Here is a 44,566-nt window from a genome sequence, read left to right on the forward strand (position 1 = left end):
TAACTTTATTGGGTCAGATCACCATTTTAATGATGTAGCTGCTTTTATTTATCTTGTTTAGAGAGTGTAATTACCAATTATTATTTATTATCGATAAAAGTTTAAGGCAAAATCGTAATCGCATCCGCAATTGGGCGTTCGCCGGCTGCATCGGAAGGAGTGGATATCAACTGTCCATGAATAGCCATTGTTGTTGAGCCGCCGCCATCTAGATTGATCGCATCCTTAGCCCCTAAAGCTTTCATCAGTTTTGCACTTTCTTCAAAATTGATTCCAATACTTTTTTCAGGACTTCTTCCATCCACCGTAACAAATAATAAATTTCCATTTGGTTTTATTCCCACTAGTGTTCGAGGGTGTCTGTAGATGCCAAAGCGATAGAAAAATTCTTCATCATAGAAAAATCCATCCTTTTCTGCTGTTACGGTAATCTGATGATTTTCTACTAAGCGCGGCCCGCCATTGAAAATCGTTGTACGTTCATTCAGTGATACTTTGCCTTCTTCACTTAATAGTTCGGTTTTAACGGTTAATGTCATTCCTTGTTTAGCATGTTCCTTTAACCATTCGGCAGCTTCCCCTGTTCCAGCGATAACCGCTCCGTCCTCTGGGATCTTTCCGCCGCGCTGCTTTCGGACTGCTGTCACTTTACCCGTATCATCCAGCATGACTTCAAGTCCGTTTCCCTTTGGTGTTTCCGATCCATATATCGATTGAAACTGGATTAATTCACTGGAGTCTGAACAGGTTACATCATGCATAGGCAGTTCAGAAACAACATCGCCGCCGACCCCGCCGCAGTTCCGGATGAGACCGTTTGTCCGGTTTAATCCATCTAATTCACGGGTTGCACCATCAGATGAATGGACACTTAAATATGTAGATAATGCTTGGATTTGAGCCTTTTCTTTGGAACCCGATAGAATAAGGCTTGAACGGTTGTTGATGGCCTCGCTTATGAGCTGTCCATTTAGTACAGAAATACCAGCAAGATCCCCGGGAGTTCCATCTTTTTCTCCCACTACAAAATATCCTCCGTTGATAGCAGCTAAGGCATTAGTCCGCTTGGCTATACTTGATACAGTCTCTTTTCCGCTAATTTTATCCATGGCCAGGGTGGTTGAAATGGTCCCCTTAAACTGATTTCGGTCTATCTCCAGTACTTGAATAGACCAGGGGCCGGTAGTGCTGGGATCATCATAGCCTGAATAGGTTGTTCTCAATCCGGAAAAGCTGGCAGCCCCTAATTGTTTTCTTAGAGTGTCAGCTTCTGATTGTGTCTGAAAGCTGCCTACACGGACCAAGTAACCGAGTACGTCTTTTACAATATCATTATGAGGACTATTCTTAATGGTGAGGATCTTTGGTTCGAAGCCTTTTGATGCAAGCTTGTCAGCTATCGTTTGAGCTTCGGAGCGTTGAGATAGAAAAGCTACATCCACGGTAAAGTAGCTTTTCGAGCTTTTTTCTCCTCTTGTGATAGAGGTATGAGTCACACCTTGAGCTATTTCCTGTGTGCTCCGCTGTTCCGTTAGACCAAGGTCTCCAAGCGGGAGTTCCCTCGTCTTATTAATTTCTTGAGTCTTAGCATAAGTAGTAGGTTCTTTTGATTGCAGTGAGGTTGACATAGGTGAAAAAACAGCAGCTACCGTAAGAGGAACAAGCAATATTTTTTTTACTAAATTTGTTTTCATTTGATTCTCCTTTCCGTTTTTTTTATTCTATCAAGGGAATATTTAGTTTAAATGGTTGTTTGGTAAAGAAAATGTAAATTAATGGAGGTGGCCAATCGAAGTTGAAATTTGGAATATTATTGTTTGAAAGGTCATGTAATTATATGATTTGCAATCGACAATTTTTTATTGGGAAAATTGAAAAAATGTTTTCATGACAACATTAGAAATGAATTCAAACAAACGTTTAATGGATGGTAGAAAAGAAGGAAAAAAGGAGAATTCAATCTTTTTGCTCGAATTGCATCATTTCTTGGGGAATAATGCGCAATTATTCGTAACAGCTTTAACAATTACGACAAAATATTTATTGATAAGCTTGAAATAAAGCTGTTTAGGCAGTATTCAATTTAATGTTTGTTTGGGTGAGGAAACTGAGTTTTTTGCCGAAAGGATTCTAAAAAGGTCACCTTCCATCCTCAAAAGTATAGGGACGGTTCTCTTATCCTGCATGCAGCAGAAGAACCGTCCTCGTGTTTCCTCATTATTGTGGGTCTGGACCCAAGGTTTTTCTGCGGTATTCCCGCGGCGGCATGCCATATCGTCTTCGAAATTGGTTTGCGAAGTGGTTATAATTCTGGAAGCCCACATCAATTGCCACCTCTGTTGCGGTTCGGTCTGTATGCTCTAATAGCAGGATGGCTTGATTTAATCGCATTTGATTTAATGTTTCCAGTATTGATTGCCCCATGTTTTCTTTAAATAAATGAGACAGTCTGGATGAAGATAGGCCCACTGATTTTGCTACATCATCAATTCGAATAGAGTCCTTCATATTTTTTGAAAGTAAATGCAGCACTTCCTCCATCCGCGGATCAAGTGACTGATGTTGTCTTTGAGCGTAAAGAAGGAGAATTTCGCTCAAGGAGTTTTGACATAATTCATTCCAATAGCGATTTTTTTCCCGGTAATCCTGTATAAGTTTTTCAAAGGCTTGCTGGGTTCGCTTACGGACAAAATCGTTCTCCACCGTATGTGTAAGAAGCGCTCCATCTGGAAGATAATTGATTTCAAAAAGATCCTGTGTAAAATGGGCCCATAAAAAATTCCATTCTTTTCCTTGGCATGTCCCATATTGATGAGGCGTTCCCGCTCTTAACAACACGATATCACCTGCACTGCACCTTTTCTCCTCCTTATTAATGAGAAAATATCCTTCCCCTCCGAGTGTAAAGGTAATCAGCCAATCGCTCATTCCTTGCGGGCGCTTCGTAACATACGAGTCATTCATATGGAAGTGTCCAGCAACACTGACCCCGAGCCTTGGGTATGGTGAATGCGTATCTTTCATCATGTTTCCTCCCTTATGAAGCAATTATGGACATTTTAGCATAGCTTCTTTGTCAGATAGCAGAATTGTATGAGTTTTTAGCTGAAATGTTACTTCAATGCGATATTGCCTCTGGATACAATGATAACTAGAAAGTATTATACCTTTTACAAGGTGGAAATGGGGGAGTTACAGTGGAATTTGGACTTAAAGCACTCACTGCAGAACAGAAGGCGCAATTTGAAAAGGAAGGGTATTTTATTGCGAAAGGGTTATTTTCTGAGAAAGAGATAACAGAATTGTGTCATACGTTTATGGAAATGAGCGAAGGACCGATTCCCGGTTGTTTTGAACCAGAAATGGATCCAGAGTCTGAGCATACCGACCCTCTGAAACGATATCCTAGAATGATGCATCCGCACCGGATCAATGAGATTGCGCGGAAATACATGCTTGATCCGAAGGTGATGGATGTGCTTCATGATTTGTTAGAAGAACATGCGCTGGCTGCACAAAGTATGTTTTACTTTAAACCGCCTGGAGCACGCGGGCAGGCATTGCATCAAGATAATTTCTATTTACAGGTAGAGCCGGGAAACTGCATTGCAGCATGGACTGCGGTAGACCCAGCTGATGAAGAAAACGGTGGAATGCTGGTTGTTCCAAAGACTCACATGGATGAACTTTATTGTCCCGAATTAGCAGATGCAAAAGAATCGTTTACTCGACATTTTGTGAAAGTGCCAAAAGGTATGAAGGCCGTTCCAGCCATCCTGGATAAAGGTGATGTTCTCTTCTTTAATGGGAACTTAATTCATGGCTCCTACCGAAATAAATCAAAAGACCGGTTCCGAAGAGCTTTTATTTGCCATTATGCAGGAGAATCGACTACTAAGATTGGTCAATTTTACAACCCGTTGTACCACGCTGACGGCAGCAAAATCTTCATTGAAGGAAGTAAGGATTCAGGACCGTGCGGTGTGGAATTTGATGAGCTATATCCACATTAATCGTGCGTTTGTTTGAGGGGCACATATTGAAAAAAATACCCGATTTGCGGCTTAGGCAAATCGGGCATCTTCCTTTTTTATTCATCCGCTGCAGGGGATAATTGTAAAGTAATCTCAAACAGCAAGCTGATTATTAAGCGCTCTTCGATATCGGGGTTTATTTTCAATTCCCGCTTTAAACTGTCTACGGTTTCTTGCAACGATTGCCCCTTCGTTAAGTGATTCCTTAAATCCTGAAGGATAGAGGAAAAAAAGAGCTGTGCTTCTTTACTCACTCCATACTTTTCAATCCAGCAATAGAGTTCATAGATGGCAGAGGGGGCTAGATAGATGTTGTCGTCTTCCTTCTCAGAAACCTGCTTATTTAACTTCATTCTGTTTTCAATCATGGTTGTAATGATCAACAAATTTTTGATTTCATGACCGCCATCTGTGCCATGTAGTTTCTGATGCACCGCCTGCAGCATTTCTCTAATCGTATCTCGATTCATGTCCTCTAAGTCCCGAATTGAATCCTCCATTTTATACGGGAAGATCCATTTATTGATAATCAAGGCGAGAACAACCCCGCTGATAACCATGATAATGCGGTTTATGGTTAAGATCTCTGTAGCGTCGGTAATAAGCGCGGCTGCCCCAATCGCGGAAAACGTAACAAGAATCGTACTGTAACGATACTCTTTTATATAACTCATCAAGTAACCAGCGATTAAAATTAGGATTGACCGGGCTGTGTGGCCTTGGAAGATGGTGAACAAAATGGTGACGATGATGGCGCCCATCAAAGTAGCGAAGATCCGATCACGCATTTTTCTATTCGACAATTCATATACTGGCTGAATGACAGAAAGAATCGTAAACAGCATCCAACGGCCATCCTGTAAGTGGAAGTAATCAACGAGAAAGCTCCCAATGGTAATTCCTAGAGCCATACGGACGGCATAAGATACCTTAATGGATCTCGTATGGCGGGGTAGTTGAAATAATGATAGGTTTTGAAATTTCGTTGGGATTTGCTCCATTTTTTTGGCGATGTTAACATGCTCTTTTTCAAGAGATTTTAAAGAAACTAACGAATCCCGTAGAAAGTCCATGTTATTTAACATACGTAATACAATCAAAGAATGGGAGTCATCCTGTTTATACTTACGAAAAATACGTCCAAAAGAATCATTAATCTCCGTTAGTGCTACATCCTTTTTGTTATCCAGGCTGTCCGCTGCTGCCTGTAAGAAATCAATTGTGTCATTAAGCAGTTCATGCTCTGTTTCATCTTTCGTTACTTTATTCAATAATTGATTGATTCTTTCAAGGGAAGCAGAAAGATTTAAATTGTTTTGTCCTTCTTCCGTTAAATAGAAATCTTCTTCCCGTTTATCATAAATCATGCTTCTGATAGTACTAATATCGGCGGCAATTTGTTTGTCCAGATCCTCATGGCCTTCGCCGTTTTTAATCTTTTCTATCTTTGCCACGAGGGAAGTACAGATTGCACGGATTTTCGAATGGCTGTTTTTGGCCATTTTGTTTTTGTTAACAACCATTTGTAAAGCCATGATGCCGACTGCTCCAGCGATCAGTGAGAGCAGCCTGAGCGGCATGTCCGATAGTCCCACAGGGCTGGCTAATAAAAATAAATATTGCAGTGAAAACGGTAAGTACAGCGGGTTTCTTAAATTGAAGATAAGAGAATAGCTAATCACGATCATCATCGTAAAATTGACCGGAATAGCCAGCCACATATTCATATCCGCAAGAAACGCAGCGATTCCAATCGCAAGATTTAACAGGATCAGCTTCATCGTATTGCTAATGGGATTATTCGTCAGGTCTCGTTCTAATAACATAAGCATGGCTGTTATAGTGGTTACCCCAATCAGGGTATTTTCTTTTCCGAAAACAGTGCTAAATAGCATAACAAACGCAACAATTACTACAAATAATATTGTATTTGAAATAATGGTTTTTTTATTCACCAGGTACATTCACTCCTATATGTGTGTGAAAAGTATTTTAACATTAAAATATTTAATAGTAAAATAATAAAAATGGAAATAATACCGTATTTCCCCTGTATTTCCTATCCTCACTTATTATATGTTTGGGGTCAGCTCCTCACTCGTTTCCATATATCTACAGAAAAATTGTTTGACAAGAATTACCTAAAGGGTTTAAAATCATAATTACTTTAACCGTTAAACTATTTTATGATTAAAGTATTTTTGGAGGGAGTGACATCAGTGTCATCAACTAATCAAGAGGTTTTTCGGCAATTCGTCAAGCTTTATTGGAATTTATCAAGAGATATGAATTATATCTGGAAGGACATTTTTAATCGTCAGTTTCCCGGTTCGCAATCCCATATCTTATTTTTGCTCGAACGAAATGGTCCGAAGAGAATGTCTGAGGCAGCCGAGTTGCTTCACTTAACTCCAGGAGCTGTGACAACAGCATCTGATAAACTAATTGAAAATGGATATATAGCACGTATCCGTGACGAGCAAGATCGGCGTGTTGTGTATTTAGAAATGACCAACAAAGGCAGGGAGGCCATAACCGAACTGCAAGAAGAAGGCCGAATGGCCATGAAAAAGGTATTTAGTCATTTATCCGACAGGGATTTGGAGTTTTTCATGGAAACTTTTGAGCAGGCCATTCAAAATATTAACGATTTGCGAAAGGAGTACGATACATGATTCATTTGACAGAGAAGAAAAAAATCACGATTATGATCGCGATAATGGTCGCTATGTTCTTCTCAGCGATCAACCAAACGATTATAGGGGTGGCGATGCCGCGGATCATTGCAAAGCTCGGCGGTATGGATTATTACACTTGGGCCATCACGATTTATTTGCTGACGACAACTGTTGCTACCATTTTAGTTGGAAAACTTTCTGATATATACGGGAGAAAGCCGTTCATTTTAGCAGGTATCGGTTTATTCACGATTGGTGCATTCTTGTCGGGATTGTCCACCGATATTTTTCAATTAATTGCTTACCGCAGTATTACTGGATTCGGTGCGGGTGTTATTATGTCAACAGCCTTTACCGCTATTGGTGATTTGTATCTGCCAAGGGAACGGGCACGCTGGACAGGATTGATGAGCGGCATCTTCGGCATTTCAAGTGTGCTTGGACCTTTAGTAGGTGGGTATGTGGTGGATCATCTTGACTGGCATTGGGTATTCTGGATCTTCCTTCCCCTCGGAATTATCGCCTTCATTATGATTGCAGTGTTATTTCCGAAGGTTCCACGCAGAGAGGGAGAAACGATTGATTATCTTGGTTCCTTCTTCCTGACCGTTACCATTGTTGCTTTGCTGCTTGCTTTTAGCTTAGCAGGTGAGGGGCCTGGCAAATATGCTTGGACTTCATGGGAAATCCTTGGCTTATTTGGTTTAACCATTATTGGACTTGCCGCCTTCATTGTAACGGAATCAAAAGTGAAATCCCCAGTGCTTCCGCTGTCTTTATTTAAAAATGATATCGTGACGATGTCGAATATGGCAGGGTTTTTACTTGGTGCAGGAATGATGGGTGTGATGATCTATGCTCCATTTTTTATTCAAGGGGTAAAAGGTATTTCACCAAGTGGTTCAGGGTATATTATGATGCCTATGTCCATTGTGATGGTGTTAGCTACTGCTTTCGCCGGGCAATTGATGACAAAGACCGGGAAATATAAAGGGCTGGCCATTGCTGGGTTACTTACCACAGCCATTGGCATATACTTGTTGCATTTCATTACCATTGATACACCTATTTATCTATTGATTATGTACTTATGTATTGTTGGAATAGGACTTGGAGCGAGTATGCCTGTTTTTTCATTAACGGTGCAAAATGCTGTCCCATTAAAACAATTAGGTGTTGCCTCGGCCTCTTCGCAATTGTTTCGTTCCTTAGGAAGTACGATTGGCATTGGAATTCTTGGCACCATCATGAGCTCGCGAATGACATCCAGGCTGACAGAAATGTATGCTGGTCAATCGGCCGGGCAATCACAGCTTCCCCCTGAACAAGCAAAACAATTCGGAGAGCTGATGAATCCACAAGTATTATTGGATCAGCCGAAATTGGAGCAAATTCAAAAGCAGCTGCCGGCAGAGTTGCTGCCATATGCCGAAAAGATGATTGCTAGTGTGAGGGAAGTTTTCAGTGATGCACTCACCTCGACATTTTTTGCCAGTGCCATCATTATGCTGGCTGCAGTGGTCATTGCTTTATTCTTAAGAGCCGTTCCATTAGTTTCGGAAAAGGATCACCATCATCAGCTTCAGAAATCAGAAAAGCCTTCAGGTGCCTGACACCGAGCGGCTCAAAGAGAAGTGGTTAACAGCACTTCTCTTTTTTATATAGTTATGCCTGTTCGCCTAGTTAGAAAATCGCGTCTTAAAGAATTTTAGCCAATGAGGACAAAATCCATCTAAGAAATGATGAAACTGGTCTTCATAAGACCAATGAAGACCAAAATCAACTAAGAAATTATGAAACTGTCCTTCATAAGGGCAATGAAGGCCAAAATCCAACTAAGAAATTATGAAACTGTCCTTCATAAAGCCAATGAAGACCAAAAACCAACTAAGAAATTATGAAACTGGTCTTCATAAGGGCAATGAAGGCCAAAATCCATCTAAGAAATCTTCAAACTGTCTTTCATAAACATGAAGTTATTAAAAGGCTTATGTATCAAGAAAACTAACTTCTGAAAAATATATTTCGTTAGGGGGCACTCGTTTTGAACTTATAAATCTTTTAACTTATGTATAAGGTATATACAAGTTTCCTTCCAGGAATGCTCAATTCCCTTTTCGTCGATAAAGGTACCACCAATCTGGTATTCCCCAATGCCAGAGTCTTGAAATCCAAGTCTTTGGTAAAGCCTTTTAGCTGATTCATTTTCTATTCCCACTCCGAGGCCGATCCTTTCAAAGCCTCTTTGTTTGGTCAATTTTGCACAGTAGTATAATAATTGCTGGCCGATCCCCTTATTTCTGTATTCGTCGGTTACAAGTAAGTCTTCTATGTCAGGACAATGATTGATATGCGCCGTTACCGCTTCATCTTTCGTTCCATTCCATTTTAGTAATACATGACCAACAGGTTTTTCATTCCAATAGGCAGCAATATAGGTAACGTCTCCTTGCAATTGCTTTTTGTAACGATCTCTATGCTTGTCTAACGGCCCGTTGGTCATATGTTTTTCTAGTTCGGGTATATCACTGTCCACGACAATTCTAATCAGAACTTGATTTTCCACTTAACCTATCTCCTATTCTGTAAGATATCATTATTGTATCATCTTGAAGCCTGTTACCATTTGGTTTTTCAAAAGAATGATATAATTCTGGCCTTCACTTGAATATCACCCTAGTAAATAAAAATACCCGATATGCGATGTTTGGCAAATCGGGTATTGTTGATTTATTTATTCACTCCACAATCCGGCAGTTTCCAGCTTCTTTTTCCCTTTGAAGGCTAGAATGACAAGCACGATATTGATGATGAGCATGATGATAATGGTGTATAAAACAAGTGTGTAGCTTCCTGTTAAGTCATATACAAATCCGTATCCAGGCAGGGCTACAATTCCTGCTAATGCTAGGCCGATGGCAACCGTGGCAAAAATTTGGCTATATTCCTTCGTTCCAAACACAGCCGAAGTCAGCAAAGGTCCTAATGTTCCAATCGAAGAGGTGACAAACCCGAAAATACCAATAGCCAAACTGAAGACGACGGGATTTCCTGGGGAAGTGATTAATAGGAGCACCGAAACTAAACCGCTGACCATGGAAAAAATAGCGGTATTTTTCGCCCCGATTTTATCGGTTAATGCGCCGAATGCCAATGCACCAACAAGCATTCCAATCATAAACGCGCCCATTACTTTGCCGGCAAATTGAATATCATACCCGATTCCCATTGCATATGGAGCGATATGCTGTGCAAAGCTTCCGATTGCTGTCATAAAGAAAAAGAATAATAGTAAAGAATAAAATGCCAAAGATTTTTTTGCAGCAGCGAAGGTCACGCCTTTATTGGCAGCAGCAGTTTGGGCTTCTGCGTTTTGTCCCTGCTCCATACCATATGGAAGTAAGCCCTTATGCTCAGGCTTCAATCGAATGGTTAATAATACAATCGGAATAACAATTACAATCACGGCAACCCCTAAGATAATATAGGTATTTCTCCAGCCCTGCGTCGGGATTAAATCTCCAACAATCGGCTGAATGACGGCTCCAAATGCTCCTACTGCCGCCATCATAATCCCTAAAGCTAAACCATTGTGCTTTTTAAACCAGCGGTTAATAATAACCGGGCCAGCCATCTGCGCAACAAAGATAGAACCAATGGCCATCGGGATTGAAAAAATATACCAGCCCCAGACGGAATTCATCAATCCGAACATAGCGAACGAACCAGCTTGTAAAATAATCGCGCCAATTAAAAGCGCCCTAATATCATATTTGGCCATCATTTTTCCCGCTATAGGCAAAAAGATCATGGTTGCAATGGATGAGATACTAAAATACAGTGTTAAGCTTCCCATGCCAATTCCAAGATCCTTTGAAACAGGTGTTAAAAACATACCTCCAGCGTTATTAATTCCGCCTCTGGCAAGACCAATCATGATGGATAAGCCTAGTAATACCCACCAAGCAAAATGTATTTTCCCCTTTTTTCCTTGCTTCATAAAAAAATTCCCCTTTGTTCTTTCTTGATTTAGTCATAAAAAGGGGAAAGGCACGGCCGCAAAAGTCGTGTTTTCCCCAGTCAGCCGGACATTAACGTAATTTAACGGAACCGCCATCTACCATGATTGTTTGTCCTGTTATATAAGAAGCATCTTCGCTCGCTAAGAATACAGCAGTTCGGCCGATATCACTTTCAATTTCGCCAAGTCTACGTAACGGAATTTTAGCCAGCATTGCTTGGTAATATTCCGGATTTGCCTCTGCCCACTCCAGCATGCCAGGTGATTTAGCAATTGGCGCAATAATGTTTACGTTGATTCCAAAAGGACCAAATTCATTGGCTGCAACACGAGTAATTCCGCGGATCGCTTCTTTTGCTGCTACATAAGAAACTTGATTCACGTCACCATTAATGCCGGCACCTGATGCGAAGTTAATGATGGTTCCTTGTGTTTCTTTTAAGAATGGCAGTGCAGCTTGCATAAAGTAGAACGTCGGATAGAATCCGGTGTTAAACGATAAATCGAATTCTTTTTGAGTGGTTTCTGCAATAGAGCTCATTCTGGATGCGTGGGCATTATTGACCAAGATGTCCAATTTTCCAAATCGGTCTACCACTTGTTTGACAAGATCAGCTAGTTTGTCATGCTCAGCTAGATTCGCTTGAATAAAGATAGATTCTGGCTGATAGGCTTGCAGCTCCTGAATCGTTTGTTTTCCGGCCTCTTCATTTAAATCAATAATCGCAACGGTTGCTCCTTCTTTTACGAAAGCGGTTGCAATACCCTTTCCAATACCGCCTGCTCCGCCCGTAATAATCGCGGTCTTCCCTTGTAGTCTACTCATCTACAACATCCCCTTTGTAACATTGTTATAGTGTTATTCATAATAGCATTCCCATAATATACAACGTTGACTGATAAGTCAATCAAAAACATAGCAGATGAGATACCCAATATAATCCAGTATTCTTTTCAAGTTTTTCCTATAAGGAGGGAATTCCAACGGCTCATAAAGCTAGATAAAAAATGCTATAATAGAGGCTATGATTTTAATAAGCACCAACTCCTTAGTGCGGTGCGGTTCAATGTACTTAGGATAGATAAGTGAGGAATGAAAAAATGGCGAAAAGTGAAGAACAATTTAAAATGATACGAGATCAACGTTATGAGGAGATAAGCAACGCTGCCTTGAAGGTTTTTGCCAGGAAAGGATATGCAGCCACTAAAATTAATGAAATTACCTCAACAGCCAATATAAGTCATGGACTATTTTATCATTACTTTGAATCGAAGAAGCATATGTATGTTTCTCTCATTCTCAATATCCTTAATTTATTTATTGAAACTGTAAAGGAAGCGGAAAATCGAAAGGGCACACCCAGGGACCAGCTGGAATGGCTTACAGATATTACTTTTTCAGGATCATTAGAGCAAGCCATCGATCGACATCTGCTTGTGATTGAAGCACTTAAATCCGAATTCTTATCAGAGGAAGAGAAGCAAGAGTTCATTCAGAAGTATAAGACATCCATGGAGGGAATCGCTAGAATTTTTGAAAAGGGGCAGAAGGAGGGACTTTTTATCAAAGGGGATCCGATGGAACTGGCGATTTATTACCTATCCTACTCTCAAGGGCTAACACTGTGGAATGCAAGAGGAATCCATCCGATTAAGGTTTCAACTGAAACAGTCATGCGTCAGTTTTGTAATGATTAGGGAGTGTTAGACAAATGCTTTTCCAGTTGTACCCTTAACGCTTGTTGAGATAGAGGAGGCAAAGAAGCCTCCTCATGTTTTTACTTTTCAGGCTCTGTCCGATAAATTTTTACAATATTTACGACCAGCACTTTTCCAATCGCATACGCTGGAATGACGAAGATGATGCCGATAATCCCCGTTAGATTTCCTGCTGTTAAAATCAACACAATAATCGTTAATGGATGAATATTTAACGATTTCCCCATAATGTTTGGCGAGATAATATTTCCTTCAATTTGCTGTGCAACCAGCATGATGATGGCTACATAAAGCGCCATGATTGGTTCTTGAAATAAGGCAACAAGGAACGCTGGGACAACGGCAATATACGGCCCTAAAAATGGAATCACGTTTGTAAACATGCCAAACATGGCTAAAACAAGCGAATAATTTAGACCTATTAATAAGTAGCCGATATACAAGAGAACTCCGACAATCACACTAACAAGCATTTGCCCTTGAATATAAGTAGAAATCGTTTTGTCCATTTCTTTTAAGATGTTGAGAACATGTTCTTTTTTAGACCGTGGGAAAAACATAGCCACACTCGGGGCAAACCGATGACTGTCCTTTAACATGTAAAATAAAATAAAAGGGACAAGCACAAGATAGAAGATCGTATTAATAAAGCCTCCGATAAACCCGAACACCCCGAGAATCCCGCTGGCAATTTTTCCTCCGCTTGATTCCAATCTAGATTGTAATTCTTGACTGGCTGTTACCAAACCTTCCTTAACAAAGTTCGGAAGCATATTCTGATTTTCTTTCATATAGGTAAGGAAATCGTGCACGGCAGAAAACATCGCGGGCAAATTTTCCATAAATCGCTCTAGTTGATCAGTTATGACCGGACCTGCTAATCTGATTACTCCAAAGAAAAACAAACAGATGGCAGCATAGGCGGACAAAATGGCGGCCCATTTAGGTACTTTCTTTTTTATTAGCCATTCAACCAGCGGCCGGCAAAGATAAAACAAAATCCCCGCTACAACGAAAGGCAAAAAGATGGTTTTAAGCAAAACTACAATTGGAGTTAGGATATATTGATTTTTATTTAACAAAAGGATAATTAGTAATAGTAACAGGATCGCAATCATCCATTTAAACCATCTTTTTTCTATAAACGACACTTTATCAACCTGCTTTCTATGTATCATATTTTAAATAATATTACCATTTACGAGCGGCTGGTGCTATGTATAGAGTACCAGAAACAAATCTACCAAAGAAAAAAGTGTAAGTAAATCTTTTGAAAAAATGGAAAAAAACAAATAACATAAATAAAGTAGTTCGAATAACCAAACACCACAGGAGGTCAATATGACTGAAAAAGGTTTTCCTCTCACAACGAAAGTGGGAATCGTTACAGGAAGTGATACCGATGCATACGCGATTAAAGAGGTAGTAGGTGCCTTGGAAACAGCTGGAGTAAAGGAAATTATCCGCTATACGGACAGTAAAGAGGTCACTGCACCTGTTACGATTTGGATCGGCGGCCCTGCTGAAAATCAAGCTTCCGTAGAAGTGTTGCGGCAAATGGGTATTGAAGGGCCGGAAGCATTGAAGGATGAAGGCTATGTCCTGGCATCAAGCAGCAAAGGAAAAAATCAAATTATCCTGGCTGGTAAGGATCAGACAGGAACCTATTATGCAGCAAAAACGTTTAAACAATTGATCCAACAACAAAAAGGCAGGGATTGGTTTCCGCAGGTGGAAATACGTGACTGCCCGGAAATGTCCATCCGCGGTTCAATCGAAGGATTTTATGGCCCGCCATGGACACATCAAGACAGGCTCCGTCAGTTAGAATTTTACGGTGAAAATAAATTGAATACATATATTTACGCACCGAAGGACGATCCTTATCACCGTGAAAAATGGCGTGAGCCGTACCCTGAGGAAGAATTAGCGAGAATAAAGGAGCTCATCGATAAGGCAAATGAGAATCATGTGAAATTCACGTTCTCTCTGTCTCCAGGCCAATCTATTTGCTACTCAGGAGATAAAGACTTTTCTTTACTAATGGAAAAAATGGAAAAGGTGTGGGACTTGGGTGTTCGCTCTTATGCTATTTTTCTAGACGATATTGATAAAAGCTTATACTGCCAACGGGATCAAGACAAATTTGGTAACGATCCGAATCCGGTTGCTGCCTTATTTATTGAATCGTTATACGAAGGAATTTATTCAAACGCATAAAGGCGCTGAGCGGTTAATTACCGTTCCAACGGATTATACCGGAAATGGCCCAAGCCCCTATCGTGACCGGTTTGCAGCATTGCTCGACAAGGATACGGTTGTCATGTGGACGGGTGAGAAGGTGGTGTCGGAACAGATAACGTCTGAAGAGGCAGAAGAGGTTCTGGGAGTATTTAAACATGATATGTTATTATGGGACAATTTTCCGGTTAACGACTTTGATCGGAACAGCCTGTTTTTAGGCCCAATCGTCGGACGCGATGCGGATTTACCTAAGCATGGAGTAGTGGGAATAACGGCTAACCCGATGAATGAAGCAGAGGCTTCAAAAATACCTCTTTATACCATTGCGGATTATACATGGAACCCAGCTGCTTATAATCCAGAAGAATCATGGGAACGCAGTATCCAATCCTTTGGCGGAGAAGCGGCAGAAACGTTAAAAACCGTAGCTGAAAATATGTATTCTTCACCGATTAACACTACAGAGTCACTTACCTTAACGCCATTGATCGATGAGTTCTGGAAAGCCTATGTATCTGGTAATGCCGATCAAGCAGCTGAAAAGTTAATCGCGGAATTTAAAAAACTTCAGCATGCACCAGCTAAACTGCAGCAGCAGTTGGACAATGAAAAGTTTCTTCAGGAAATCGAGCCTTATATGAAAAAACTAACATTATATGGTGAAGCCGGGGAAGCAGCTGTTCAATACCTTATGGCACAGAAACAAGGCCAAGCGGATAAAGCCAATGAGTATAAAGAAAAACTGTTTCTATTGTTCAATCAGTCGGAGCAGCTTACGCAAAAAATTGGTCAAGGTGTAATCAAGCCATTTTTAGTCAAAAGTGCATTAGTCGTGCCGCCATTACAATTGACGCTGCAGCCAAAGATTGATAGCTTCTGGGAAGCCTATAAAGGAAAGGGTGCAAACCAAGCGGCAGAACCGTTAGTTGCTGAATTTGCAAAACTGCAGCAGATTCCAGAGGATCTTCGTCAAGACATTGATAATGAGGAGTTTTTAACTGCCATTGAACCTTACCTGCAGAATCTAAGCGTCTATGGTGAGGCCGGAAAGGCTGCTGTCCACTATTTAATGGCTGAGAAAGCTGGCCAGTCTGATGCAGATTCCTATAGAGATAGATTAAAAGACTTAATGATGCAGGCATATCAGCTGCCGCAGGAAATTGGCAAAGAGGTTATTAAGCCGTTTTTAATTGAGAGCATGTGGAGGGACCGCAACGTTGTCGAGTATCAAAAGGTAGATAGTGTGAATAAAGGTCGCGGTGATGGTGAATTAATTCAATACACCCCGGAATATGGCGCAACCACCAGAACCAACCCTTGGGGCTATGAAATAACAGTAGTAGAGGGCAGGGTTGTCAAAAGAGGGGGGAATAATTCCTCCATTCCTGAGAACGGATATGTCTTAAGCATTCATGCAACTGACTGGCTGCGAGACAACACTACCATCGGAACAACCATTCAAATCGAAGATGGTATCGTTTTAGTTATATCACCACAATAGGGAAGGGGAATCAGGGTCAATCCCCCGCGGCGTTAAAGCAGCGGGGTGCTGACCCCTTTTTATTAAATCATCTGAACAAATCGCTTTGTGATTTCCATTGGTCGTGTGATGGCACCGCCGACCACGGCAGCATAGGCACCTAGCTGCATGCAGGTTTGGTACATTTCCGGTGTGATGACATTGCCTTCCGCGATCACCGGTATGCTGACGGTTTGCAGCACAGTCTTGAGAAATTCAAAATCGTTAGTATATAATTTCTTCCCATTTGTTTCCTCTGTATAGCCGTGCAAGGTAGTGGAGATGCAGTCAAAACCAAGCTTTTCCGCTTGAACGGCATCTTCAAGTGTGGCGATGTCAGCCATTAGCTCTACCGATGGACTCTTTTCTCTCACATATTCCACTAATTCCTTTAATGAAATATTTTTCGGTCTCTTTCTTGTCGTGGCATCCATCGCAATCATTTCGCAGCCAGCTTCGATTAATTCATCTATTTCTTTAAAGGTTGCAGTAATGAAGACGGAGCTGTCATCGTAGTCACGTTTAACAATGCCGACCACAGGCAGGTCCACTTCTTTTTGAATTGCGATAATATCTTCTTTAGAGTTGGCGCGGATTCCTTTTGCCCCGCCTTCTTTTGCGGCAAGGGCCATTTTTGACATAATAAACGAGCTATGTAACGGTTCATTTGGTAATGCTTGACAGGAAACGATTAATCCGCCTTTTACTTGACTTAACATGATGATTTTTCCTCCTTAAAAAATGGATAAACAGCACCAAACAATGCTGCATCATTGTATAACTCTGCAATTTTAATGTTGGTTTTTAAAAAATGGTCTGGCAGGAAAGCGGGAAGCTGCTTTTGAATATGGTCAAGCAAGTAGCTGCCCTGACGGGAAATACCTCCGCCAATTAAGATACATTTCGGGTCTATTAATAGAATGATTTGGGCTAGACCTTTTGCGACCTCTTGACTCCACGCCTCAATAAGGGAAAGGCAAGTATCGTCCCCTTGTTTGGCCCGGTCAAAAACATCTGCTGTTGATACCTCAGCCCCGAGCTCTTGGTGAATTCGCTGATTGAGGGCAGAGGTTGACGCCCGCATTTCATAATTAGTTTTTGTTTCCGGGTCATACAGTAAATAGCCGACAGAATGTGCTTGATGATAATATCCGTCGATAATTTGTTGATGATAATAAGCACCGCCAATTCCAGTTCCGAGAGTAATGCAAAAAACCTGATCCTCATCCTTTGCAGCACCCTGCCAAACTTCTCCGATGAGCGCGGCATTCACGTCATTTTCAACGTGAACAGGCAGTCCGAATTTACGAGAAAGATAGGATTTAAATTGAGTTCCGATATAATTCTTTATCGTCGGCCCGGCATAAATAATTTCACCTTTTTCTCGATCGACAATCCCGGCCGTACTAATGCCGATGCCGCTGATCACGGTATGCTCCATGACCCCGGCAATAATGGTTTCGACCTGCTTCAAGATGGCATCATCTATGTTTCCTTTTGTCTCCACCTTGTGATGTCCATATAATTGTTTGCGGTCATCGATCAAAGCATATTTTATATAGGTTCCGCCGATATCAATTGATAAATATTCAGCCATCCTAATCCTCCTAGATTTTCGTCTTTTTCAAATGCTTTGTCAGCTGTAATTTGGCTTTTTCTGCATCGCCCGCTAGTAAGGTGTCAACGATTTCTTTGTGCTCGTTTATGAGAATGTGATAATCATCCTTTGTCACTTGAATGTGCTGCACTTGGAAAAAATAACTCGTAATCATATTGGATAATTGAACGAATAAATCATTATTGGTAGCCTTGAGCAGCTGCTTATGAAAATCACTATCTGCTTTTCGAAATTCCTCTTGGGTTGCGGCCGCTTTGCTTTCTTCGACCATCTGCTGCAAAGCATTCAATTCCTGTTGATTATTGTGTTTGACGATTTCTTCAATCGCACTGCATTCAAACAGGATGCGGAGTCCTAGAATTTCCTGAAGCCGGCCACCATTGATCCGCCATAGAAAGAAAAAGTTATCGAGTAAATTTTCAATATTGGATTCTTTTAAAAACGCTCCTTGGCCTTGGCGGATCCGTATGACATCAGTATTTTCCAAAAAGCTTAAGGCTTCGCGAATGACCGATCTGCTGACCCCGAACAACTCCGTAAATTTCCGTTCTGTCGGCAGCTGGTCCCCGGCCTTTAATCCATGGTCCATAATATATTGTTTGATTTCCTGGATGACCGTTTTCTTCAGTGATGTTCTCTCTATGGCATTAATTGGTTCCACTATTTGTTATCCTCCATTTGGTGAATCAAATAAAAAATTGGTTCAAAATGTTTTTTCATCACCTGTTGTGCCCGTTGTAAGCTGCGCTCTCTAATAGCCTCGATCATTTCATCATGCTGTTTATATGCAAGGAGCAGTCCGTCCTCTTTTTCATTAATTTTGACAAGGGAGAAATACTCATTGACCATTTCGGCAAAAGTACAATAGGTTGTATTTTGGGTTGCTTTTATTAGTGATTCATGAAAAAGCCGGTCATATTTTTTTGTGTCCTCATTTTTCATAATCGTTTCATAGTAGCTATCATTGAGCGCTTTCAAATGATCAATATCGACATCGATTTGATTTTCAATGATTAACCTTAAGGCACCCAGCTCAATAATTTCACGAGTTTGCATTAACTCCTTAATTTTCACCCCATAGGTACTGTAGCGATGTTTTAGAATCGTGTGAATAGGGTCGAGCTTTGGCTCTGCAACATAAACGCCGCCGCCTGATTTCACCTGTAAAATGCCTACTGCCTGCAAGGAAATTAGGGCCTCCCGAATCACCGTTCGGCTCACCTGGAGCTTGTTGATGAGCTCTTTTTCGGAAAAAAACTTATCATTCGGTTTCAAATTATGTTCATAGATATAGCTTTTTATACGATCAATGGCAATGTCAACTAATGATGTTTTTTGAATAGCCATTTTATCACCTCTTATTCTCTATCTATTATAATTTAAAATCACCGAATGGAAACCCTTACGAAAGTGGTTGACTTTTTTAAGTAAGACTTTTATCATGAAGAAGTAAATAAAATTGGTCTGACAATATTATACCTTTGTTAACTGGTTTTATCAAATCATTGTAGGAGGCACATTATGAAAGGCTTATTTTCAGCATTACTCGTACCATTTAATGAGAATGGAGAATTGATAGAACAAGGCTTGCGTGAAATTGTTAGACAAAATATTGAAGTGCAAAAAGTAGACGGATTGTATGTAAACGGGAGTTCCGGTGAAAACTTTATGCTCTCCACGGAGCAAAAGAAACAAATCTTCCGTATTGTCAGTGAAGAAAATAATGGGGCTGTTAAATTGATTGCACAGGTTGGATCTGTGAATTTAAACGAAGCGGTCGAGCTCGGCCAATATGCAACAGAGCTTGGCTATGACAGCTTATCAGCGGTAACGCCTTTTTACTATAAATTTACATTTGAGGAAATTAAGAGTTACTATGAAACTATTATTGAGGCAACAGGCAATAATATGATCATTTATGCTATTCCATTTTTAACAGGAGTATCCATGTCTATGGCTCAATTTGATGAACTTTTCCAAAATGAAAAGGTGATCGGGGTCAAATACACGGATGGAAACTTCTATTTGCTAGAGCGCTTAAGAAAAAGATATCCTGATAAGCTAATCTATTCCGGATTTGATGAGATGCTCATTTATGGCGCTATTTCTGGAGTGGATGGTGCAATTGGAAGCACCTATAACATTAACGGCCAGCGTGCACGCCAAATTTGGGATTTATGCCAAGAAGGAAAAATTACAGAGGCTTACGAAGTCCAGCATGTGACAAATGACCTGATTGAGAAAGTGTTAGACCTAGGACTCTATCAGACATTAAAAGAAGTATTAAATGTGAAAGGCTATCAGGCTGGTACGGTGAAAAAACCAATGGCTTCGATGGACGAAAGTAAGAAAGCGGCAGTAGCGCAGCTTGTGAAGGATTTTAATTTATAATAAATGAAATTTTTGCGATAGTTAGTTGAAGAAGGATTGCCAGAAAGTTGTTTAAGGCTTTTTGGCGGCCTCAATTAACTTAATTTTCCGAGTAAAGTAAGCGTTTTTTAGTCTTTAAAAGCCGAACACCATTTTTTTACAGGAAGGGAAGCTGTGAATGGAAAAAATTAATTTTGGTACAGCGAACTGGGTTGTACTGGTTCTTTATCTCCTAGCAATGTTAGCCGTCGGGGTGTATTTCACCAAAAAATCTAGTAAAAATACTGATGCTTTCTTTAAAGCAAGCGGGAAAATTCCGGCTTGGGCAGCGGGCTTTAGTATTTATGCGACAACGCTTAGTGCCATTACGTACATGTCTACACCTGAGCAGGCCTTTTTAGCCGATTGGTCTTATGCCGCAGGGAACCTTACGATTTTTGCGATTATCCCGGTATTGATTTACTTCTATGTACCGTTTTTTAGAAAGCTGAATGCCACAACAGCGTATGAATATTTGGAGGAACGCTTCGGGGTTTCGCTTCGTTTTGTCGGCAGTTTGCTTTTCACTTTATTCCATATTGGCCGTGTCGCTATTGTCATCTACCTGCCAACACTTGCGATTACACTTGTGTCGGATATTAATCCGATCATCATTGCAAGCGCTGTAGGGGGCCTATGTATTATCTATACCTTCTTAGGCGGAATGGAAGGGGTTATTTGGAGCGATGTAATTCAAGGGATTATTCTTTTAGGCGGTGCTGTGCTTCTTGTAATCCTTGGAATTAATGCCATTGATGGCGGGTTTGCAACCGTTATCCAAGATGCCGCAGCCCATGACAAAATTATTAGTGCGAAAAACTTCGAGTTTGGCGGAGCCGCTGCTGCAATTCCGATTATTTTCTTAGGCTCCATCTTTAATAATTTGCATCAATATACTGCAAGTCAGGATGTTGTTCAGCGTTATCAGACGACGGAAACCATTAAAGAAACGAATAAATCATTATGGACAAATGGTATTCTAGCACTTGTTACGATTCCTATATTCTTCGGAATGGGCACAGTTCTTTTTAGTTACTATAACCATGTTACTGCACTTCCAGAAGGATTTAATACATCGGCACTTGTACCATATTTCATTGTTTCCAGTTTACCTGCCGGAGTGGCTGGGTTAATCATTGCAGCCATTTTTGCGGCATGTCAATCGACAATTTCATCCAGCTTAAATAGTATTTCTGCTTGTGTCACCGTTGATTTTAAGCAGCGCTTTTTCGGCAAGGATGATAAAAAGGATGTTTGGTTTGCTAGATGGACGGTTATTATTGCTGGAATCCTTGGGATGATGGCGGCACTTTATCTGATTTCCACAAACCGTGCGGAAACATGGAACTTGTTCCTCGCGATTACAGGGTTATTCGGTGTTCCGATTGCTGGTATTTTCGCACTTGGAATTTTCACCAAACGTGCGAACACACCAGGAGTATTTATTGGTCTATTCTTAAGTGCGATTACTTCATACTTTGTGAAACAAACCGACCTAACTCCATTTGCGGTTAGTACGGTATCATTCTTTTCATCCTTTATCTTTGGATACCTGGTCAGTCTATTATTTACAAAATATAATAAGGACACGACAGGACTTACCATCTTTACACGCCATGACCAGTATGTAAAGCAGAAAGCTGATACTAATCATACTAGAGCAGTTTAACAAATAAAAAAACTTCTAAAGCAGAAGCGGAAAACTTCCTTAACGTAATAAAGCCCCTGCCGTTTTGAAAATAAAATGGCGGGGGCTTCTTTAATTGCTTAAACACTTACTCTGTTGTTCAAATTCTCATGCAGGAGCCTTTTTTAATTCAGATTGTTCTCCTTTGGGTTTTCGTATTTCGGCGGCAATACTACATCGCCCTCAAGACCCAATACTGCAAATTCATAGATCCGCGCAGCCGGATCGTCACCTTGGGTTGGTTTGTCAACCATAAGGCGGACATAACGTCCTTTTGTAGCTGGCACTGGATCTTTGGTAATACCTTTTTTATTGCCCGTTACCTTGACTAACTCTTTAAAATTCACATTATCATCACTAATCAGAACGCGGTAAGCGGATGTATTACTGCCTGATGGCTCGCCGCCTTCTTCTGCATGCTTCATCACAATCTCACTAACTAAATTTATTCCCCCTAAATCAACCGTTAAATGGTGTGGCTCAGCACCATTCCCACACCATTTTGTATTCAATTTCCCATCAACGGCATATTGAGGCCCTTCCGATGGAGCGGCAGAACTAGAAGCAGCCGCTTCCTTACCAAGGGCAAGATTGGTGGTCTCTTGTTTCGCGAGCTTGGAAACGGTAATTACATTTTCTTTTATCACTTCATTTTGACCAAGACGGTTTTTTCCAAGAAGTTTAACAGTATATAGTCTTTCTTTTTCATAAACTACAGTCGGGTTTTGTTCTGTGCTTTTCTCGACCTTCGCTCCTTCAAATATCCATTCTATTTCTTCGGTAGTCATTGAACTAGTATTTTGACATTTTATTTCTTCTCCTGGAGCAACGAAGGTCTTAGAGATTTTAAAAGAAGCAACGGGTAATGGATCATATTCAAGGGCTTCCTTGATAAATGCGAGGGCCGTTTCTTCAGAGACTCTATTGCCGCTAGTAAGGACAGGTAAGCTGGCTTCAATCTTACTCTTTAATTCATTATATTTATCAGTCTCTTTGTCTCTTTTAGCTAAAACCATCTCTAAAGCCAATTGGTCGTTTTCTCCCAATAGTTTTAGTTTGTTTAAACTTGCTGATGCTTCGCTTAGGATTTCTTGCGGTAATTCTTCCTTCAATGTATCCGCTGCCTGGACCATATCCGCAAATTCTTTTGATAAGAGATTGATTGCTTGTGTTGTATCTTGTCTTTTGGATAGCTTAAACCAAAATTGATCTATCGTCTCTCGAACATTTTCAGCATCGCCGCGTCCGATACTCCAAGAACCGGTCATCCGTGATGAGTGATTAGCAAAAGTTTTCATCTCAGGGGCAAGATCATGAAAGAGATATTCGATGGAACGATTCCATGACCGGTCCGCGTCATAGTTTGATGGATTCCAAGAATAATCGGCTCCTGTTGCCAAGCTGATCTTCGAAAGATTGGCATGTTCCATCGGGTTCATGATAAAGAAATCCATTTTTCCTTCAAGGCTGGTATCGATATCTACGATAGGACCAAGGGCAAGCTTTGATCTCAAATAATCGGAAACCGGATAATTCCACCAAACGCCAATCCGATCCCCATATACTTCGCGCATAAATTCAACATTCTCTAACGGCAGTGATTCCGAGACAACAGCCTGACCCGTCCACATAACCTTAATATCTTTATGTAGTGTCTCAGAGAACGCCTTCGTATAACTGCTTAAATCACCAATGGGGCCCATTGCATGGGTATCATACTCTGTTGGAACGGTGATTAGAGGCTTGACATCTTTCTTTGTTTTCATAAACTCTTCAATAAAGCGGTTTAATAGGTTTGCTTGTTTATCCCCTTGTTTGTTGTCTATATCATCATACAGAATCGCAAAGCTCCGCACCCCCATGTCATAGAGCGATTCGCTTTTCGTCAATAGTGCTTTAAAATCCTCTTCACCGCTTGGACCATCAAATTGAATATCGATCCCTGGAGAAAGGGCAAATACAAAATCAACCTTATTTCTCTTTGCTGTCGTAATTAATTCTTCCATACGCTGCATCTCATTTTCCGGGTAGGACACTCGCCATTTTTCACGATGATAGGGATCGTCTTTTGGGGCATAGATGTAAGTATTCAGTTTATAATCTCCATAGAACTCTAGTTGATCCAGGCGGTCGTGATGGCTCCATGGTTTCCCATAAAAACCCTCCACGCTTCCCCTGACACTCATTAAGGGTTCATCTGTAATGACTACATTTTTTACTTCAAAAGTGTCATTTTCTTTTTCAATTAGCTGCAAGAGGGTTTTTACACCGTAAAAAGTACCGTCCCCATCCTTTCCTTTGACAAAGATGGTACCGCCTTTACACATTTCATTTTCTTCAGAGTTAACCGCTAATATGTAACCTTCAGCCTTTAAATCTGTACATTTCGGCAGCCCCAGCTGATTTTCTAAATTCTGTAGCTCTGGGCCGAGCTTTCCTTCTTCCCCTAAAGCGATCGTCGTGGATGTGCTATCAAATTCCTCATTGATTCCTATATTATTTGCTTTGAAAAATTTCGTTAAAATAGTGAAAGCCTCTTGATCGGCCGCTTTTTCCCCTAGAATATTTACAGTGCTGCTTAATCGCAGGAACCCGCTTTTAATATCGACATTCTGAGGCATTGGAACCAGCTTATTGCCTATATTATTTGCGGGTGAATCAGATGCATAAACCTCGGATTGACTGCCAATGGTTAAGCTTGAGGTCAATTCAGAGGACAAAAATGAGCTGTTTTGTTTTTTCCACATAGGTAAAAACTCCTTTTCTTTTTTTAAATCAATGTGGTACTTAAAACCACACTGATAGGGATATCGACGATTGGGGCAAACGGTCATGCTTGGTCACATACCTTATGCGCGAAATTCTAAGCTGATAAGTAAAAAAGGCATGGAGTGACGAAAGGACTCGAATCCTTTTAATCTACCACCACGCCTTATCGAATTTGTAAATGTGACACATATCAAATTATGTAAAAGATACCATAGGGACTGTAAATGGTCAATTAATTTTGAAAATTAGGGCTATCCTATGATTCTCTCTTTGTCGGGGAAATACAATCGAAATTTGTTTCACGAACCTATCTCCCTTTATTCCATATTGAATTTTTATGAATTATTTTAAGAAATGATGGAAAAACTTTATTACATTTTTATAGTTTATTGACGAAGATATGGTTCACAAATATGGTAGAAGAAAAGATTGGCAAAAGGTCGCACATAGTTATCGTTATTTTTGACAGCGCTTTCCCTGTTTGTTTTGGAAGGCTGCGGGCAAACGGAAGCCAGCTTTATAAGCTTCAATATAAAAAAGTAGAAATGGAGAGGTGGAAAAATGATTTCATTGAAAAAAAGCCATGTGTTTATGGCGGCTTTTTTCGGCTTGTGTTTTATTCTGTTATTGCCAAATACAAGCTCTGCGAAACAGCCAGAATCATCTTATTGGTATCCCGACCAGCTATTAAACTGGAGTCCGGAAAAGGATCCGAACGCTGAGTTTAACCGGAGCCAAATTCCATTAGCCAAACGGGAAGTATTATACAAAGTTAATGAAAATGCGCAATCGGACGCAAAGCTAGTGGCTTTATCCGCGCTTAATTCAAATACAAGCGGCGTTCCGTCGCAAGGCGGAAAGGACTTCATGGCTAACACCTTTAGTTACTGGCAGTATGTCGATCTCATGGTGTATTGGGCAGGTTCTGCCGGTGAAGGGATTATTGTACCGCCAAGTGCAGATGTGATTGACGCTGCTCATAAAAATGGTGTTCCAATTTTAGGGAACGTTTTCTTTCCTCCGACTGTGTATGGCGGAAAGACTGAATGGGTGAACCAAATGCTGACCCAGCGCGAGGATGGTTCCTTTCCAGCAGCGGACAAGCTGTTAGAAGCGGCAGATTACTATGGGTTTGACGGCTGGTTCATTAACCAAGAAACGGAAGGCGGAGACGCCAAGACTGCACAAAAAATGCAGCAATTCCTAGTGTATCTTCAAAACCATAAACAAAAAGATATGCATATCATGTGGTACGATTCGATGACAAACGATGGACGAATCAATTGGCAGAATGCATTGACGGATAAAAACAGCAGCTTTTTACAGGACGGCAAGACACGTGTTTCTGACAGCATGTTTTTAAATTTCTGGTGGCGCGACCAGCAGTCCTCCTCCAACAAAGCACAGGAACTCGGCAGAAGTCCTTATGATTTGTTTACCGGCATTGATGTGGAGGCAAATGGAACAGGCACAAAGGTTCCTTGGCAGGGAATCTTCCCAGAGGGTAAAGCACCTTTAACCTCTTTAGGAGTTTATCGTCCAGACTGGGCCTTTAAAACGGCCGAAACAATGGAACAGTTTTACCAAAAGGAAAATGAATTTTGGGTAGGTAAGTCCGGAAATCCAGCATTAACAAACGAGAACGGCACATGGAAAGGGCTGGCCCATTATTTCACAGCTAAAACAGCAATTGAGGAACTGCCTTTTGTCACTCATTTTAATACAGGAAGCGGTAAGTTCTTTGCAGTAGATGGGCAGAAGGTAAGCGACCAGTCTTGGAATAACCGCAGCCTTCAAGATATCCTGCCGACTTGGCGCTGGCTGAAAGAGGGCGGACAGGCCGTGAACGTTGATTTCGATTGGAATACAGCCTATTACGGCGGCAGCTCATTGAAGCTTTCCGGCACAATTGATGCGAACAATCCGACCCATCTTAAACTTTATAAAACCAACCTGCATATTCAAAAAGACACTGAAATCGCTCTGACTTACAAAACAGATATGAAAAAGCCAAACATGAAGCTTGGAATCAGCTTCACCAACAATCCCGACCAATTTGTCTTTTTTGATGTGAAAAAACAAAGCCATCAACAATGGATGACGGATTCATTTAAATTGAAAAAATACAGCGGTAAAACAATCGCGGCCATTTCGCTTTTCGTTGAAAGTGACAATGAAGTAAAGGATTTTACGACAAATATTGGAGAAATCAAGGTTTATAACAAACAAGAGAAACACACTGCCATCGATTCTCCAAAGCAGGGAAAGGTCAGTAAGATTGAGTTTTCCAAAGGAATTTATGCTGATGCTGCACTTGCATGGAATCCTGCTGCTTCCGATGTGAGTCATTATGAAATTTACCGGAAGCTGCCAAACAACGAAAAAGAGTTTGTTGGAGCAACACCTAACCATGTTTATTATATTTCCAATCTAAAACGAAACGGGAAGGAAGGCAGCACCAATTTAGAAATTGTGGCCGTGAACAAAGAATTCAAACGAAGCGAGCCAGAAGCTGTATCATTCGAATGGCCGCCATATCCAAAGCCTGAGGCGGATTTCCGTGCGGATAAAACAGTAGCGGCACCAGGGGAGAAGATTCAATTTTTCAATGCCTCTTCAGAAGTAACAGAAGAAGTGGAATGGCATTTTGAAGGCGGTACACCATCTGTCAGCCAAGAGAATAATCCGGTTGTCAGCTATGATAAAGAAGGAGTCTACCCTGTTACCTTAATCGCGAAAAACAGCGAGGGTGAAAGTGTTCTGACAAAAGAAGCGATGATTACGATTTCCGAAGCTGCTAAGGATATTAAAAATGTAGCATTGAACAAGAGTGCTGTCGCCAGCGGGCAGTGCGCCCCGGCAGAAGCGGCAAAATATGCTTTTGATGGAGCCGTTAACAGCAAATGGTGCGCATTAGGAGATGCCCCGCATTGGTTAAAGGTTGATTTAGGCGGTTCATACGAGATTTCTAAATTCGTTATACATCACGCTCAAGCAGGCGGAGAGCCGCAGGCCTTTAATACCCAGGGATTCAGAATTGAAGTGAGCACAGACGGAGAAAACTGGACAGAAGCTGTAAAGGTAACAGACAATACTGAAGCAGTTTCAGAACACAGCATTACGTTAACATCCGCACGCTATGTACGATTATGGGTTGATAAGCCTACACAAGGCGGTGACCAGGCCGCAAGAATCTATGAATTTGAGGTTCATGGATTTCCAAGTCCATAGGTCCTAGAACACGTACTCTCTTAAAATTGGATTTAAAGGTCGGTCCTTTTTAGGGGCCGGCCTTAGAATTTTTTTAAAACTTAATTGTTAGCGAAATAGATTAAAAGTGTTATTATATGGATATCCATGTTAGTCCAAATGCCTTCCCTTTTCTGAAAATTCTTTTAAAAAAAGGAGCTCTAAAACAATGGTATATCAAGCAGCAGAAAATCGTTATGAATCAATGAAGTATAATAGAAGCGGCCGGTCTGGACTACAGCTTCCTGCCGTTTCACTAGGACTATGGCATAACTTTGGCGGGGTAGACTCTTTTGAAAATGGACGTGCCATGCTAAGAAAAGCCTTTGATTTAGGCATCACTCATTTTGATTTAGCCAACAATTATGGACCGCCGGCTGGGTCTGCTGAAGAAATGTTTGGACAAGTACTAAAGAAAGACTTTGCCCCTTACCGTGATGAAATGATTATCTCTACGAAAGCAGGCTATTATATGTGGCCAGGACCATATGGAGAATGGGGTTCTAGAAAAAATCTGATTTCGAGCTTAGACCAAAGCTTGAAGCGTATGGGCTTAGACTATGTCGATATTTTTTATTCACACCGTCCTGACCCTAATACACCATTAGAGGAAACCATGGCTGCATTGGACTCCGTCGTTCGCCAAGGGAAAGCCTTGTATGTAGGAATCTCTAACTATAGTGCTGAACAAACCGCTCAAGCAATTGAAATTCTTAATAGGCTGGGAACACCATTATTAATTCACCAGCCAAGCTATTCTATGTTTAATAGATGGATTGAAGACGGGCTGCAGGATGTGTTAGGGGAAAATGGCGTTGGTTCAATTGCCTTTAGCCCTCTTGCACAAGGCTTGTTAACTACTAAATATTTAACAGGTATTCCAGCTGATTCTCGTGCAGCAAAGCCAACAGGCTTCCTGCAGGAAAATCAAATTACACCAGAACTGGTTGCACGTGTGCAAAGATTAAATGAACTTGCTGGAGAACGCGGTCAAAGCCTGTCACAAATGGCTCTTGCCTGGGTACTGCGCGGCGGCAAAGTAACCTCTGTCCTCATCGGGGCCAGCAAAGTTAGTCAAATTGAAGAAAACGTTGCTGCTTTAAATAACTTAGATTTTACAGAAGACGAGCTTAATCTGATTGATGAAATCCTTAAATAGATAACAAAGAGGGTGTCCAAAGGGCACCCTTTTCTTGCAGAAAAATGATTTAAGGCTCCGTCAAAGTGCACGCTGAGGTTAGAAAATCACGGAATCGCGCACATAGAGCCCGTCAAAGAGCGCGCCAGAGACCAAAAATCAAGTCGCCGCGCACATAGACCCCATTAAAGAGCGCGAAGGACAACCAAAATCGTTCCCCCGCGCAGTTTACTGCCCAAAATTAAACTTCCACCGCGTCTTTGACATCCCTTTTTCGAGAAGCGCCCAGCACAGATATCAACAATGCGATGAAAATCACCAAGAGCATCACGCTAATCGTGTAAAAGAAGCTGATGCCTTTTAAGTACTGAATCGTTAATCCCCCAATAAATGGACCGCTGATACTTCCAAGGCTGAACAGGATGCTGGCTAAAATATTTCCTGCCGGCAGAAGCTGCTTTGGCACGAGGTCCACCATATAGGAAATGCCAAGTGAGTAAGTGGAGCCGACAAACATTCCGGCAATAAATAGGCAAATGAACAAGCCGATGACGGATGCTTGAACTAAACCGGCAGCGGTAAAGGAAAGGAAGCCTAGAATCGTCACCAGGAACAGAATGTTCCTTCGTCCAAAACGGTCACTTAAAACCCCGAGCGGCAATTGGAACACAGTACTCCCAATTGCAAACGCTGGCAGAATGATGGAGACAGCTGGAAGGTCAATCCCTATTCTTAAAGCATAAACCGGAAAATTTCCATTTAATGATGCCTCTAAAAAGCCGTAGCTGAACGGAAACAGAAAAGCAATCCATGCGTATTTCCAAACCTTACTGAAGCGGCTGAAGGTACTAAAAAACGAACCGCCTTTTTGCTCCTGCTCAGGATATTCATTTTTTAAAAATAATAAAGTAAACCAAACTACTAAACTTAAACCTGCCGAAATCATGAATGGCAAGGCTTCATGAATCTCCAGTAACCTCGTCATGATCGGGCCGGCGCCAAATCCTAAGCCAAAGAATAAACCGTAAATAGCAATATTACGCCCTCTCTTATTTTTAGGAGAAAAAGCAGTAATCCATGTTTGCGAACCAAAATGAAGCATATTATTCCCGATTCCAATCAGCAGCCTCAGTACAAACCAAAACCAAATCGATTTCCATAGTGGAAAAAGGGCAAGTGAGAGAACAACTGTTAACCCGCCAAACAGGATGATGGGCTTATAGCCGTATCGGTGTAATGGTGCCTCCATAAATGGGGCGGCGAGTAACATCCCAAGATAAAGTCCTGTTGCATGAAGCCCATTAAGAGAAGAGGAAACCCCATCTTGCTCAAAAATAATCGCGAGAAGCGGCATTAACATCCCTTGGGTAAATCCCGAAATCGCAACCATGGCCACTAAAATTTTAAATCGATGCTTGGCAGAAAACGAATCATTCATTGCATACACCTTTCAAATAAGAAAACAGTAAAAGCCGAATCTCCTCCAAAAATAAATGAGGAATCGGCTTTTTATTTTCAATAATAATCTTGAAACTGAAAGTAGTTTAGCACCTAAACTATATGTCCGTCAATATTATTTTAATTGCATAGCGAAAAAAGGCGTAACCAGCTGGAATTCTGGTTATGCCTGAAAAATCGTAATTGTTCTCTTTGAAAGTTCCCTCTTATGAAGCAAGCTCTATGTCTCATTTACTTTTTATATTATCTCGTAAAATAGTGGATATTTTTAAGTAGGTTGAAAAGTCCTCAGCTGTAAATTGACCTAGTTTGTTTAATAGCTGGGAGTATTCATCTTGGTCTAATTCTTTGTGGAAGTTGTATACCTTTTTACCTTTTTCGGTTAATTCTATAATAACTTCTCTTTGGTTAGTAGGGTTTTTGTATTTAACAGCCAGATCCTTCTTAATTAGTTTATCAACCATTTGTGAGATCGCACCTTTGGTTTTGTTTGTAAGGCGGGCGAGTTCTGAAGTATTGGTATGCTGGTGATTTCCTATCAAATTAATTGTATGCGCTTCTACCATAAAGAGATCGTCATCTGTTCCATACTTCCTGGGGATACTTTCATAGCTGCTAATTTTTCGAGATATCTCATAAAGAGTTTCCATCAGCTCATAAAAAATATCTTCTCGATTCATTGTTTCTCCTTAAAATTCGTTTTCTTCATCAGATTTGTTAACCGTATTATACCATACTCCTCTATCATTCATGTCTGGGAGGAGTATTAGCAGACAATATCCCTTAGTTAAAAAATTCAAAAAAATTGATGATATTACAGTTTAGGTGATAAACTATTTTTATTAGATTATGTAAAGGCGTTTTAATTTTCAACTCATTGATAGTTAAAGGAAAGGGGAAGAAAAGGTGAAATACAATTTTGATGAAGTCATAAATCGTAGAAATACCTATTCATTGAAATGGGATGGAGAAGAGCTTATTAAAGAAACCGGTTTTACTGAAAGATATGATGAGGAAACCATCCCATTATTTACAGCGGATATGGATTTGCCAGTACCACAGCCATTAATCGACGCCTTGCATAAAACAGTGGATCACCGAATTTTTGGCTACTCCGTTTTTCCTAAGGAATATTATGAAGCGATTCAACATTGGTTTAAGAAGCGACATAATTGGGAGATCAAGAAAGAGGAGATTGTCTACAGTCCGGGAACGGTCCATGCCTTGAATATCGCAGTTCGCACCTTTACCGAGCCTGGTGATGGAGTCATCATTCAGCGGCCGGTATACCCTCCATTTACTGCAGCGGTAGAAGGCAATGGAAGGCAAGTCATGAACAATGCCCTCAAATGTGACAATGACGGTTATTACACGATTGATTTTGATGATTTTGAAGAAAAAGCAAAAGATGAAAAAACAAAAATGTTTATTTTATGCAACCCACACAATCCAGTAGGAAGAATTTTTAACAAAGAGGAGCTTCAACGACTTTCAGATATTTGTGCAAAACACAATGTTTTGATCGTGGCGGATGAGATTCATGGTGACTTAATCAGACGGGATCAAACCTTTATCCCTCTGGCAAAAGCGGCGAGGAACACGGACAATATAATCACCTTTACAGCGATTAATAAAACATTTAATGTTGCGGGCCTTCATTGTACGAATGTGATTATCTCTAATCCGGAGCTTAGGAAAACATATGCGGCAACATTGGGCCTGCAGCTGCCATCGCCATTCACCATTGCGGCTCTGATTGCAGTATACAACGAGGGTGAGGATTGGTTAGCGCAGTTGAAGGAATATATTGATGGCACGATGGAATGGGTAGAAACCTTCTTAGCTGAAAGAATGCCCAAGGTAAAAGTAAGAATCCCAGAAGGAACGTATGTGATGTGGATGGACTTCAGCGGGTATGGTTTATCGCCTGAGGAGGTTCATGATCGTATTTATCACAGAGCGAACGTCCTGTTAGAAGACGGGCATTTGTTCGGGGAGGAAGGTTTACACTATCAAAGAATTTGTATTCCATCTCCTAGACCGATTATCAAGGAAGCGTTTGAAAGAATCGCAAGGGAATTCGCCGACCTGCCTCTGTCTAAAAAGGAACAATAATAAGGATCGGCATTGGCCCACAGTGTAAACGCATTGAACGCCTAAGGCCAAGAATATGGAAACAAAGGGACGGTTCTCCTGCTTCGTTCGCTGTACGAAAGAAGCGGAAGAACTGTCTTTTGGTTTAATCCCAAGTCTGCTTATGCTGTCATTTTCCCTTTGCTGAAAGGTTTTGTGGCAGCTTTTCGTTCCCATTGATCAAGCAGGGCAGCATTTGCTGTATTTCCGAATACATTTAAAAGTGTTCTGAAGCCATCGGTTAGACGGTCGATGCCGGCGACAATGGCGATGCCTTCAAGGGGAAGATTCGCTGCTGTTAATACGGTAGACATCATGATAATGCCAGCTCCAGGCACTCCTGCTGTACTAAATGAAACCACGATCGAACTAATCATAATCGTTGCAATTAGAAGCGGCGTTAATTTGACATCGAACAGCTGGGCCACAAACAATGCGTTAAACCCTTGTAAAATACAAGCGCCATCTCTTTTTAAGGCAGTCCCCAGCGGAATAGCAAAACTAGCAATCTCGTCTTTCATTTTAAAATGACGCTGAGCATTTTCAATCGCCACAGGCAGGGCGGCATTGGAACTGGCGGTGCCAAAAGCAATTCCGAAAGTGGGCGAGAAGCTTTTCCAAAAACGTGCAGGAGAAACTTTGCACACAAATAAAATAAGTGAATAGGCAGCCAGCATGATGCCAATCGCCAAAACTAAGCCTAGTATGTACATAATCAGTTTTTGTACCAAGCCAAATCCTTGTGTGGCGATAACCGAACTAATTAACGCAAAAACCCCAATCGGTGAGAGCTTCAATATAACGCCGGTAATTTTTTCAATAATATGATGGAAGCTTTCGATAAAGGATAGGAATGGTTTTCCTTTATCACCTGCAAGGCGTAAGCCAATGATGATAAGAATCGCTGTGAAAATGATTTGTAATAGGTTGCCGGTTGAAAAAGCTTCAAACGGATTCGAAGGAATAATCGAAATCAACCAGTCTAAGATTCCTTGGCCTTCAGGCGCTTCCTGGGCACTGAGCTTCCCGACATCACCCACCGCGGCTCCAGGTTTTAACACAGAAGCTGTCGCCATTCCAATGAGAAGGGCGATGATGTTTGTAAAAATATAGAGAGTTAATAGTTTCCAAGTCAGGCGGCCGACTTTTTCAGTATTCTTAATGCTTAAAAATCCTACAATCAGTGATGTAAACACTATAGGCACAACAACAAACTGAATAATTCTAAGAAACCCTTTCCCTACCGGTGATAGGACATATTGATCCAGCGCAGGCACGGCACTTGGAAAAAATCCATTTAAAATGGCACCAAAGAAAATACCGAGCACCAGGCTGACTGTAATTTTTGTAGAAAGCTTCATAATTTTACCTCCGTTTATTCATATGCGATTTATCGGATTTAATATTGGCTTAACTATAGTAAAGAAAATTGTGGTTGTCAAGGGGGATATGCTAATTCTTCTGAATATTTTGGAGATAAGTGGTTTTTCGAGATTGTATAAGAGTAGATGGAGATATTTGTATTTGTTCTGCATTAATCTTTACATGTTTTTAACACAGGGTTTAAAATAGTTCCTTATTTCCTCTATATAATGAATATAAAGAGATGATATTGCTTTCGCGGGTCAGCAATTGCCCGGAAGTCAGCGTGGGGGATTAGTTCCATTTTTTAAGGGGGATTTGTTGATGACAAGAATTATCGATGTACTTTATGGTTTTGAGTGCCGCATCTTCCAGAAGATTAACGGTCACTTTGAACGGGTGTGGCTGAATTTATTTTTTCGTACGGTTACACATCTAGGCGGAGCAAGATTCACCATTTCAGCTGTCGTTCTGCTTTATCTCATAGCATGGTCCAAGGAACTTCGCCTTCTTGCCATTGCCAGTGCCCTTGCTTTAGCATCAAGTCATATACCGGTGCATATTGTGAAAATGCTGTTCCCAAGGAAAAGACCCTATTTAGCTCTGGAAAAAACAATGTTTCCAGAAAACCCATTAAAGGATCATTCTTTTCCTTCAGGTCATACAACAGCCATCTTCGCGATTATAACACCTTATATCATATCTATGCCTCAGATTTCCTTCATCCTTATCCTGATTGGACTAAGTGTAGGAATATCCCGAATTTACCTCGGATTACACTACCCTTCAGACGTTATTGCAGGTGCTCTTCTTGGCGCATGCACCGGGGGAGTAAGCTATTTTTTATTATGTGTTTAATGAAAGCAAGGGGACGGTTCTTGTGTTTCCCCAGCTGCGTTTGAGGCGCCATCCAGAAAAATGGATGGCGTCTCTGGTTTTTTTGAGCGTAAAAGTTTTATGACAGTTGGCAGGGAATCAACGATCGAAAATAGTCAGGCGAATTTTTGAAAGTTTGTACCCTCTAAAACGGATTGATACTGCCAGAGTAAATGGTCGAATATCGTATCCCAGTTTTGAGTGAGGGCATAATTTCGCCCTTCGCTTCCAAACTTCTTCCTCAGACAGTCATTACTAATTAATTTGATGATGGCGTCTGTAAACTCTACTGCATTGCCTGTTTCGCATAAAAAACCAGTTACCCCATGCTTGATGATATTTTTAACGCCGCCGGAATTTGCCGTAATGGCAGGCGTTCCGCTTGCTAAAGCTTCAATTACGACATTTCCAAAGGTTTCGGTAGGAGAGGGGAAAACAAATAAGTCAGATGCGGAATAAATTTCAGCTAGAGCTTCTCCGGTTAGGTATCCTGTAAATGTCATATTAGCAGGAGATTGTGCTTCCATTTCTGCCTTTAGCGGCCCGTCCCCAACTATTAGCCATTGAACTTGTTCATTGATCTCAGCTGGAAGCGCATTTGCTACAGCCATAAGGGTTTTGATGTCTTTTTCCGGAGCCAGCCTGCCAACAAAGGTCAGCACGTATTTTCTTGAAACCCCGTGTTGCTTGCGAATTGCCTCATTCCCATAGTAAGGATGAAACAGTTCACAATCTACTCCGTGCGGCCAAATTTCCAAGTTAGCAAACCCATGAAGAGTGAGCTGGGTTAATGTTTCGTGGGAAGGGACAAATATTTTCTTACATGGCTTATGAAACCATTTCATGTATTTCCAAAGAATGTGGGAAAGTAATTGCAGTTCATAGAATTGTAAGTAATGATCAAAATCGGTGTGATAGGAGGCTACTAGCGGAATTGCTAATTTTTTTGCAAGATAGATACCGCAAAGTCCCATGTTAAATGGTGTCGCGACATGGATGATATCAGGAGAGAAGGCCTCTAATTCTGCTTTTAATTGAAACATGTTAGGCAAAGCCAGGCGGCACTCCGGATATAAGAAAAAGGACCAGCTTTTAAATCGGCGGATATTGGATGAAATGTACTCAGTTGAATCCGAATTTGGTGCAAAGACTTTATAGGAAATGTTTTGTTTTTCTAGATAGCTGGTAAAGTGTTTTAGTGTTCTCGCCACTCCATTGATATCCGGATAATAGGTATCCGTAAAAATAGCAATTTTCATCGTCTTTTCCTCCTCAATAAAATAAAGAATGCCGCAAGCAGAGACCATTTCAATCATCTCATGTCTGTTCCTCTTTATTCTATTAGATAACCGTTACCGATCTTCTTAAGAGAAGGTTAAACAATTGTAAAGATTGTGTATGCAAATGCTATTGTGTAAAGGGCAACATTATGGGGACAGTTTTTCCTGCTTCCTTTACTCTGGTAAAAAAAGCGCAAAAACTGTCCCCATGTTTTATAGGTTCCCGGCTTTGAAGGTGTCTCCGCCTTCGATAGTACCGTTTTGAAACCCTTTGTAGAACCAGCGTTTTCTTTGTTCGGATGTGCCGTGGGTGAAGCTGTCTGGGACGACGTAGCCTTGGGATTTTTTCTGGATGTTGTCATCACCGACGGCTTTTGCGGCATTGAGCGCTTCTTCCAGGTCGCCTTTTTCAAGGTAGCCCTCGCCTTGTACGTGGTGGGCCCAAACGCCGGCTAAATAGTCCGCCTGTAATTCAAATCTGACGGAGTATTCGTTGGTCCGTCTTTGAGCTGCTGGAGTCTGTTCTCCTAGGTGCAAGATTGTTTGGACGTGGTGGCCAACTTCATGCGCAATCACATAGGCCATTGCAAAGTCACCAGGGGCCTGAAATCGGTCCTTTAGCTCCTGATAAAAGCTTAAGTCGATATAGAGTTTATGGTCACCGGGGCAATAAAATGGCCCAACCGCTGAACTTGCCGACCCGCAGGCTGACTGCACGCTGCCGCTGAACAATACAAGCTTAGGATTTTCATATTCCAGGCCTTTCTTTTTAAAAACCTCAGACCAGACATCCTCGGTATCTGCGAGAACAACTGAAACAAATTCTTTTAATTCCTTCTCCTGAGCAGATTCCTCGTATGGGACGTTAGTATTAGAGCCATCATTCGAGGACATGTTATTAATCAAATCTCCAGGATTACCGCCAAGGAGCGTGAAGAGGAGAATAATGATGACTCCGCCGATACCACCGCCAAATACCATCTTACCGCCCATGCCTCTTCGGTCTTCCACGTTTGAACTCTCCCGTCTTCCTTTCCACTTCATCATTTTTCCTCCCTCCGCATTATGTCTTATACCATTACCATAGTGTTATACCCACATAAGGGGAAATATATGAAGCATGGGCCCGATTTTGAAACAGCCTCTATTTATTTTTCATTGAAAAACAATATTTCGTGAAATTCTTTATTCCTTGCAAGAGTTTTTATGTAAAATAAGGTAAAAGAGAATTTAAAAGACTAGGATGTTTAACTTGTATATGTTAGGAGACCGTACGAATGGTGAGGGAACAGACGAGGTATTCTCGGTTAGCGGATATAACAAAAATCATAAATGCAAAAATAGAATTACGTGAAGTATTACAATATGTAACCTGCGCGATATCGGAAGAAATTGTTCAATGTCATGCAGTAGGGATTTTTTTGCCGAGCGAAGACGGTAAGTTTAGTGCATTTGCGGGGAAGCCTGAATCCATTGAAGGTGAAACGCTTGATTCGCAGGTCATAGATCCTAAAACAGATTTATTAGCTAGGGAAGTGATTGAAACAAGAAAAACTATTTATATTCCGGATGCCTCAAAGGATCCCCGGCCAAACAAGCGATCTGTCGAAGCTTTTAAAATTAAATCTATATTAGCTTTGCCAATCTCATTTGAGCAGGAGTTGTTTGGTCTAGTTTTTTTATTTGATTTTGGAACACCCATGAATCTGAGTGAATTCCAAATTCAAAGTGTGGAAGCCTATGTGAACATGGCAGCAGTTGCGATTCGAAATGCGAAGAATTTTACACAAAAGGAAACCTTAATTGCTGAAAAACAGTTGTTACTGGATGCGACACGTGATTTATCGATGTGTTCCTCCATACAGGAAAGTCTTGATAAATGTTTTTTTTACCTAGGGAAAATTCTAGACAGCCAGTATATGGTGGCTTACATTTTAGACCCGGTAGACAAAAAGACTATCAAATCAGCGAAGTTAAGGTATGAAAATGATTGGACAGAAGCAGAGTGGCTGAGGAACTATATGAATAGTGTAATGGACAAATATGATAATTCCTTCATTCGAAAGGTTATCAAAACAAAGGACGTGTACTTCATTCCCGACGCTTTGGCAGATAAAAGTATAGATGATGAGATTTGCCGTCGTTTCAATGTTAGGAATTTACTCTTGATTCCGTTGATTTCTACGGGAGAGGTTTTAGGGATCATAACGGTGATCAATATTGAAAGAAAAGGTCATTCCCCACAATCTCAAATTCAATTGGCCCATTCGATTGTTGATGCCACGGCCCCTACGTTTGCGAATTTACTCTATATGGATCAGCTTGAAAATATGGTAGAGGAGCGAACAAAGGAGCTGGCGGCAGCGAATGAGAAAGTGACAAGTGTGATTGAAAGTATTACCGATGGATTTTTTGCATTGAATAAAGAATGGGAATTTATTTATATCAATAAACACCAGTATTTACCACAAGGGAAAGCGGCCATAGATGTATTAGGCAAGAAAATCTGGGAGGTCTTCCCAGAAGCTAGGGATACGGTCATGCATAAAGAATTTTGTCGGGCAATGGTAGAGCGAATTCCAGTACAGTTCGAAATTGCTGCACCCTCTGATGATTATTTTCACGAAGTCGTGGCTTATCCGTTTGATGAGGGAATTTGTTGTCTTTTTAAAGATATCACGGAAAAAAAGAAATATGAGAAGGAATTAAAAAGGTTATCCAGTTTAGAGTTAATCGGACAAATGGCAGCAGGAATCAGTCACGAGATTCGGAATCCAATGACAACCGTAAGAGGATTTTTACAGTTTTTAAAAAAAGACAAACATAATAGGAATCAAGATTATTACTTTGATCTCATGATTGAAGAGCTGGATCGTGCGAATTCGATTATCACAGAATTTCTTTCAATAGGGAATACAAGGACATCAGATGTGCAGATGTTAGATTTAAATTCGATAATTTATGATATGGCGCCGTTAATTAAGATTGATGCATCTAGTCAAAATAAATCGATTAATATCATAACAGAGGAGATCCCTGAGCTGCTTTTAAATCGAAATGAAATACGACAATTATTGATCAACCTTTGCCGTAATGGCTTAGAAGCGATGAGCCCAGAGAAAGTTTTAACCATCCGAACCTATAAAGATTGTGATCATCGTGTAATTCTTGCGGTTCAAGATCAAGGAGAAGGCATTAAGACTGAAATTGTTGAAAAATTAGGAACCCCCTTCTTCACGACGAAAGATAATGGCACTGGCCTAGGGCTAGGTGTTTGCTATGCCATCGCAGCCCGCCATCATGCTGAAATTGATATTCAAACAGGACCAGAAGGCACCACTTTTAGTGTGAGATTTAAATATTAGGAGCGGGGACGTCCTTGAAACATGTGCTTCATTAAAGAGTCGAGGGCCTTAGCCGGATGAAGGCCAAACCTGGCAGGGCCCAGTTCCGAAATGTCCTTCATAAGCTGGATGAAGGACAAACCTAGCTTGTCCTAGGCACAAAAAGGTCTTCATAAATGGGATGAAGGCCAAACCTGGCAGGGCCCAGGCACAAAAAGGTCTTCATTAGCTGGATGAAGGCCAAACCTAGCATGGCCAAGGCACAAAATGTCCTTCATAAGCGGGATGAAGACCAAACCAGCGGTGACGCAAGCACAAAAAGGTCTTCATAAACCGGATGAAGACCAAAAATGGTCTACGAAACAAGTGAAAATGTCTTTAACATAAAAAACCTCAAGAAAATTCTTGAGGTTGATTTTTTAGAGGGGGTGAACCATCTTATACACATCTATTTCCATCCCCACTTTTGAAATATCTCATGGGATCCTTCGGTTTTTAGATAGTCAACGAATTGTTGGGCTTCCTTTTTGTTATCCGTGATGGTGGTAAGAGCGATAGGGGTGCCTCTGTACAGCTTCTCCGCTTCCGGCAGTTCCACTAAATCGGTAACGTCCGCAAGTCTGTAGTGCCAGGATTCATATGTAATCCACGCATCAAGCTTGGAATTGGATTTCCATAATTCAATCGCTTCGGCACTGGATTTTACGGAAATATCGATATTTTGGCTGATGCCGCCAATTAGTCCTTTTCTGCCTGCCAAGTCCTCCCATAATCCAAGCTGACCGGCACCATTGACATCGACGATTTTCACTCCGCTTTTAGTTAAATCTTCAAGCGAATGAATTTTTTTCGGATTCCCTTTTCGGACTAAAATCCCTGCCGCCCGCGGATATAATTCCGTCAATGCTTTTTCATTAATCATCTCCGGATTGCTGAGCATAAAGCTGCGAAGCATGTACTCGGATCCACCGTAAATGATGTCAGCGTCTTGTTTGGCGCTGCCAATCCAATTCGCTTCTGGTCCGGCCGTCACGACCACTTTAATTCCAGTTTCAGCAGTGAATTTTTCAGCAGCTTCCTTCATTGGCCCCAGCGGTCCGCCTGGGCCATATACCCTGATTACGCCATCGTTCTTTGTGGCCTCAGATCCTGATGATTGATTCATGTTCGCATATACTGATATTCCGGCAGCCGTGAGCAAAAGCAAAAAGAATGCCCCAATTAACAACGTTTTTTTCATTTTCATTCCTCCATTTATTTATATTTTCAGTATAGGAAACGAAGAAAGGAACAAAACGGTTCGAAACAAAATAAAAAAATATTTTAACACGGGGGAATTAGACTGCGTGCATTGTTCTCTTCAAAAGGAAACCTGTGTAGAACCGTCCTTATATTTCAAACATTTGGAAAGAAAATATGGTGGAATTTAATAAGAAGAAGGAAGAACTATATGTTATAATCAGCAGGCAGGTAAGATTCATCAAGTTAAAGAAGGGGTTCGCGTGGTTATGCAGGTGCTTCAAAAAACACAAACAATAGTACGCTATCAGAAAGATAACGGTAGTATTTTTTATGGAATTGTCGAGGATGATGAGATTTTACAATTATCCAGCAGTTTTACTGAAATAGTTAATAATGAATTAGAGTTTGATGGTGAAAGAGTTAAATATAGCGATGTGAAGATTTTGGAGCCGGTAGTACCCTCTAAAATCGTTAATTTTGGCTGGACGTATGCTGAGCATGCAAAAGAGACTGGCGGGACTGCACATCTCAAAGAACCGTTTTTGTTTTTAAAACCGACGTCTTCCATGATTCCAGATCAAGGGGAAATCGTCCTTCCATCAAGCGATTTAACGCAGCAGGTGGAATTGGAGGGGGAAGTCGCACTCATTATTGGGAAGCGGGCTAAAAACGTAAAAGAAGAAGAGGCATTGGATTATGTTTTTGGCTGCACGATCTTTAATGATGTAACGGCTAGAGATCTTACTAAATCAGATCCACAGTTCACAAGGGGGAAAGGATTTGATACGTTTGGTCCGTTGGGCCCTTGTATTGTGAAAGGTTTAGATCCGACAAACTTACGAATCGTGACCAAGTTAAACGGAAAAGTTGTACAAGACGGTAATACAAATCAAATGTCACTTTCTATTCCTTTCCTCATCAGCTGGATTTCACAGGTGATGACACTGGAGCCAGGTGATGTGTTGGCAACTGGATCTCCTTCAGGAAGCTGCCCAATGAAATCGGGAGACACTGTCGTTGTAGAGGTTGAGAATATTGGTAAGCTATGTAACTATGTAATATAAACAATGAAGCATGGGGACATTTCTTGTGTTTCCTTTGTTGAAAATGGGGCGTCATCCGGAAAACGGATGGCGCCTCTGACTTTTTGTAGAGGAGAAACAGGATTTATTGTGCGCGCCAGAGCGAAGAATAGTCACCACTGTGCACATGGGCCCCTCCAAAGAGTGCGTCAGGGTGAAAAAAAGCCACCCCTGCGTACATGGGCTCCTCCGAAGAGCGCGTCAGGAAGAAAACCAGCCACCGCCGCGCACATGGGCCTCTCCAAAGAGCGCGTCAGGAAGAAAACCAGCCACCGCCGCGCACATGGGCCTCTTCAAAGATCGTGCCAGAGAGAAAACCGCCATCTCCCGCGCACATAGGCCTTCTAGGATTGATCATGACACCACTTATGACCCTACCAGAATTTTGTCAAAGATTGATAGTTTTTTAAATTATTGAAAATGATAAAATAGAGTGCGAAGGGTGGACGGTGGTACATGACACCACTCGAGACTGACCGAAAGGAGGTCTGTGTGTAATTGGTTTTACTAACTGAGCGTTTTTTCAGACATAATTGGCTAGTGATCATGGTGACGGCACTGTTGACGGCGCTGGCTGGTGAGGTGAAGCTGGTTCCGTTTGATGGAGATTTGTTCCGTTTTGGTTTGGGCAGTGTGACGTTTTTCCTGCTCATCCTCATTTGGCCGCCGGTATCGGTGCTCAAGACGGGGACGATTACTGGGCTGACCGTCGTTTGCTTTCGCCTTGTTTGGGATCTCTTTTTCGAAAACATACCGTTGACTGATAGTCTCATCAACCATTTGCCGGCCTTCCTATTTTATTTTCTATTTGCCCTGGGGCTTCATATTATTAAAGTTAACCGCTACAAAACCCGTCCGTTTGTTTTAGGGGCGTGGGCTGCCTTATTTGAATTTATTGGAAACGGAGCGGAGGAACTGATTCGGCAGGAGCTTCTTTATAAAACAAACCTTAGCTACGAAGAGTGGGCGATTGTCGCCGGCGTGGCCTTGCTGCGGAGTTATTTTGCTGTCGGGCTGTACGGCTCGATTATCGTTTCAGAACAAAAGAAACGAATGGAAGAAATGCTGCAGGTGGGGGCGGAGCTATATGTCGAAACCCTTTATTTAGAAAAATCAATCGATCATATTGAGCGAATTACGGCGTCCAGCCATGATTTATACCGAAAGTTAAAGCAAGATCGGCATGACCTTGGGTTGCAGGCACTTCATATTGCACAAGAGATTCATGAAGTCAAAAAGGACTCCCAGCGTATTTTATCAGGACTGACCAAGATTACAGAGCAAAAAAGGGAAAACGACTTTTCGCTGTCTGACCTCGTACATCTAATAGTTCTGGCAAATGAACGGTACAGCGAGCGGTTAAAAAAAGAAATCACGTTTCATGTCAAGCAGGAGGTTCATTTTAAAACCGACCTGCCGATTCCGCTGCTTGCATTGCTAAATAACCTGACCGCCAATGCTGTCGAATCGATTGTGGAAAGCGGCGAGATTCAATTTGATATAGTTGAAAAAGGAGGAGAGATTTGTTTTTCAATTAAAGATACAGGCATGGGTATTCCGGAGGAGGATGTTTCGATTGTGTTTGAGCCGGGATACACCACAAAGTTTAATGAAAAAGGTGTGGCGGCAACAGGAATTGGCCTTTCGCACGTACTCGACATTGTGCAGGCGTTTCAAGGGCGGATTCAAATTGAAACTCCGAAAACCGGGACGATTTTTCATGTGTGCCTGCCTGTCAACTCCATACGAAAGCGAGGGGACTAGCTATGCGTTTTTTTATCGTTGATGATGATAAGGTTTGCCGGACGATGTTAAAAAAAATAATTACCGACAGCGAGCTTGGCATGGTGATTGGGGAGGCGGAAAATGGCGGGGATGCGCTTTCGTCTGTCATGAGCCTAAGCCCGGACATTGTGCTGATTGATTGTTTGATGCCGGAAATGGACGGGATTGAAGCGATGGAGCAGCTGAAGCGGAAGGGATTTTCCGGCCAATTCATTATGATTTCTCAGATTGTCAACAAGGAAATGGTCGGGGAAGCATATCAGAAGGGTGTGGAGTTTTTCATCCACAAGCCGATTAACCGAGTCGAAGTGGAGAGTATTTTAAAAAGAACGGCTGAGCAGGCAAGACTAAAAAGTTCGCTGCAAACGATTCGCCAATCATTGGAGCAGATTGGTATCGCACAGCAGCCGCCAGGCAGGGACCGGCAATCGGTGAAAGATATTGTGCATTCGATTCTCCACCAAATGGGCGTTGTTGGCGAAGCGGGCAGCGAGGATATTGCAGCCATTATCGAATATCTGATCGATAGGAGTGACAGGCATGTGCAGCTGCCGCCGTTAAAGGATTTATACGAAGCGGCAGGGACCAAAAGGAAGGTTCGGAATGCCGATATGAAAAAGGAAGTTAAAGCTATTGAGCAGCGGATTCGCCGAACAATTTTAAGCGCAATCAACAATTTAGCTTCTTTAGGGGCGATTGATTTTACGAATGAAGCGTTTGAGTATTATGCGCCGCGTTATTTTGATTTTCAAGACATAAGGACTTACATGGTCTACATCCGTGATGAACGCCAAAATCCACCGAAAATCAAAATTAACATTCGCAAGTTTCTTCAGGTGCTGTATTTGGAGACATTAGAAAAATATAGTCGTTAAGTAATTTTTTCAGGTTGGTGGTTCTGCATTGCCCAAAAAAGAGG

General features: G+C 41.3%; 34 protein-coding genes. 16 read left to right on the top strand and 18 right to left on the bottom strand.

The features are described 5' to 3' along the window. Positions 1-101: 101 nt before the first annotated feature. Both IE222_RS23205 and IE222_RS23215 read right to left on the bottom strand, forming a co-directional pair. On the bottom strand, positions 102-1,694 hold the full coding sequence (locus IE222_RS23205) for a phosphodiester glycosidase family protein (RefSeq protein WP_191276766.1): 1,593 nt from the start codon (positions 1,692-1,694) through the stop codon (positions 102-104). 523 nt (positions 1,695-2,217) lie between these two features. Then, on the bottom strand, positions 2,218-3,027 hold the full coding sequence (locus IE222_RS23215) for a helix-turn-helix domain-containing protein (protein ID WP_191276768.1): 810 nt from the start codon (positions 3,025-3,027) through the stop codon (positions 2,218-2,220). Between the two features lie 170 nt (positions 3,028-3,197). Between IE222_RS23215 and IE222_RS23220 the strand changes: the two genes are divergently transcribed. Beyond that, positions 3,198-4,013 (top strand): phytanoyl-CoA dioxygenase family protein, encoded by an 816-nt coding sequence (locus IE222_RS23220; protein ID WP_191276769.1) that lies wholly within the window; start codon positions 3,198-3,200, stop codon positions 4,011-4,013. Positions 4,014-4,090: 77 nt separating this feature from the next. Here the strand turns inward: IE222_RS23220 and IE222_RS23225 are convergent, their stop codons facing one another. Further along, complete coding sequence (locus tag IE222_RS23225) at positions 4,091-5,989, bottom strand: FUSC family protein (RefSeq protein WP_191276770.1); 1,899 nt, start codon at positions 5,987-5,989, stop codon at positions 4,091-4,093. A 264-nt stretch (positions 5,990-6,253) separates the two neighbouring features. Between IE222_RS23225 and IE222_RS23230 the strand changes: the two genes are divergently transcribed. Then, positions 6,254-6,709, top strand: coding sequence for a MarR family winged helix-turn-helix transcriptional regulator (locus IE222_RS23230; RefSeq protein WP_191276771.1), 456 nt, complete (start codon positions 6,254-6,256; stop codon positions 6,707-6,709). Continuing rightward, on the top strand, positions 6,706-8,325 hold the full coding sequence (locus tag IE222_RS23235) for an MDR family MFS transporter (RefSeq protein ID WP_191276772.1): 1,620 nt from the start codon (positions 6,706-6,708) through the stop codon (positions 8,323-8,325). The genes IE222_RS23230 and IE222_RS23235 overlap by 4 nt, the downstream gene beginning before the upstream one ends. A gap of 437 nt (positions 8,326-8,762) precedes the next feature. Here the strand turns inward: IE222_RS23235 and IE222_RS23240 are convergent, their stop codons facing one another. The 3 genes from IE222_RS23240 to IE222_RS23250 all read right to left on the bottom strand — a co-directional run bounded on the left by IE222_RS23240 (position 8,763) and on the right by IE222_RS23250 (position 11,559). After that, positions 8,763-9,278 carry a GNAT family N-acetyltransferase gene (locus IE222_RS23240; RefSeq protein WP_191276773.1) on the bottom strand — a complete coding sequence of 172 codons (516 nt, stop codon included), beginning with the start codon at positions 9,276-9,278 and terminating at the stop codon, positions 8,763-8,765. Positions 9,279-9,446: 168 nt separating this feature from the next. After that, the gene (locus tag IE222_RS23245) at positions 9,447-10,712 is read right to left on the bottom strand and encodes an MFS transporter (RefSeq protein ID WP_191276774.1); all 1,266 of its coding nucleotides are present in this window, start codon (positions 10,710-10,712) and stop codon (positions 9,447-9,449) included. A gap of 91 nt (positions 10,713-10,803) precedes the next feature. Continuing rightward, complete coding sequence (locus tag IE222_RS23250; protein ID WP_191276775.1) at positions 10,804-11,559, bottom strand: SDR family NAD(P)-dependent oxidoreductase; 756 nt, start codon at positions 11,557-11,559, stop codon at positions 10,804-10,806. 275 nt (positions 11,560-11,834) lie between these two features. Between IE222_RS23250 and IE222_RS23255 the strand changes: the two genes are divergently transcribed. Then, entirely contained in the window at positions 11,835-12,431 is a 597-nt protein-coding gene (locus IE222_RS23255) for a TetR/AcrR family transcriptional regulator (protein ID WP_191276776.1), read from the top strand. 80 nt (positions 12,432-12,511) lie between these two features. On the opposite strand, the gene IE222_RS23260 is transcribed toward IE222_RS23255, so the two are convergent. Continuing rightward, positions 12,512-13,603 carry an AI-2E family transporter gene (locus tag IE222_RS23260; RefSeq protein ID WP_191276797.1) on the bottom strand — a complete coding sequence of 364 codons (1,092 nt, stop codon included), beginning with the start codon at positions 13,601-13,603 and terminating at the stop codon, positions 12,512-12,514. Between the two features lie 190 nt (positions 13,604-13,793). On the opposite strand from IE222_RS23260, the gene IE222_RS26775 reads away from it, so the two are divergent. Together IE222_RS26775 and IE222_RS23270 are read left to right on the top strand one after the other, a co-directional pair. Beyond that, the gene (locus IE222_RS26775) at positions 13,794-14,672 is read left to right on the top strand and encodes a beta-N-acetylglucosaminidase domain-containing protein (protein WP_191276777.1); all 879 of its coding nucleotides are present in this window, start codon (positions 13,794-13,796) and stop codon (positions 14,670-14,672) included. Then, a complete protein-coding gene (locus IE222_RS23270) occupies positions 14,599-16,197 on the top strand; it encodes a beta-N-acetylglucosaminidase domain-containing protein (RefSeq protein WP_275671498.1) in 1,599 nt (532 codons plus the stop codon). Before IE222_RS26775 ends, IE222_RS23270 begins: the two co-directional genes overlap by 74 nt. 62 nt (positions 16,198-16,259) lie before the next feature. On the opposite strand, the gene IE222_RS23275 is transcribed toward IE222_RS23270, so the two are convergent. The 4 genes from IE222_RS23275 to IE222_RS23290 are packed head-to-tail and all read right to left on the bottom strand — an operon-like array spanning position 16,260 to position 19,180. Further along, positions 16,260-16,934, bottom strand: a complete 675-nt coding sequence (locus tag IE222_RS23275; RefSeq protein ID WP_191276779.1) for an N-acetylmannosamine-6-phosphate 2-epimerase — start codon at positions 16,932-16,934, stop codon at positions 16,260-16,262. Beyond that, positions 16,928-17,812, bottom strand: a complete 885-nt coding sequence (locus IE222_RS23280; protein ID WP_191276780.1) for an ROK family protein — start codon at positions 17,810-17,812, stop codon at positions 16,928-16,930. The genes IE222_RS23275 and IE222_RS23280 overlap by 7 nt, the downstream gene beginning before the upstream one ends. A 10-nt stretch (positions 17,813-17,822) precedes the next feature. Continuing rightward, on the bottom strand, positions 17,823-18,494 hold the full coding sequence (locus IE222_RS23285) for a FadR/GntR family transcriptional regulator (protein WP_223282865.1): 672 nt from the start codon (positions 18,492-18,494) through the stop codon (positions 17,823-17,825). Then, on the bottom strand, positions 18,494-19,180 hold the full coding sequence (locus IE222_RS23290; RefSeq protein WP_191276781.1) for a FadR/GntR family transcriptional regulator: 687 nt from the start codon (positions 19,178-19,180) through the stop codon (positions 18,494-18,496). The genes IE222_RS23285 and IE222_RS23290 overlap by 1 nt, the downstream gene beginning before the upstream one ends. 174 nt (positions 19,181-19,354) lie before the next feature. On the opposite strand from IE222_RS23290, the gene IE222_RS23295 reads away from it, so the two are divergent. Next, a complete protein-coding gene (locus IE222_RS23295; protein WP_191276782.1) occupies positions 19,355-20,224 on the top strand; it encodes an N-acetylneuraminate lyase in 870 nt (289 codons plus the stop codon). Positions 20,225-20,381: 157 nt separating this feature from the next. Further along, a complete protein-coding gene (locus IE222_RS23300; protein ID WP_191276783.1) occupies positions 20,382-21,911 on the top strand; it encodes a sodium:solute symporter family protein in 1,530 nt (509 codons plus the stop codon). Between the two features lie 143 nt (positions 21,912-22,054). Here IE222_RS23300 and IE222_RS23305 read toward each other — a convergent pair whose 3' ends face one another. Then, positions 22,055-24,676 carry a beta-N-acetylglucosaminidase domain-containing protein gene (locus IE222_RS23305; protein ID WP_191276784.1) on the bottom strand — a complete coding sequence of 874 codons (2,622 nt, stop codon included), beginning with the start codon at positions 24,674-24,676 and terminating at the stop codon, positions 22,055-22,057. A gap of 583 nt (positions 24,677-25,259) precedes the next feature. Here IE222_RS23305 and IE222_RS23310 point away from each other — a divergent pair. Together IE222_RS23310 and mgrA are read left to right on the top strand one after the other, a co-directional pair. After that, a complete protein-coding gene (locus IE222_RS23310; protein ID WP_223282866.1) occupies positions 25,260-27,929 on the top strand; it encodes an endo-beta-N-acetylglucosaminidase in 2,670 nt (889 codons plus the stop codon). Between the two features lie 187 nt (positions 27,930-28,116). Further along, positions 28,117-29,106: an L-glyceraldehyde 3-phosphate reductase gene (gene mgrA, locus IE222_RS23315; protein ID WP_191276785.1), complete on the top strand. Its 990-nt coding sequence runs from the start codon at positions 28,117-28,119 to the stop codon at positions 29,104-29,106. A 220-nt stretch (positions 29,107-29,326) separates the two neighbouring features. Here mgrA and IE222_RS23320 read toward each other — a convergent pair whose 3' ends face one another. Then, complete coding sequence (locus tag IE222_RS23320) at positions 29,327-30,523, bottom strand: MFS transporter (protein WP_191276786.1); 1,197 nt, start codon at positions 30,521-30,523, stop codon at positions 29,327-29,329. 247 nt (positions 30,524-30,770) lie between these two features. Then, a complete protein-coding gene (locus IE222_RS23325) occupies positions 30,771-31,223 on the bottom strand; it encodes a MarR family winged helix-turn-helix transcriptional regulator (protein ID WP_191276787.1) in 453 nt (150 codons plus the stop codon). Positions 31,224-31,449: 226 nt separating this feature from the next. Here IE222_RS23325 and IE222_RS23330 point away from each other — a divergent pair, with 226 nt between their 5' ends. Further along, the gene (locus IE222_RS23330; protein ID WP_191276788.1) at positions 31,450-32,658 is read left to right on the top strand and encodes a MalY/PatB family protein; all 1,209 of its coding nucleotides are present in this window, start codon (positions 31,450-31,452) and stop codon (positions 32,656-32,658) included. A 140-nt stretch (positions 32,659-32,798) separates the two neighbouring features. Here IE222_RS23330 and IE222_RS23335 read toward each other — a convergent pair whose 3' ends face one another. Continuing rightward, entirely contained in the window at positions 32,799-34,037 is a 1,239-nt protein-coding gene (locus IE222_RS23335; protein ID WP_191276789.1) for a dicarboxylate/amino acid:cation symporter, read from the bottom strand. Between the two features lie 325 nt (positions 34,038-34,362). Here IE222_RS23335 and IE222_RS23340 point away from each other — a divergent pair, with 325 nt between their 5' ends. Further along, the gene (locus IE222_RS23340) at positions 34,363-34,896 is read left to right on the top strand and encodes a phosphatase PAP2 family protein (protein WP_191276790.1); all 534 of its coding nucleotides are present in this window, start codon (positions 34,363-34,365) and stop codon (positions 34,894-34,896) included. 134 nt (positions 34,897-35,030) lie between these two features. Here the strand turns inward: IE222_RS23340 and IE222_RS23345 are convergent, their stop codons facing one another. Together IE222_RS23345 and ypfJ are read right to left on the bottom strand one after the other, a co-directional pair. Continuing rightward, complete coding sequence (locus IE222_RS23345) at positions 35,031-36,173, bottom strand: glycosyltransferase family 4 protein (protein WP_191276791.1); 1,143 nt, start codon at positions 36,171-36,173, stop codon at positions 35,031-35,033. 234 nt (positions 36,174-36,407) lie between these two features. Beyond that, positions 36,408-37,238, bottom strand: coding sequence for a KPN_02809 family neutral zinc metallopeptidase (ypfJ, locus tag IE222_RS23350; RefSeq protein WP_191276792.1), 831 nt, complete (start codon positions 37,236-37,238; stop codon positions 36,408-36,410). Between the two features lie 233 nt (positions 37,239-37,471). Between ypfJ and IE222_RS23355 the strand changes: the two genes are divergently transcribed. Further along, complete coding sequence (locus IE222_RS23355) at positions 37,472-39,559, top strand: GAF domain-containing sensor histidine kinase (protein WP_191276793.1); 2,088 nt, start codon at positions 37,472-37,474, stop codon at positions 39,557-39,559. Positions 39,560-39,986: 427 nt separating this feature from the next. Here the strand turns inward: IE222_RS23355 and IE222_RS23360 are convergent, their stop codons facing one another. Continuing rightward, positions 39,987-40,778 (bottom strand): extracellular solute-binding protein, encoded by a 792-nt coding sequence (locus IE222_RS23360; RefSeq protein ID WP_191276794.1) that lies wholly within the window; start codon positions 40,776-40,778, stop codon positions 39,987-39,989. Between the two features lie 268 nt (positions 40,779-41,046). Between IE222_RS23360 and IE222_RS23365 the strand changes: the two genes are divergently transcribed. The 3 genes from IE222_RS23365 (at position 41,047) to IE222_RS23375 (ending at position 44,522) form a co-directional block, all read left to right on the top strand. Continuing rightward, entirely contained in the window at positions 41,047-41,844 is a 798-nt protein-coding gene (locus tag IE222_RS23365; protein ID WP_191276795.1) for a fumarylacetoacetate hydrolase family protein, read from the top strand. Between the two features lie 516 nt (positions 41,845-42,360). Further along, positions 42,361-43,626: an ATP-binding protein gene (locus IE222_RS23370; protein WP_223282867.1), complete on the top strand. Its 1,266-nt coding sequence runs from the start codon at positions 42,361-42,363 to the stop codon at positions 43,624-43,626. A gap of 2 nt (positions 43,627-43,628) precedes the next feature. Further along, complete coding sequence (locus IE222_RS23375; RefSeq protein ID WP_191276796.1) at positions 43,629-44,522, top strand: response regulator; 894 nt, start codon at positions 43,629-43,631, stop codon at positions 44,520-44,522. Positions 44,523-44,566: the final 44 nt, after the last annotated feature.

This window comes from Neobacillus kokaensis (assembly GCF_014656545.1).
GTDB classification, from domain to species: domain Bacteria; phylum Bacillota; class Bacilli; order Bacillales; family Cytobacillaceae; genus Neobacillus; species Neobacillus kokaensis.

Coding starts and splice junctions, on each gene's coding strand:
- IE222_RS23245 (WP_191276774.1), bottom strand. CDS start 10,712: ATGAAGCAAGGAAAAAAGGGGAAAATACATTTTGCTTGGTGGGTATTA.
- IE222_RS23325 (WP_191276787.1), bottom strand. CDS start 31,223: ATGAATCGAGAAGATATTTTTTATGAGCTGATGGAAACTCTTTATGAG.
- IE222_RS23215 (WP_191276768.1), bottom strand. CDS start 3,027: ATGATGAAAGATACGCATTCACCATACCCAAGGCTCGGGGTCAGTGTT.
- IE222_RS23365 (WP_191276795.1), top strand. CDS start 41,047: ATGCAGGTGCTTCAAAAAACACAAACAATAGTACGCTATCAGAAAGAT.
- IE222_RS23355 (WP_191276793.1), top strand. CDS start 37,472: ATGGTGAGGGAACAGACGAGGTATTCTCGGTTAGCGGATATAACAAAA.
- IE222_RS23250 (WP_191276775.1), bottom strand. CDS start 11,559: ATGAGTAGACTACAAGGGAAGACCGCGATTATTACGGGCGGAGCAGGC.
- IE222_RS23345 (WP_191276791.1), bottom strand. CDS start 36,173: ATGAAAATTGCTATTTTTACGGATACCTATTATCCGGATATCAATGGA.
- IE222_RS23275 (WP_191276779.1), bottom strand. CDS start 16,934: ATGTTAAGTCAAGTAAAAGGCGGATTAATCGTTTCCTGTCAAGCATTA.
- IE222_RS26775 (WP_191276777.1), top strand. CDS start 13,794: ATGACTGAAAAAGGTTTTCCTCTCACAACGAAAGTGGGAATCGTTACA.
- IE222_RS23205 (WP_191276766.1), bottom strand. CDS start 1,694: ATGAAAACAAATTTAGTAAAAAAAATATTGCTTGTTCCTCTTACGGTA.
- IE222_RS23335 (WP_191276789.1), bottom strand. CDS start 34,037: ATGAAGCTTTCTACAAAAATTACAGTCAGCCTGGTGCTCGGTATTTTC.
- ypfJ (WP_191276792.1), bottom strand. CDS start 37,238: ATGAAGTGGAAAGGAAGACGGGAGAGTTCAAACGTGGAAGACCGAAGA.
- IE222_RS23310 (WP_223282866.1), top strand. CDS start 25,260: ATGATTTCATTGAAAAAAAGCCATGTGTTTATGGCGGCTTTTTTCGGC.
- IE222_RS23305 (WP_191276784.1), bottom strand. CDS start 24,676: ATGTGGAAAAAACAAAACAGCTCATTTTTGTCCTCTGAATTGACCTCA.
- IE222_RS23360 (WP_191276794.1), bottom strand. CDS start 40,778: ATGAAAAAAACGTTGTTAATTGGGGCATTCTTTTTGCTTTTGCTCACG.
- IE222_RS23375 (WP_191276796.1), top strand. CDS start 43,629: ATGCGTTTTTTTATCGTTGATGATGATAAGGTTTGCCGGACGATGTTA.
- IE222_RS23300 (WP_191276783.1), top strand. CDS start 20,382: ATGGAAAAAATTAATTTTGGTACAGCGAACTGGGTTGTACTGGTTCTT.
- IE222_RS23320 (WP_191276786.1), bottom strand. CDS start 30,523: ATGAATGATTCGTTTTCTGCCAAGCATCGATTTAAAATTTTAGTGGCC.
- IE222_RS23280 (WP_191276780.1), bottom strand. CDS start 17,812: ATGGCTGAATATTTATCAATTGATATCGGCGGAACCTATATAAAATAT.
- mgrA (WP_191276785.1), top strand. CDS start 28,117: ATGGTATATCAAGCAGCAGAAAATCGTTATGAATCAATGAAGTATAAT.
- IE222_RS23290 (WP_191276781.1), bottom strand. CDS start 19,180: ATGGCTATTCAAAAAACATCATTAGTTGACATTGCCATTGATCGTATA.
- IE222_RS23255 (WP_191276776.1), top strand. CDS start 11,835: ATGGCGAAAAGTGAAGAACAATTTAAAATGATACGAGATCAACGTTAT.
- IE222_RS23295 (WP_191276782.1), top strand. CDS start 19,355: ATGAAAGGCTTATTTTCAGCATTACTCGTACCATTTAATGAGAATGGA.
- IE222_RS23235 (WP_191276772.1), top strand. CDS start 6,706: ATGATTCATTTGACAGAGAAGAAAAAAATCACGATTATGATCGCGATA.
- IE222_RS23340 (WP_191276790.1), top strand. CDS start 34,363: ATGACAAGAATTATCGATGTACTTTATGGTTTTGAGTGCCGCATCTTC.